Below are 46,071 nucleotides of genomic sequence, written 5' to 3' on the forward strand. Positions count from 1 at the left end.
GGCAGGGTATGGCTCATGATCACCTCTTTTTATTGTGATTAATGTAGTTGATGGGCGGGCTCGGCGTGGCACAGGCACTGACAGAGGCAACGCTGAATGGCATCCTGAGTGCCGTGCTTGCGCACGAAGGCGATCAGCTCGGTATGGGTGCTGCGGGTATGGCGCAGAGCCGCGGCCCGCAGTGGGCTCGGACAGGCGGGGGACTGGCTGGTAGCAAGCAGACAATCGTGGATATGGCACAGCAGGTCGGCTGCACGGTCCGGCAGCGTCATGGCGATCAACAGATCTGCCAGATTGTGGTGAGCCACCACCAGGGCAGCCACTGCCTCGTCTGCATCGTGCCAGAAAGAGAACTGCTGGCGAGCCAGCCACAGCGCCTGCTGATAATAGGAGAGTGCCTTGGCGTACTCGCCGGCATCGAAATAGCGATTGCCACTCAGGGTCTGCTGCTTCCAATGCACCATGCTGCTGTCCGAGTCGGTTGTCCCGACCCATCCCTTCACCCAGGTTCCTGTCATGATCCCAGCCACTTAAATGATAATAATTATTATTTAACTTATATAGTGACCGAATACAAGGGATACTTGATCTTCGCCGGCCTGACGCCTTCTCCCCTCCTGCCCATATGGGTAGGGCTTTTTTGAATCTGTCTGTTTAGTGATCACTTGCACAGATGCAACTGGCTGGGTTGGCCATGCTGGCGGGTACTGGCATGAAGCCGGTGGCTGTCGGATGGACAGCCTATTTCACAAGGATGATGACGATGAAAAGATGGCTATTGGTGCTGCTGTGCGCCCTGCCCATGCTGGGTCAGGCGGCAGGTTATACCCAGACCCGTTATCCCATGGTGCTGGTGCATGGATTGTTCGGCTTCGACAAGCTGCTCGGGGTCGATTACTTCTACGGTATCCCCCAGGCCCTGACCCGGGACGGTGCCCGCGTCTATGTCGCGCAGGTCTCGGCTACCCACAGCTCGGAACTGCGCGGTGAACAGTTGCTCAAGCAGGTACAGCAGGTGCTCGCCATCACGGGTGCTGACAAGGTCAACCTCATAGGTCACTCCCACGGCAGCCCCACCATACGTTATGTCGCCTCTGTCGCCCCGGAACTAGTCGCCTCCGCCACCAGCGTGGGGGGCGTCAACTATGGCTCCGAGATAGCGGACCTGGTGCGTGCCAACGTAGCCCCTGGCTCGATAGCCGAGAAACTGGCGGTCGCGGCCGCCTCGGCACTCTCTGGTGTCATCTCGCTGCTCTCCGGTGGCAGCCAGCTGCCACAGGATCCTCTCGCCTCCCTCGATGCGCTCACCAGCGCGGGAGCCCAGCGCTTCAACCAGCGCTACCCAGAGGGGCTACCCAGCCAGTATTGTGGCGAAGGGCCGCTGCGCGCCGCCAACGGCGTCTACTACTTCTCCTGGAGCGGGCACGGCAGCATGACCAATGTCCTGGATCCGGTGGATCCTGCGCTGGCCCTCACCAGCACCTTTTTCAGCGAGCCCAATGACGGCCTGGTCGGGGTATGCAGCAGCCACCTCGGCAAGGTGATCGATACCGGCTACCGGATGAACCATCTGGACGAGGTCAATCAGTCGTTTGGCATCCATCACCTGTTTGATACCGATCCTGTCACCCTCTACCGCCAGCACGCCAACCGCTTGCAGGGTCTGGGGCTATGAAGCGATCCCTCCTTCTCGCCCTGCCTCTGGGCGGAGCCTTCTTGCTGGGGGCCGCCCTGTTATGGCCCGACCCGCCGCCGAGTCTGAATGCCGCCCCCGAACAGGGAGCCCTGCGTCATCAGCTGGCCCAACGCCTGGAACAGGGCGAGGCTGACGCAGAGAACCCACTGCTGGCCCGCTACCAGGTTTTTCTGGCGGCGGAGGGCCGCCTGACGGTGCCGACGGATCCGGACCTCGCCAGCCTGCAGCAGCTGTTTGACCAGCGTGAACAACTGCGCCAGCAGAGCTTCACCCCGGCCGAGCAGGATCAGCTGTTTGCCGAAGACAGACTGATGGAGCAGTGGACCCTGCGCCGCAAGGCGCTAGCCCAGGCGAGCGATGCCGACAAGAAGATGCTGGCCGGTGAACTCGAACTCTGGCTGACGGAGCAGCCCCAATGGTTCAGAGAAGCAGAGGTCAACAGCCGCCTGCTCGGCGAGTTGCAGACGCTGGCGCAATTACCCCCTGCCGAGCGGGAAGCCGTGCTGCTGGAGCAGCTGGGACCAGAGGCCGTGGATCGACTGCATCAGCTGGAACAGAGTCAGCAAGGGTTCGAGCAGCAGCTGGCAGGCTATCTGGCCGAGCTCACCCCTTTGCCCGCCCTTGATCGGGCCGAGCAGCAACAGGAGATACTGGCGCGCTGGTTTCCCGCCGAGCAGTGGCGGCGGGTCGAGGCACTGACCCGGTTGCGGCTCGAAGAACAGCCATAAACAGCAAGGGGGCCGCGATGGCCCCCTTGCTTCATGCTGCAACCGCACTCATTATCGCTTGTTGGCCCTCGGCAGTGGCTGCCAGGTTCAGGGGAATAGACTACAGCGACAAGGGGGCCCTGATGGTCCCCTTGTTTCATGCTGCAACCGTACTTATTGCGGCTTGTTGGCGCCGGGCAGTGGCTGCCAGGTCCAGGGGAATAGACCACAACGACAAGGGGGCCCTGACGGCCCCCTTGTTTCATGCTGCAACCCTACTTATTGCGGCTTGTTGGCGCCGGGCAGTGGCTGCCAGGTGAGACGGGTCACCTGGGTGCCTTGCACATCGCACTTGAGGTTCAGATCCTGCCAGCCCTTGTCCTGGCGCAGGGAGACCTCTCCTTCGATGCCCGATTCACTCACCTTGAGCGTCTTCTGCTCGAAGGTCACCTTGTCGCCCCTGGCCAGATCCATCAGCTTGCCGTTGCAGAGCCAGTGGGTGAGTTCGGCACCTTTCAGCTTGACGCTGCCACTGCTGGCTTTCTGCTCCGCAGGGCTGATGGCAAACAGCCTGGCCAGGTCAGCAGATCGCTTGGTGAGCCAGGCTTCACGCTGTTGCATGCTTATTTTGCTGACGAACTCGGCAGGCTGTCCCTTGTTGTCAAGCCAGTGGGTCAGCTTGCCTTGCTCATCGAAGGCAAACTGGGCGGCAGGTTCTCTGACCCCGAACAGCTTGCCCCCCTTGAAGTAGTAACGGCTCTCCCCTTGCAGCTTGCCCTGCTCGTTCATGATGGGCACAGCTATGATGACGGGGGTGCCATCGATCCAGGCCTTGATCTCCACACCGTCATGACTGAACAGACGGGTGTCGAGGGCGCTATCGGCCCCCCGGTCGATCAGGGTGAACTGCTCCGCAAGAGAAGCGGCCAGAGAAGGTAGGGAACAGAGTCCCAGTGTCAGAGCAGTCACTGTGTTGCGCATTATGTTCCTGTGCATGGTTTTCCTGTGGTAGGCCAACAGGCCAAGGTTAACTCTCTATCAGCCAGGCCCGCAGCGCTTCCCTGTGCTTGTCACTCAAGGGAAGGGATTGGCGGGTCTGATAGTCAAAATGGATCAGGGTCGTTTCGCCGGTGACGGCCAGCTCACCGCCCTGCCAGGCTTCCTGCCAGAGCGTGAAGGAGCTGGATCCGATGCGGCGCACCCCGGTGTTGATCGATACCTGCTGACCATAAAACAGCTCGCGTTTGAACTGTACCGTATAGCCCGCGATGATCAGATGCCAGTTATGCACATCCAGCTCGGGAGAGAAGATGCGAAACAGGGGATCCCGCGCCGCCTCGAACCAGACCGCCGGCACCGTATTGTTGATGTGGCCGAGGGCATCTGTCTCTTGAAAACGGGGTTGGATCTGCATTTCCAGCATGGGCGACTCCTTGTCAGCAGGGGCTTGGCAGCTAGCCATCATCAATGAATCAAGATGTTACCTGATATCCAGTCCAAAAGGACAGGGGCGGCACTGCTCCCCGGTACTGGCCAATCTCTGTCGCAACCCCTGGCAAGCCTTGGCTCAGGACAAAAAAATACCCCGCACACCCGGGTGTGCGGGGCAGTCGGGTCAGCCTTAACTCATCAGATCAAAGCGGTCCGCATTCATCACCTTGTTCCAGGCACTGATGAAATCGCAGACGAACTTCTCCTTGTTGTCATCCTGGGCATAGACCTCGGCGTAGGCACGCAGTACCGAGTTGGAGCCGAACACCAGATCGATCCGGGTCGCCGTCCATTTCACCTTGCCGCTCTTGCGATCGCGCACTTCATACAGACGATCTCCCGACGGGTGCCAGGTGTTGGCCATGTCGGTGAGGTTGACGAAGTAGTCGTTGGTCAAGGCCCCTTCCCTCTCGGTAAAGACACCGTGCCGGGTGCCGCCATGGTTGGTGCCGAGCACTCGCATGCCGCCCACCAGAACCGTCATCTCATGGGCCGTCAGACCCATCAGCTGGGTACGATCCAGCATCAGCTCCTCCGCCGTGACCGCATAGTCCTTCTTCAACCAGTTGCGGTAACCGTCGGCCAGCGGCTCAAGCACGTCGAACGACGCCACATCGGTCCGGGCCTGACTGGCATCACCACGACCCGGGCTGAAGGGAACTGTCACCTCGACCCCGGCGGCCCTGGCCGCCAGCTCAACACCCAGGTTACCCGCCAGCACTATCACATCCGCCACGCTGATCTGGCTGGCGGCGGCGATGGGTTCGAGCACCTTGAGCACCCGCGCCAGTCTGGCCGGTTCATTGCCTTCCCACTCGTTCTGCGGGGCCAGCCGGATACGGGCACCGTTGGCACCGCCACGCAAATCCGAGCCCCGGAAAGTACGGGCGCTGTCCCAGGCGGTACTGACCATATCGCTGATGGAGAGGCCGCTGGCGGCAATGCTGGCCTTCACCGCAGCCACGTCATAATCGGTACGCCCAGCAGGCACAGGATCCTGCCAGATCAGATCTTCAGCTGGCACATAAGGCCCAACATAACGGGTTTTCGGCCCCAGATCCCTATGGGTCAGCTTGAACCAGGCGCGGGCGAAGGCATCGGAGAAGGCCGCCGGATCAGCGCGGAAACGCTCGGCGATCTTGCGGTACTCGGGGTCGAACTTCAGCGCCATGTCGGCGTCTGTCATGATGGGGTTGTGGCGAATGGCAGGATCTTCCACATCCACCGGCTTGTCCTCTTCCCGTATATTGACAGGCTCCCACTGCCAGGCACCGGCCGGGCTCTTTTTCAGTTCCCACTCGTAGTTGAACAGCAGATAGAAGTAACCGTTGTCCCAACGGGTGGGGTGGGTGGTCCAGGCCCCTTCAATGCCGCTGGTCACCGCATTGCGACCAATGCCGCGCTGGGTTTTGTTGAGCCAGCCCAGCCCCTGATCCTCGACAGCGGCACCTTCCGGCTCGGGCCCGAGCAGCCGGGCATCCCCATTGCCGTGACATTTGCCTACCGTATGCCCCCCGGCCGTCAGGGCGACCGTCTCTTCGTCATCCATCGCCATGCGGGCAAAGGTGACCCGCATGTCCTTGGCGGTTTTCAGAGGATCCGGATTGCCGTCGACCCCTTCCGGGTTGACGTAGATGAGCCCCATCATCACTGCCGCCAGCGGGTTGTCCAGATCCCGCTCGCCAGAGTAACGACCGCCGGGCTTGCTGCTCGGTGCCAGCCACTCCTTCTCCGCGCCCCAATAGATGTCTTTCTCGGGGTGCCAGATATCCTCGCGGCCGAAGGCGAAGCCGAACGTCTTGAGCCCCATGGACTCATAAGCCACGGTGCCGGCCAGAATGATCAGATCGGCCCAGCTGATCTTGTTGCCGTATTTTTTCTTGATGGGCCACAGCAGACGCCGGGCCTTGTCCAGGTTGGCGTTGTCAGGCCAGGAGTTGAGCGGAGCAAAACGCTGATTGCCGGTACTGCCACCACCACGGCCATCGGCGATACGATAAGTACCGGCCGAGTGCCAGGCCATGCGGATCATCAGGGCGCCGTAGTGGCCCCAGTCTGCCGGCCACCAATCCTGGCTGTCGGTCATCAGGGCGGTCACATCCTGCTTGAGGGCGGCCATGTCGAGGTTGAGGCTCTTCGGCCACCACGCCATGTTGGCTTGCTCGCCGGAGGTGGTACCACCGTGCATGACCGGGCATTTTCCTTGGGAACGTTCTGAATTGTTGCTCATCTTTTTCCTCATTTGCTCTGCTTTCCATAACCTGAACCAGCATGGCACTTTGGAATTGAATGTCCAATGAACTGCGACCCGCCGACCCATAGTAAAAACGGCAATTAAAACAGGATGACGATCTGCCGGAAGAGCACCTTGCAGGTACAAGGTGAGGCGAGACAGGTTCAACCCGCCTCATAAGCATCGTCCTTACTCGGGGCGAAGCCAGGCACTGCGAAAATCAAACCAGCCGAGGGCCGTCATGCGCACCCCGTGCACGCCGACCCGGCTCTCCAGCTCCAGCCAGTGGTGGAACAGGGGCACGAACCAGCCCTGTTGCTGCACCCGGGCCAGCAGAGCGCGCGGGCCCGGCTCCTCACCGCTGGCACGCCACCGGGTCAGGCCCTGCCATAAAGCATGCTGACTGGCCCACACCTTGTGCAGCAGCGGCGTGCCTAGCAGCCAGGCGTAGGGGGCGAAGGCATGCTCGTGCTCCAGATTGAGGGTGCCGAGCCAGAGATCCACATCCTCATCCACCCCGCTCACCCAGCGGCCGTAATCCAGGGTGCGAACCTCCAGCCGGATCCCCTGTTCTGCCAGCAGGCTGGCCATGGCGCCGGCACACTCGTTGAACTCCAGATGCTGATTGAAACAGGCCAGCACCAGCCGCGTCGGCAGTTGCTCCGGCGTTGGCAATGACGCAGGCAGGGCCTCGCGCCAGTGGGGCAACAGACCCAGCGCACTGGTCCAGCCCCGCTGTAACTCGGGGGCGACCCGTGCCATCAGGGCGATGGGGTTGAGCAGCTGGGCCAGCCAGTGACGCAGGGCAGGATCCTGCAAGGAGACGGATCTGTCGTCCTGCAGCAGGAAGTAGCAGCCGGATTCAAGCTCGGATTCACCGCGCATGGTGCCGAGTTCAGGGCTGTCACGTCCCAGCTGCAGGTGGGTCTCCAGCCGCTCCGCCAGCTCCGGCAGCATCCAGATGTCGATCTCGTCAAGCAAGGCACGCAGACCAAAGTAGTCGTCAAACGCCTCCAGACAAAGGTGCAGGGGATCGTTGGCGGTCACCTTGTAGGGGCCCGTGCCCACCGGCTGCAGGGCAAAGCCCGCCTCCCCCTTGAGCTCCCGCGGCAATATGGTCGCCACCGGTTCGGCCAGCAGGTGGGGCAGCAGAGGATCCGGGCTGTCGAGATACAGATCCAGAGTGCGTGGCCAGGGGCTCTCCAGCCGAACCAGATGGGCGAACAGGGGGCGATCCCGCAGTGCCAGCAGACTCTCCATCACATCTTCTACCACCAGCTCGCGACCGTGGTGAAAGCGCACCACCGGCCTCAGATAGAAGCGCCAGTGACAGGGCCCCAGACACTCCCAGTGGTGGGCCAGATCCCCTTCGATTTCCCCATTTTCCTCATTTCGTCGGGTGAGACCGTTGAAGATCTGCCGGCTCAGGTGAATTTCGGAGCGACGCAGCGGATCCGTGGGCAGCAGCTGGGGCAGCGGCCGGTAGTAGGGCACCCGCAGGATCTGGCGTCCCTCCCGGGTGGCCTGGCCGAGCTGCTCGATCAGCAGCGGGGTGAGCAGATCCAGCCGACCTTCCGCCAGCCGCACCGCCTGGGCAAGCTGGCCCTGACTCAACAGATCCCGCAGGCGGCGCCGGGTCAGACTCTCCTGGCTGTCGAGCAGGGTGAGCCGGGAGCGCCGTCCCCTGCCCGCCTCGGCTGACCAGCTGAGCCAGCCCTGATCCTGCATCCGCCGCAGCAGCAGGCGGGCGTTGCGTGGGGTGCAGCAGAGCAGGTCCGCCACTTCGGCGAGACTTGCCTCCCGCTCATCGCAGCCAAGCTGCTGGGCGAGTCGTTGAAACTGCTGATAGAGGCGACTGGTCGGCATAAAAGAGGAAATCCTGTTGCTATAAGTCATCAGTTTTTACTTCCGCATTTTAGCTCAATACTGCTGATGAACATGAGAGCCACAGCACAGGAGCATCATCATGAACCAGCAAAGCGCCCCCAAACCGAACCGGATCCAGCAAACCCTGCGTCGTTACTTCAAGCGGATCCTGCCTCGCCCGCTGACCCTGATCGAGGATCCCATGAGCCAGCTCAACCGCCTGATGCAGTGGGACATGCACCAGATCGATGACAAGGAGTATCGTCGCCGCCTCTGAGTGCAGCCCCGGTTGCTCAAAGGCGAGGCCCATCGCCAGCGGATGCCATTGCTTTACCGGATTGGGTGGTTTACATCGCCGCTGAGCCTGATAGATTGGACGTCTATCCATCTATAACTGCCCAACTGTAACTGCGACAAGCAACATCCAACAAGGAGTGTGTGATGAAAGATGCGACCCTGGCCCTGCACCACGGCTTTTCCAGCGATCCCACTACCAAGGCGGTCGCCGTGCCCATCTACCAGACGGTGGCCTACGAGTTCGGCAGCGCCCAGCACGGGGCGGATCTGTTCAATCTGGCGGTGCCGGGCAACATCTATACCCGTATCATGAATCCCACCAACGATGTGCTGGAACAGCGGATGGCCGCGCTGGAAGGGGGCATCGCCGGGCTGGTGGTCTCGGCAGGTTCCGCCGCCATCACTTACGCCATCCAGGCGCTGACCGCCGCCGGCGACAACATAGTCTCTACGCCCCAGCTCTATGGCGGCACCTACACACTGTTCGCCCACATGCTGCCGAGCTTCGGGGTTGAAGTGCGCTTCGCCAGTGATGACAGCGCCGAGGCCATCGCCGCCCTCATCGACGACAAGACCAAGGCAGTCTATTGCGAGAGCATAGGCAACCCGGCAGGCAACATCGTCGATCTGGCCGCCTTCGCCAAGGTGGCCCACGCCCGTGGCGTGCCGCTCATCGTCGACAACACGGTCGCCACGCCGGTGCTGTGCAAACCCATAGAACACGGCGCCGATATCGTGGTGCACAGCCTGACCAAATATGTCGGCGGTCACGGCAACTCGCTGGGCGGCGTCATCGTCGACTCGGGCAAGTTCCCCTGGGCGGATAACGCCGAACGCTTCCCCCAGCTCACCCAGCCCGAGCCCTCCTACCACGGTGTGGTCTACACACAAGCCTTCGGCCCCGCCGCCTTTATCGGCCGGGTTCGCACAGTGCCCTTGCGCAATACCGGCGCGGCGCTGGCCCCCATGAACGCCTTCCTGCTGCTGCAGGGGCTGGAGACCCTGAGCCTGCGCATGGAGCGCCACGTGGACAACGCCCTTCAGGTCGCCCACCACCTCAAGCATCACCCGAAAGTAGCCTGGGTCAGCTACGCCGGTCTGCCGGGACATCCCCACTATCTGCTGGCGGAGAAGTACATGGGGGGCCGGCCGTCGGCCATCCTCTCGTTTGGCCTGAAGGAGGGCTATGAGGCGGGGGTGCGCTTCTACGATGCCCTCAAGATCTTCAAGCGGCTGGTCAATATCGGCGACGCCAAGTCGCTGGCCTGCCACCCCGCCTCCACCACCCATCGCCAGTTGAGCGAGGAGGAACAGGTCAGGGCCGGGGTCAAGCCGGAGATGATCCGCTTGTCGGTGGGGATAGAAGCGATCGAGGACATATTGGCGGATCTGGATCAGGCGCTGGAGGCCTGAGTCAGCCAACGAGAGAGCGGGCACTGCCCGCTCTCTTGATTTCTCCATGCCGGTGAACCAGTCACCTCGCCGACGCGTATACCGACTCCTGCCACCGAATCGAGGTTCCAATGATAATCCTGCACCACCTGAACAAATCCCGCTCCCAACGCATCATCTGGCTGCTCGAAGAGCTTGGCTTGCCCTACCAGATCAAGGCCTACCAGCGCGACGCCACCACCTTTCTGGCGCCGCCCGAGCTGAAAGCCATCCACCCCCTCGGCAAGTCGCCTGTCATCGAGCTGGAAGGACGCGTGCTGGCGGAATCCGGCGCCATCACAGAGTACCTGATTACCCGCCACGCCCCCGAGCGGCTGGCGCCAGCTCAGGATAGCCCCGACTACCCCGAATACCTGCAGTGGATCCACTTTGCCGAGAGCTCCGGCATACTGCCGCTGCTGCTCGACATGTTCGTGCGCAAGGATGGCAGCCCGATGCGCTTCCTGCCGGACTACGCCAAAGCGGAGTGCGCCAAGGTGCTGGGTTATCTGAACCAGGTGCTGGCAAGCCGCCACTATCTGGTGGGGGACCGTCTCTCCGGCGCCGACATCATGAACTCCTTCCTGGTGGATCTGCTGGCCCAGGGCGGCCAGCTGACACACTTCCCGCACCTGCAAACCTACTGGGAACGCCTCAATACCCATCCAGCCCGCCAAAAAGCAGCTGTGCTGGAGCGCGAGCTGGATCTGGGCGCCTGACCCTCTGCCTTCAGCGCCTCACCCCGGAATGCAAAACGCCCCGACAATCGGGGCGTTTTCTTTTCAGCTCGTCAGCCAAATGCTCAGAGCGCGTGGGAAAGGATCCTCGCTACTATATTGCACGGATCTCTCCTTCGCCCGAAGCTGGCACCCCAGACTTAAAGAGCGTGTGACAGGATCCTGGCGACTATATTGCCCGGATCTATCCTTCACCCGGAGCTGGAACCCCAGACTTAAAGGGCATGTGACAGGATCCTGGCGACTATATTGCCCGGATCTATCCTTCACCCGGAGCTGGAACCCCAGACTTAAAGGGCATGTGACAGGATCCTGGCGACCTTGTCCGGATCTATGTCCTGCTGCTCCCCGAGCGCCGCCAGGCCGAAACGCTTGAGGTTGGAGCAGATGCCAGGGATGCAGCTCTCGCTTAGACCGTAGTCGGCGAGACGGGTGCCCACCCCCATCTGCTGGAAGAACTGCTCGGTGCGGATAATCGCCTCCTCGATGCGCAGCGCCTTGTCCTCCCGGCTCGAATGCCAGACCCGTTCGGCGAACTGGGCCAGCTTCTCCTGCTTCTGGGCCGCCTGCTCACGCAGCAGGGAGGGCAGCACCACAGCCAGACTCTGGGCATGATCCAGCCCGTGCAGCGCGGTGAGCTGGTGGCCGATGGCGTGGGTGGACCAGTCCTGCGGTACGCCGCGGCCGATGAGACCATTGAGCGCCAGGCTGGCGGCCCACATCAGGTTGGCGCGCACCTGATAATGGGTGGGATCCACCAGGGCTTTGGGGCCGTTATCCACCAGCACCTGCAGCAAGCCTTCCGCCAGCCTGTCCTGCACCTCGCCCCCCACAGGGAAGGTGAGGTACTGCTCAATGATGTGGACGAAGGCATCCACCACCCCATTGCCGATCTGGCGGGTGGGCAGGCTGTAGGTGGTGGTGGGATCGAGCACGGCAAACACAGGTTGCACCAGCGGATTCATGAAGGAGAGCTTGGCCTCCCCCCGGCTAACCACTGCGGCGGGATTGCTCTCCGAGCCGGTGGCGGGCAGGGTCAGCACGCAACCCAGCGGCAGGGCCGCCTTGACGGGCGCCTTGTGCAGCAGTATCTCCCAGGGATCCCCCCCCTCGAAGCAGGCCGCCGCGGCCACGAACTTGGTGCCATCCACCACGGATCCGCCGCCGACCGCCAGCAGGAAGTCGATGCGCTCGCGCTTGACCAGCGTCACCGCCTCCATCAGCTGATCGTACTGGGGGTTGGCCCCTATGCCGGGAAACTCCTGCCAATCCCTCCCCGCCAACGCCTGGGTTAACTGGTCATAGACGCCGTTTTTCTTGATGCTGCCACCGCCGTAGAGCACCAGCAGGCGACTGCCTGCCGGGATCAGGTCGGGCAGGCTGGCGATCTGGCCGTCACCAAAACAGACCCGGGTAGGATTGGCATATTGGAAGTTGTACACGGCAAAGCCCTCGGTTGAATGCATGCAAGGGGATTGTGCGCCCGTGGCTCCGGCAGGTCAAAAAACGGGAGCCGGCTATCAAAACACGCATTGCGTTCGAGTCCAGCGGGTTGGTCAGGCGCGGCTCTGCTATGGTCTGTCAGGAAGGCGGTGCCATGTGCCATCCGGGCCTGCAGCCCACCTCCTTTCATCCTCATTTCCCGTCATAAGGTCTGAAACATGAAATTGAAGCATGCATGGATTGCCGGTCTGCTCTCCCTCTCGACCTGCCTGGTGCAAGCCGCCGAGGTGGTCACCGAAGTCGCGACCGCCCCGGGCAAGGCCAGTCTGGTCGAAGCCGTGACTGCCCAGGCGACGGTGACTGCCATCGACATGGCGAGCCGCAAGGTCAGCCTGAAAAATGACGCCGGTGAAGCGTTCGACATAGTCGCCGGTGAACAGGTTACCAACCTGCAAAACCTCAAGGTTGGCGATACGGTGGTACTGAAATACCTGCAGATGCTGGATCTGGAACTGCTCAAGGGCACGGCTGGCGTCAGACAGCGCGTCGTCGAGGTAGATGCGGACAAGGCCGCCGCTGGCCAGAAGCCGGGGGCCGGGGTGGGGGTCAAGGTCACACTGTATGGGGACGTCATCGACGTCGACAAGGCGCAGCAGACGGTCACGGTCAAAGGGGTGGATCACACCCTGGTGGTCAAGGTGCATAACCCGACGCAATTTGCCCTGATCGCCAAAGGGGATCAGATCAAGGCTGTCCAGACCCAGGCGGTGGGTATCGGCATTGTGCCCGAGAAAAAATAGTACCCGAGAAGAAATAGCGCCTGAGAAGACATAGCGCCGGAGCAGAAACGGGGCCGGGAAGGCAGCAGCCCCAAGAGCCTGTCAAAAAGGGAGGGACATCACCCCTCCCTTTCTCATTGTGATGTCATCATTCCTTCCACATGGGAAAGGCGGCGTCATTACCCGAGGCAACACCTTGCCCCCGATGACCACAGATTGCCGTTCGAGTCGTGCAGGCAATCACTCAGGTAGTCTTGGTCTCTTCCTTTGGCTCGCTCTTCTTGCCGGTGAGGCGATCCATGGCATCTTGCAGCATGGTCTCCTTCTGCTCGTTCAAGGCCTTGCTCTGCTGCTCGCGCTCTTCGGCAGAGAGTTGCTTGTTGTCGGCGATCGCCTTGAGCTTCTCCTCTATCTCGTTGAACTTCTTGCGATCAAACCCAAGCGCCTTGTCCACCAGCTGCTGCATCATGCCACCCTTGTCCGAGTTCATGTCCAGCGCGGGCGGCAGCTTGCTGTTCTTGGCCAGATGCTCATAGGTAAGCGCCTGCTGCGCCTTGCTGGTCAGTCGCTGGGAGGAGAGGTTGACCAACTCCTCCCAGCCGCCACCCTGACCACTGTCGGCACCGCTGAGGGTGGCGAGGGCGCGGGAGTTGGACGCACTCTGGGCAAGTTGCTGGCTGTAGGGTTTGATATCCATGGGGACTCCAATCTGTATGCCGATCCGGCATGACGCTTTGGCTGATTCGATAACATGGGGCGCCAAGCCCCACCATTGTCAATTAAACCAGCAAGTTACAGGCCAACTTTCCAGATGGGGCCAAATCCCGCACTCAGGCTGGCGCCACGCCCATTGCTCGCAGCAAGCCGGGCGTCAGAATCATGACTCCTGCGCCGCCCCGTCATGATATTGCGGCACATCTCTCTACACTCGAACGCCTCTGCCAGAGAAAGCCAAGGATTAGCGCGTAGATCACAAAACAAACAACTGCAGAAGTCTACAATTTTGGCGCACGATAGAACCAGCAAGCAGTGTTATGGATGAAATGTTTGCGACATCAATGATCGGCAGACCAATCCACCGGCATACTTCACATGCCGCAGTCGGCCTGCGGCAGCGCGCATCCCATCCCACCGCCTGACTTTCACTCACAGTTACGCTTCGGGCAATGCCATGAAAAAACACACCTTGAGTCTCCTCTCCGCCACCCTGCTCACCCTGCTTGGCACCAGTGCCGACGCCTGTACCGGCCTCATCGTCGGCAAGGGCGCCAGTGCCGACGGCAGCGTGATGATCGCCAGAAACGAGGATTTTGGCGTCAACAACTGGAACAAGTATTTGGCCTTCCGACCCGCCCAGCAGAACGAGGGCAAGGTCTGGAAGCTCGGCAACGGGCTGGAAGTGCCCATGCCCAAGGCCTTCCTCGCCTACTCCGCCATTCGTGACTGGGACGCCACCATCAGCGACCCCGCGGGTAAATATTATGAAGAGCGCGGCATCAATGAGTTCAACGTCGCCCTCTCGGCCACCACCAGTGCCGAAGTCAACGACAAGGCCCAAAAAGCCGATCCGCTGATCGAGAAGGGAGTGATTGAAGCCATCATCCCCACCCTGATCCTGCCACAGGCCAGGAGCGCCAAAGAAGGCGTCGCGCTGCTTGGCCGCTATGTGGAGCAATATGGCGCCGGTGAGGGCAACAGCCTCTATCTGGCGGATGTGAACGAGGCCTGGCTGATGGAGATAGGCTCCGGCCACCACTGGATCGCGGTACGGGTGCCGGACGACAGCTACGCCATGGTGGCCAACGGCCTGCGCATCCACGGCGTCAATCTAGACAGCGCCGATGTGCTGCACTCGCCCAAGCTGCTGGAGTTCGTGCGCGAGCACAAGCTGCTGGATAACGCCGACCCCAAGGACTTCAACTTCGCCAAGGCATTCGGGGTGATTGCCGATCCCTACAACGTGGATCGGGAGTGGCTCGGCCAAAAAATGCTGACCGCCTCCCACCAGCAAGCCACCCGGCAGGCGCAATATCCGCTGTTCATGAAGCCGGATGCCCCTATCGCCGTGCCGGACGTGGCCAAGGTGCTGAGCGCCACCTATGAGGGCACGCCGCTCGCTGGCAAGGCGGAGCGACCGATCCGCATCGATCGTCAGCTCGAATCCCACGTGATCCAGCTGCGCAAGGAGATGCCCAAGGAGCTGCAGGGGCTCATCTGGCAGAGCTACGGCGTGCTGGCCGAGTCGGTGATGGTGCCGCTCTACAGCCCGCTGGAATCCTACCCTCTACCCTATCGCATCGGCAGCGACAGCTACTCCGATGACTCCGCCTACTGGCAGTTCCGCAGCCTGACAGCGCTGGCCAACACCAATCCGGACAAATATCTGCCGCTGCTGCGGGGCGTCTGGAGCAAGGAGAGCGCCAAGCTCTACAAGGAAGTGGCGGTGCTCGACAAGACCCTCAAGCAGACCTATGCCAACGACAAGGCCACCGCGCTCGGGCTGGCCGCCGACTACTCCTACGGCCAGCTGGAGCAGACCTACCAGATGGCCAAAGAGTTGCGCTACAAGCTGATGACGGATCTCACCAAGAGCACGGAGAAGAAGTATTCAGAGGAGGAGTTCAAGAAGATCATGAGCCTCTGACCGGCTCTTCAAAGCAAAGAGGCACCCTTGGGTGCCTCTTCTTGTTTCGCCAAACGGGAAGCTCAGCGGCGACTGATCTGGAGCGGACCGAAGGTCTGGGCCACCGGCATCATCTCTATGCTGTTGATGTTGACATGGGCCGGCTGCTGGCTGACCCAGAGCACTGTGTTGGCGATGTCTTCCGGCTGAATGGCCTGCACCCCCTGATAGACGGTCGCGGCCTTGGCGTCGTCACCGTGGAAGCGCACGTTGGAGAACTCGGTGCCGCCACACAGACCAGGCTCCACATTGGTGACACGGATGGCGGTGCCCGCCAGGTCGGCGCGCAGGTTGAGGCTGAACTGTTTCACGAATGCCTTGGTGGCGCCGTAGACGTTGCCGCCCGGATAGGGGTAGGTGCCTGCGATGGAGCCTATGTTGACCACGTGGCCACGATTGCGCGCCACCATGCCCGGCAGCAGCAATCGGGTGAGCAGAGTCAAACCGCTGATGTTGGTGGCTATCATCTGCTCCCAGTCTTCGAGGTCCGCCTTGTGGGCGGGTTCCAGCCCCAGGGCCAGACCGGCGTTGTTGACCAGCAGATCCACTTCTTGCCAGGCAGCCGGCAGGCCAGCGATGGCGGCTTGAGTCGCCGTCTTGTCCTGCACGTCGAATACCAGCGGCAGGAACTGCTCGCCCAGCTCGTCAGCCAACGCAGCCAGCCGCTCGGCGCGACGACCGGTGCCGATCACCTTGTAGCCCGCCTGCACCAGCTGGCGGCTGATGGCCTCCCCAAAGCCGGACGAAGCACCCGTTACCATTGCAATCATCTGAACCTCCATATCTACACCGATATTGTTATTTATGTGTTTGAATCCACTCAGATTCATTCATCGCTCAATTCACGCCCGGTCACCTTTCGCCAGACAAATACCACCAGATGGAGCAGGAGCAGGCCTGAGCCTCCCAGCGCGAACAGCAGACCAGTGAGGGCATTGACTGAGGTGTCGGCACCAAACCACCACCACACCAGCCAGCCGATCAGGCCGATGACAAACGTCTGGATGGCGCAGACAGGGCAGCGCCCCAGCTTGGCCTTGATGGCGGTGGCAAGGCAGTCTTCACAACTCATCCTGAGCAGCCCGCCTTGCCGTGTTGCAAGGCTGCTTTACCGCCTATGCGGTGCTTGCGGGCCAGACCGCGCAGCTGACGCTCCTCGTCACCAATGAGTGACAACACCAGCCGGTGAGCATGCTGGTCTCGGCCATAGTAATCCGGCAACCTCTGCTGCGCCTTGAATCCCAGCGCCTGATAGAGGGCAAGCGCCTCTTCATTGGCATCGCCCACCTCGAGGCGCACTGCCCCCCAGCCAGCTTCGCGCCCCTCCCGGATCACCTGCTCTAGCAGACGGCGGGCCCAGCCCTGACGACGAATGGTCCAGCGGATGGCGAGGGTCTGGATCACCAGCCGATCCCACCCTCTGTGCTCCAGCAGGCTGAGATACCCCATCAGCTGCGACGTCTCATCCAGCAGCAGCAGGGTGCGCCCTTTGGCGTGGGTGAGCAGATAGTGCCAGCGGCTGCGGCCAAAGGCGACTTCGGGGGGAAAGCAGTAGCGTTCCAGCTTAACGATGGCGCCCAAATCATCGGTTCGGGCCGCGCGCACGGTCAACACAGGGAGTCCTTGTTCGGTTATTTATCTTCAGCACCAGAAATGCGACTTGTATCACAAGTTACCAAAGCAGAATATTAGGCACTGTAACCTCTTGTTTCCCCTCGCGCCATTGTCGTGCTTGTCGGTGCATCGAAGCCCACTGGGGATACTGCCATTCAAGGCAGTCTGATCTGTGGAGCCGAAGAACTATGAGTACCTATGTCATCGTCGAAGAGCTGGGCGACTGGCCTTGCCATGCCGATTATCTGCTGACTGCCCGCACCTACCTGCAACACGGTGTGCCGACCACGGGCGGCAGACCCCGCATCATCAACCTCTGCCGCGATCTGGAGCACCTGAGCGCGGGCTACTACTGCTCCCTGCTGGCGCAGGCCCGGGGCCATCACTGTCTGCCGGGATTGCAAGCCATCAGCGTGTTGCAACCCCAGCAGCCACCGGCCAAGCTGTGGCGCAAGGTGCAGGGCTGGCTGGCCCAGCAGAGCGAGGATCGCATTCGGGTGCGCGCCATCTTCGGTCAGAGCGAACAGAGCGAGCTGGCGGGGCTGGCTCGCTACTACTACGGCCTGAGCCAGTTGCCGCTGCAGGAGCTGACCCTCAAACGTGGTCGGCACGGCTGGTCGGTGCGCCAGCAACAAAGCCTGTCTCCGCTGGATCTGAGCCAGAGCGAGAAGGCGCTGATGCTGCACCATGCCCAGGCGCTGGTTGGCGCCGGGGATGGGGAGCATGCGGCGCCGCTCTACCAGCTCGCCATCCTGGTGGATCCCGATGATGGCCGCGCCAGCAGCGATGCCCTGGCCCTCGACCGCTTCATCAAGGCGGCCGCTGCACAGGGGATCCAGGCCGAGATACTTGCCCCCTCCGCCATAGAGCGGCTGCCGGAGTTCGACACCCTCTGGCTGCGGGCAGAAACCGCCGTCGGCCACTACACCTTCGAATTTGCCCGCCGCGCCGAGCAGCTCAAGATGCCGGTGATCGACAGCTCCCGCGCCATCCTAGCCTGCAGCAACAAGCTCTATCTCTACGAGCTGATGGTGCGCAGCGGCGTGCCCATGCCGCCCACCATGGTGGTCACCCGCCGTGGTCGCCACCAGGTGGACGAGCTGGTACAGCGGCTCGGCCTGCCGCTGATGGTAAAAGTGCCCGACGGTGCCCAGGGGCGGGATCTCGCCATGGCCAGCGATGAACAGCAGCTCGCCCGCCTGTTGGACGAGGGACTGGGTCGCTCCGCCCTGCTGCTGGTGCAGAGCCGGATCCCTGCCGAATTTGACTGGCGCATCGGCTTTCTCGACGGCTCGCCGCTGTTCGCCTGTCGCCGCTACCGCCCCGAACCCGGCAACCGCATCCGCCGCCGCAAACACCCCCTCGACATGAGCAGGATCGAGGCACTGCCGCTCACCGAGGTACCGGAGCGAGTGCTGCAAACGGCCCGCCGCGCCGTGCATCAGCTCGGTAACGGCCTGTTCGGGGTCGACCTGCGCCAGCAGGGGCGCGACTGCGTGCTGCTGGAAATCATCGACAATCCCTGGATACGTGGCGATATTGAGGACAGAGAGGCAAAGGACCTCTACGAGCGCCTGGCCAGGGCCTTCCGGCAACGGCTGGAAAACCGGGGGCAAAGCGCGGCAGGATAACAAGCATCGACAGCAGAGGTGATTATGATGACAGCGGATTGGTGGGACATAGCGCCCCTTGGCTGGGAGAACATCCTGGCCTGCCTGGTATGCGGCACCCTGGTGGGGCTGGAGCGGCAACTGCGCGGCAAGCCGGTCGGGATCCGCACCTCTTCGCTCATCATTCTCGGCACTTACTGCTTTCTCGCCATCGGTGCCGCCGTCAGCCCCCAGGGGGCCGATCAGGCACGGGTGCTGGGTCAACTCATCACGGGGATCGGCTTTCTTGGCGCCGGCGTCATGATGACCCGGGATGGTCAGGTACTGGGCGTCACCTCGGCTGCGACGGTCTGGATGCTGGCGGCACTCGGCGCCCTCATCGGCATGGAGATGCTGCACCAGGCCGTGTTGCTCACCGGCGTCACCCTGGCCATTCTGGTGGGGGTGGATTATCTCGAGACCAGCTTCAAGAGTCTGCGCCGCGGGGTGCACAACCGGCTGGAGAGCTGGCGCCACGGCAATAGCCATGCGCCTGCCGCCAATACCCATCAGGACGAGCTTGGCAGCGGTATCGAGAAGTAACCCACCACAATGAACAAGGGCTCCAAACTGGAGCCCTTGTTGTTACTCGCCAGCCTTATTGCAACAGCAGGAAGCGACCGCTCAGCGGTGGCAAGTCCACCGTCACGCTGCTGCCACCCAGAGCCAGACTCTCGCCGCTTTGCAGATCCACCAGGGCACTGCCACTGCGCAGTTTGCCGACCGGCAGGGCATAGCTTTGAGGCGTGGTGGAGACGTTGAGCAGGTAGACAATCTGCTCTGCCGCCGTCTGTTTGATGTCGCCATAAACGCTGCCATCGGCCACCAGCTTGACTCGCTCCCCCTGATAGAGGGCGGGATGCGTGGCGCGCATCGCCAGCAACTGGCTGAGCCACTGCTTGAGCTCGGCCTGATCGCTGCTCGGCACGAAACCGGTGACACCGGGCACCTTGCCATCGCTGCGGGCCACGTGATCGTCACAGAGTCCCTGCGCCACACAGTCGCCACTCACCTGCTTGGCAAAGCCAGGCACCTCGTCGCCAAACTCCTCGCCGTAATAGAAGGTGATGGGGCCTGAGCGAGCCGCGAGGAAGCTGAAGGCCGCCTTGTGGCGCTGCCAGTAGTCAGCCGGATTGAAATTTCCCCGCTCCAGCAGGTCACCGAAGCGTACCAAATCGTGGTTGCCCAGCATCAGATTGGGCATGGCGTGGTCCGGATAGCTCTCCACCTTGTTCCAGCTGGCATCCAGCACGCTGGCCCCCTGCCCGCCCTTGCCGGACTCCTCCACCGCCAGCGCCTGTACTATGCCGTAGCGCAGCGGGAAGTCGAATGCCGAGGAGAGCGCCGGCTTGTCGCTCGGGCCATAGGCCTGGGCCCGGATCTCGTCAGCACTCTTCCATACCTCACCCACCATGTAGCCCAGGGTGCCCCACTGTTGGCCCGCCGCCTTGCGTGCCGCACTGGCCTGTTCGACTTCGCCGCGAATGGCACGCCATTCGTCCAGCCCCAGCTGATAGGCCTGATCCAGTCGCCAGCCGTCGATGCCGTACTGTTCGACCCAGTAACGCGCCACCTCCTTGAAGTAGGCGAGGCTCTCGGGTTGGCTGTAATCCACCAGCTGACCGGGATAACCGGCCCCCCCGCTCTTGAGCGCAGGCTGGCGCCCCTCTGGCGACGGCTTGCTCACTCCCACCTTGTTGACGTGACCGAACACGCCATCGAGGAAGACGTAAAGGCCGCGCTGGTGCGCCGCATCCACCAGCTGTTTGAGCTGGGCATTGCTGCCAAAGTTGGGATCCACGGTGAAAAAATCACAGGCGAAGTAGCCGGTAGCATCCAGCTTGTCATCCCCCCCCTGACCCGCGCAGGAGTCAAATACAGGGGTGAGCCAGATGGCGTTGACGTTGAGACTCTTGATGTGATCCAGGCTGTCGATGATCCCTTGCAGATCGCCGTTGTGCCCGGAGGGGCCATAACCGACGCCGTAGTTGGCGGCGCTGTCGCCATCGACGAAAGACTCCACCATCACCTGATAGGTTCTCAGGTTGCAGGCGGCCTGGTCATTGCCATAACAGGCGCGGCTGGCAGAGGTCACCGGTGGATTGACCACGGGTGGCTGAGCCTCGCTGCTGGAGCCACCGCCCCCGCTGCCGCACGCCGTCAGAAACAAGGCGGCCCCGAGCAGGCCGCCATAGCGCAAACGTCCTTGTTTCATTGTTATCTTCCCGCTGTGGTGGTGCTGGCGCAGAGCGCGCCACCCTTGAAGCCATGATACCCAGCTCACCACTGCGGGTCTGTGACTGAAAACGTTACCCGCTTCAGTCGGTTAGAGCCTCTCTGACTGGCAGTTGGCACACACCCGGTTCAAAGCACGCCGGCAGAGGCGAAGCGATAGTTGACTGACAGCCAGAAGGCGCGGCCCGGCTCGGGAATACGACCAATCTGCTCATACCCCAGCCCCGCCTGGCTGGCGTGTACCGACTTGGAAAGGTGCTCGTAGTAGAAGGTATCGAACAGGTTGTCGATACCTGCGGACAACTGCCACCCTTCGCTCACCTGCCAGGCACCGCTCAGGTTCATGGTGAAGAAACCAGGTGTCTCCCCCTGATCCTGACCGGCCACTGTGCCAGATCCCACATCTACCCTCTTCTGGGCCGCGACGGCGCGCCCCAGCAGCGTAAAGCTCCAGTCCTCATCCGGCTGCCAGCCCAGGGCCAGCTTGCCATCGAGTGGCGGCATCTGGGCCAGCGGCTTGCTGTCGCTCCGGTTTTCGCCGTAGACCACTGCCAGACCACCATCGAGGCGCCACTGTTCGGCAAACTGCCAGCGCCCTTCCAGCTCGCCGCCCCGGGTCTGGGCCTCTATGTTGCGCACCTGGTTCGACTTGCTGTGATAGAGCAGGTAGTCCTTGATGTCGGCACTGAACAGGGAGAGGGTCAGATCCAGATCGCGGCTGCGCAGGGCCAGCCCGGCATCCCACTGGCGGCTGCGCTCGGGGTTGAGGGTGAAGGGGACGCTGTCCTTGCTGCGCTCCCAGTAATCCGGTGCCCGCTCGGCCTGGCCCCAGGCCAGATAGCTCGACCAGGCTGGCGACCACTGGTATTCGTAGCGGCCAAAGCCGCTGTCGAGCACCAGCTTGTCGCTATAGAGGGTCTGATCGCCGGTGCCATATTTGGTGGTCTCCACCCGATCCTGACGATAACCCCCCTTGTAGCTGTGGTACCCCTGCTGGCGACCCAGCTCGCTGAACCAGCCTTGCTGTTCGAATCGCAAAGTACGCTGGCGAGGCTGGCTGGCGTAATCCACACCGCTGCGGGCCCTGTGCTGATCCCGGTTGGCATCGAGTCCGGCGGTCAGCAACCAGTCGGCCGGCAGGGCGATATCGTTGGCCCAGCGGCCGCCGGTATTGCGACGATCCGGGTTGGAAAGCATCTTGATGCCGCTGTTTGGCCGCAGGCTGAAGTTGTCCATGATGTGGTCTATGTCGTTGTCCCACAGCGTCAGCTCACTGCGGCGCCACTGCTGGCTGATCGCCTCCTGCTTGAACTTGAGACCGAAAGACTCCCGGTCGAACATGGGGCCATCCATCATACGATCCGCATAGGCGGCGCGGGCGTTGCTGCGCTCGGCGGTCAGCTCGAGCAGGGTGTTGTCGCCCGGCGTCCAGCCCAGCTGGGCCGTGCCGTTTTCCCGGCGATAGAAGGAGCGCACCTTGTCGCCGTGACCATCGCGGTAGTCATCGCTGTCGGAGTGAGTGAACTGGCCGCGCAGATAGCCCTCGGGGGCGCCGACGGTGGTATCCAGCATCTGGTCGTCACGACCGGAACTGCCATACAGCGCCGAGGCTTCAGCCTTGACACCGGGAGCACTGAACTCGGGTCTGTCTCGCTCGAACAGCACGCTTCCCGCCAGGGTGGCACCCTGCTCCAGGGATTGCGGCCCTTTCAACACCCGTATCCGGTCGAAAGATTGGGGAAATACATAGGCGGTGGGCGGGTCCATGCGACCGCCACAGCCACCGGCCAGCATGCCGCCATCCATCTGCACGTTGAGGCGGGACATGCCCATCCCCCGCAGCACGGGATCGCCCCCCAGCCCCCCTTTGCGCACCATGCTCATGCCGGTGACGTTCTTCAGATAACCGGCGCCATCGGCGGCAGGCATGGGGGAGCCCGGCTTCTTGGGATCCAGGGTCACTTCCAGAGTGCTGGTCGGGCGGCTGGCAACCACCACCATGGGCTCCAGCCGTTGCACCTGCTCCTGACCGGCTGCGCCGTGGCAGGCGAGGCCGCCCACCAGCAAGGCGAGAGGGGTCCGCATAAAATGAGCCATGAATTTTCCTTATCTATCTGTTTATCTTGTTTTTTTAACCTCTACCAACAAACCTTTCTGCAGGGGAAAGGTTTGCCGTCTGGCCGTAAAAAAGGCCTGCGACCAAGATGTGGCAAGCCTTGTCAGGCGACGGCAAGAGAGGGTTGGCAAAATGTTGCGCAGGTTTTACCCAAATTGGGTAGAGAAGGCAAACGGACAAATATTCCAGTCACAGGAATCTGGGGATGGCTCACAAAAAAGAGGGTTAGTTGAAGGCTTCCCGCTCATTGATGGGTTTGATCAGGTGATACACCTCGTGGGCCGAGAGGGTGCAGCCAGCGGGCCATTCCAGCTGATGACGGCGATTGATGAAGACTCTGGCACAGCGCCGCTCCGAATCCAGCGCCGCAAACAGGGGCTGTGCACGCCAAGGGGCCAGATCCAGCGCTCCCGTGGTGCCGTCGGAGAGCACCACAAACAGCCGCCATCCCTGCAAATATTCCACATCGATAAAGACCGGCATCCCTTCGGCTCCGATTGAGAAAATTCGGCGCCATTATAAACAAGCCCCCAGCGCCGCTTTGCAGGACGGATCACACTTTTTCCAGCCATTTATGCTGTCTTCAATCCCTGCGTCTTGTCACATAAAAGGCATAAATCGTGCCAGAACATCTCTTTTACCGGCACCTGATGCAACCTTTCCCCAAGCACAAGGTCATAACCCTGCAATATAAAAACAATGTGCCCGAGGACGGGTGCAAACAGGCTTGTAGGAACAACAATGACCACTATCAAACAATGGCTGGGACCGTTTTGGCCCATCGCCGTTTTTTCATTTATTGCACTTGTCTCTCTCTCCGCCAGCCGAGTCGGCCTCGGCGTGTGGCAACTGGAACGGGTCGATGCCGTCGCAGGTTGGCCAGAGATGCTGCTGCAAGGGCTGCGGGTCGATATCGCGACCCTCTGCTGGATATGGGGTGTCCCCGCCATGCTGACCATGCTGCTGGCCGGGCCCCACGCCATCGGCCGGGCATGGTTGCAGCTCATCAGGGTCTGGCTGACGCTGGGACTCTGGCTGATGCTCTTCCTCGAGATCTCCACTCCCTCTTTCGTGACCGAGTACGGCGTGCGGCCCAACCGCCTCTATGTGGAGTACCTCATCTATCCGAAAGAAGTGCTCTCCATGCTGTGGGCCGGCCGCAAGGGTGAACTGCTGATCGCCGTGCTGTTCAGCCTGCTGACCCTGGGAGGAGGTTGGTGGCTGAGCGGTCGTCTGCTGCGCGGACTGAGCTTCCCCCGCTGGTATCTGCGCCCGGCCTTCGCCCTGCTCATTCTCGCCATAGGCTTCCTCGGCGCCCGCTCCAGTCTGGGTCATCGCCCTCTGAATCCGGCCATGGTCGCCTTTGCCAGCGACCCTCTGATCAATGCCCTCACCGTCAACTCCGCCTACTCGGTGTTTTTCGCCATCAAGCAGATGGGGGGCGAAGAGGATGCCAGCCAATTCTATGGCCAGTTGCCTCGGCAACAGATCCTCGACCTCATTCGTCAGGAGAGCGGCCGCGAGCTCCATGACTTCAGCTCGACGGCCCTGCCCAGCCAGACCTTCAACGAAGCCAGCTATAGCGGCAAACCCAAGAATCTGGTGATCCTGTTGCAAGAGAGCCTGGGAGCCCAGTTCGTCGGCTCCCTCGGCGGCCTGCCACTCACCCCCAATCTGGATGCGCTCTCGCAACAGGGTTGGGCATTCGAGCAGCTCTACGCCACTGGCACCCGTTCAGTGCGCGGCATAGAAGCTGTGCTGACCGGTTTCACGCCGACCCCGGCCCAGGCCGTGGTCAAGCTAGGCAAGAGCCAGACCAACTTCTTTACCATCGCGGATCTGCTCAAGCAGCGCGGCTACAACACCAGCTTCATCTATGGTGGCGAGAGCCATTTCGACAACATGCGCAGCTTCTTCCTCGGCAACGGCTTCACCACCATAGTCGAGCAGAAAGACTTCAAGAACCCGGTATTCGAGGGCTCCTGGGGCGCCTCCGACGAGGACCTGATGACCAAGGCAGACGAGACCTTCAAGGCGCTGCACAAGGAGGGCAAGCCCTTCTTCAGCCTGGTGTTCAGCTCCAGCAACCACGATCCCTTTGAATTCCCGGACGATCGCATCGATCTCTACGAACAACCCAAGCAGACCCGCAACAACGCCGCCAAGTACGCGGACTATGCCATCGGCGAGTTCTTCAAGAAAGCGAAGCAATCAGACTACTGGAAAGACACCCTGTTTCTGGTCATCGCCGACCACGACAGTCGAGTTGGTGGTGACAGTCTGGTCCCCATCCCCCGCTTCCACATTCCCGGCGTCATCGTCGGTGACGGCATAGCCCCGAAGCAGGACCCGCGCATCGTCAGCCAGATCGACATGGCACCGACCCTGCTCTCCCTGATGGGGATAAGCGCCGACTATCCCATGCTGGGCAAGGATCTGACCCGCATGCCAGCCGACTGGCCGGGGCGCGCCATCATGCAGTACGACAAAAACTTCGCCCTGATGCGGGGCAAGGATGTGGTGATCCTGCAACCGGAGCGTCCGGCGCAAGGCTTCATCTATGAGGATGCCAGCGAAACCCTCACACCTGCACCGCAACCGGATGCCATGAAGGATGCCGCCCTCGGGCTGGCGCTGTGGGGGAGTCTGGCCTACCAGAAAGGGCTCTACCAGACGGCGCCGGATACCCGGACAGTGCTGAACTGACCCCGCCAACGCAACAATATAAAACCCGCCAGTTGGCGGGTTTTATATTGGGCGAGACACGCCATCAGATATTGAGGAAACAGGGCAGGGAGCGGCTGAATCTGTGCTCGAACACCAGCGAGGTTTCGAGGTGCACCACCTCTTCCCGTGAAGTGAAGTGATCGAACACGAAGTTGCGCAGGTGCTCGGTATCGGCGACGCACAGATGCACCAGAAAATCATCCTTGCCACCCATGTGAAACAGGCTGATCACCTCGGGCAACGCCAGTATGGCATCGCGGAAGGCATCGATGATCTGGCGGCTGTGGCGCGCCAGTTGCAGCGAAACCATGGCCTGGATATGGCCACCCAGCGCCTGATGATCCACTTCGCAATGTGCCCCCTTGAGCACCCCGTCCTGCTGCAGCTTGCGCACCCGCTCCAGGCAAGTGGACGGAGCCACCCCGACCAGAACAGCCAGATCCTTGTTGGTCATGCCCGCATCGCGAAACAGATGGGCCAGGATATCCAAATCCAGTTGATCCAGGTTTCTCATCTTAACTCCTTGAACCGATCAATTTTTTAGACTCTGCCCGTAAACCGGGCCGAACACAACGCAGATTGACATAGAAGCAGCACCCCCTATGCTTTGGCGCACTCAGGATCCGGGCCATGTCAGGCCCCCTCCCCCTTGCAGGCCTCATAAGGACCTTTATGTACTCGTCTCATCCCTTCTGGAGCCAGGAAGTGCCCCGCGTCGATGGCCAGTTGCTGCTGACCCCCTGCCCCGGCACCCAGCAGGTACCGCTGCCACTGGCACTGGATCAGCTGAGGTTTGCAGGTGCCCACGGGGTAGTAACGCTCATGACCGCCACCGAGCTGGCAGAGCTGGATCTGGCGCATCTCGGTCGTCAGGTCGAGCAGGAAGGCATGCGCTGGTTCCACCTGCCCATCGAAGACGATCAGGCCCCCGATGCTGCCTTCGAACACGCCTGGCAGCTGGCGTTGCCACAACTGACCGCGCTGCTGCACGATGGCAAGCATCTGGTCATCCACTGTCAGGGGGGCAGCGGCCGCACCGGTCTGGTTGCGGCCGCCCTGCTGATCTCCCTCGGCCAGCCACAACAGGAGGCCATGGCCGCCATCAAGGCCCACAGGCCCAAGGCCTTCACCCTGCCGGCGCATCGCCAATGGCTGGATGCCCTGGCCACGCGGCTGGATCAGGCCGACTGACCCTGACCGCTGGCCCTACTTGGGTTGCTGGTAGGTAAACACCTTGCCGATATCTTCCACCCGATAGCTGGTGAGCTGGTAGACGTAGTAGTTGAGCCAGTTGGAAAACAACAGATGGCCGTGGCTGCGCCAGCTGGCGCGCGGCGGCAGGGCAGGATCATTGTTCGGGTAGTAGTTGACCGGAATGACGGGGTCGAGCCCGGCCGCCAGATCCCGCTGATACTCTCCATCCAGGGTCAGCACATCGTATTCAGGGTGGCCGGTGACAAATACCTGACGACAATCCTTGGTGGCCGCCAGGTAGACCCCCGCTTCCTCGGACTCGGCAAAGATCTGCAGGTCAGTGTGGGCACGGATGAGATCCCCGTCGAAGGCCGCATAGCGAGAGTGAGGCGCGACGAACTCGTCGTCGAAACCGCGCAGCAGCGGCTCGTTCTCATCGAGGCGATGGTGGCGATAGACACCGGACAGTTTCTCCCCATGCGTCTGCTTCTCCATGCCATACAGGGCCTTGAGCGCCGCCTGTACGGCCCAGCAGAGGAACAGGGTCGAGGTCACGTGTTGATGGGACCACTCTATGATCTCGACGATGCGCGGCCAATAGACCACCTCCTCGAACTCCACCAGCCCGAGTGGTGCCCCCGTGATGATCATGCCGTCATAGTTGTTGCCGCGAACCTGCTCGAAATCGTGATAGAAGTTCTCGAGATGGGCCTGAGGCGTGTTCTTCGACTCCCGATCGTCGATCCGCAGCAAATCCACGTCCACCTGCAGCGGCGAGTTGGAGAGCATCCGCATCAGCTGGATCTCGGTTTCAATCTTCTTGGGCATCAGGTTGAGGATCAACACCCGCAATGGGCGGATGTTCTGGGTGACGGCCCTGGATTCCGTCATCACGAAGATGTTCTCCTGCCCCAGCACTTCGGCGGCAGGTAACTGATCCGGGATCTTGATCGGCATGCTTACTCCCTGTACTGCATCGGTAAATATGTCTGGACATCCAGAAGCCTATAACAAAGCCACCCAGCCTGTCATCAGATACCTTTTGTATTCACCCCCACCTTTGACTAGCATACGGCTCAGTGTGTCTCTCGCAGCCAAGACAATGACAGGTATCAAAATTTCCGTAGACCGACTGCAAGTCGGCAATTTCGTATCTCTGCCACTGGGTTGGCGCGAACACCCCTTCCTGTTTTCCAGCTTCAAGCTCAAGAATGAAGAAGAGATAGAGTTGATCCGTCGGCTCGGGCTCAAGATGGTCACCATCATTCCGGACAAAAGTGATGCGCCGCCCAAGCCACTGAGCCAGATCCAGGCACAGCCTGCCGAGGCGCCGGACACCTCGCTGCGCCAGGCCGAGATGCAGCGGGATAAAGAGCAGCGCATCGAGCAGTTGCAACAGTATCGTCGTGATTTGCAGCAGTGCGAGAAGCAGTTCCAGCAATCCCTGGCGCAAGTACGCAGCGTCATGAGCAAGATCCAGTCCCGTCCCCTCAACGCCATCGGCGAGGCCCAGGAGCTGATCAACGCCATGACGGAGCAACTACTGGCGGTGGATGAGATGGTGCTGCACCTGGTCTCCGACAGCGAAGATGGCAACAACCTCTACTTCCACTCCCTCAACGTCAGCGTGCTCAGCATGCTGCTGGCCAAGGAGTGCAACATGTCGGCCGACCAGATCCGTCAGGTCGGCATGGGTGCCCTGTTCCACGACATCGGCAAGCTGAAGATCCCGAGCCAGATACTGCGCAAGACAGAACCACTCACCAAGCCGGAGCAGAACCTGATGGCCCAGCATTCACGCTACGGCCTGGATCTGCTCAATCTGGCCAAGGATTTCCCCGCCGAGGCGAAGGGGATAGTGCTGCATCACCATGAATATCTGGATGGCAGCGGGCCCGAGGGGCTCAAGAAGGGACAGCTGGATCCGCTCACCCAGATGGTGTCGCTGATCAACGAGTACGACAACCTCTGCCACCTGCAGGCCAAGGTGCCCTACTCGGCACTGAGCGGCCTCTACAAGCAGCGCAAGGCCCAGTTCAACCCTGAATACCTCAGCATGCTGATCCGGCTGATGGGCATATACCCGCCAGGCAGCGTGGTGCAGCTCTCCAACGGTCAGGTGGGACTGGTGATGTCGGTCAATGCCTCCCGCCTGCTCTACCCCTCTGTGCTGGTGTACGATCCCCGCATCCCCCGCCAGGAGGCAGCGATAATAGACCTGCAGCAGGCCGAGCTGTCCATTGCCAAGGTGATCCACCCCAAACGACTGCCGCCGGCCGTGTTCGAATACCTCAATCCGCGTACCCGGATCAGCTACTACTTCGAGCACGCCAAACCCTGATTGCCACGGCCATGGATCATGGCCGTCCCGGTTCACTTCCCCAGCCCAAGGAGCCCCCATGCGTATCGAGATCATCAGCACCGGAGACGAGATAGTGACTGGGCTGGTGGTAGATACCAATGCCGCCTGGCTCAGCGCCCTGCTGCTGGATCAGGGCTGGCAGGTGCACCGCCGCGCCACAGTGGGGGACAACCTCGCCGACCTGAAAAACGTGCTGCAGGAGAGCGCCAGCCGCACCGACGTGGTGCTGGTATGCGGCGGTCTGGGCCCCACCGCCGATGACCTCACAGCGCAAGCGGCGGCCGAAGCGTTCGGACAACCGCTCACTCTGTTCCCTGAGTGGCTGGCCACCATAGAGGCACGCTACGCCAGTCGGGGCCGCCCCATGGCGCAAAGCAACGCCAAGCAGGCCTGGCTGCCACAGGGGTGCGAGATCCTGGACAATCCGGTCGGCACCGCCTGCGGTTTCGTGGTCAGTCAGATGAACGGCCAGGGCCGGTGTCAGCTCTTCTTCACCCCGGGCGTACCGTTCGAGTTCAAGCAGATGGTACGCGAGCAGATCTTGCCGCGCCTCAAACAGCTGGCTGGCGCACAGACCGATACCGAGCTGCGCCGTTTCTACAGCTTCGGCATCTCGGAATCGGCCCTCTCGGACATGCTGGATGCGACGCCCTGGCCGGCAGGCATAGAGCTGGGTTATCGCTCCTCCATGCCGTTGATCGAGCTGAAACTCATCGGCCACGGTGCGACCAGGGCAGACATGGAGGCCGCCGAGGCGCGACTGCTCGCAGCCATCCAGCCCTGGCTGGTGGGACGCGGGAATGACGAACCCGCGCAGCAGATCCTGACCCTGCTGGGAGACAAACCGCTGACGCTGCTGGAGGGGGAGAGCCGGGGTGCCCTGCTTGCACTCTGCCACGATCATCCCCTGCTGGAGGCTCACTACAGCCCCCATCTTGCCAGCGATCTGGCATTGCTGCCCGGCACCACAGTGGGCTTGCATCTGACCATAGGACAAGAGGGGGCTGACGGCGTGCCGCTGCTGCTCTGCGCCCATGGGCAGAAGACCGGCCAGACGGTGAGGGTCAATCATCCGGACCCCGAGAGCCGACGCAAGATCCTCGCCTTCGCTGCCCTCGACATGCTGCGCCGCCACCTGCAAGGCTTGCCCGTGCTTGGCGACTACCTCACCCTGCCCAGAACGACGCAGCGCAGCAGCTAGGCATCAAACGCAGTGACCCGCGCATCTGGCATCGGCGTACGCTTCAATCCAGGCTCTTCTTGAACCTGTGGGCGGCCAGGGTCAGCACCAGCAGGGTGAACCCCGCCAGCCAGAGCACATCCGGCAGCAACTCCGACAGCTCCCCGCCCCGCAGCACTATGCCCCTGATCAGCCTCATGAAGTGGGTGGCAGGCAGCACCTCTGCAATCCACTGGGCCGCCACCGGCATCCCCTCATAGGGAAACATGAAGCCCGACAGCAATATGGATGGCAGCAGTATGAACACCGTCATCTGCATCGCCTGCAACTGGGTCTGTGCCAGAGTGGAGATGAGCAGCCCCAAAGTCAGGCTGGCGGCAATAAATAACAGGGTAGCCAGCAGCACCTGACTGAGTGCCCCGTTGATCGGTACGTCAAAGATGAAGTGGCCGAGCCCGAGTATGATGGCCACCTGGACCAGCCCCACCCCGATATAGGGCAGTATCTTGCCAAGCATCAGCTCCATGGAGCTGACCGGGGTAGTGATGAGCAGTTCCAGATTGCCGCGCTCCCGTTCGCGCACTATGGCCGCCGAGGTGAACATGATCATGGTCATGGTGAGGATCACCCCGAGCAAACCGGGCACTATGTTGACTGCAGATCGCCTAGCCGGATTGAAGTAGAGCACTGTCTCGAAAGTGGGTGGGGCAGATTCAAGGCCCGGTTTCAGATCCGAGAGCGGCATGTTGCGAAGGCCGAGCAGGGCCCCGGCTATCATGGTATCCGAGCCATCCACCAGCCACTGTCCTGCCGTCTCACCGGCGCTGAGGCGGCGGCTCAAGTCAGGGGGTAGCACCAGCACGGCCCTCACCTCGCCCCGAGTCAGGGCGGCCTCCGCCTCCTGTACCCCCACGTAATGACGTTCTATGCGCACCACCTGGCTCGCCTTCACCGCCTCCACCAGCAGCCGTCCCGGCACGCTCTGGCTCATCTCCACCAGCCCCACCGGTATGTGGCGCACATCCGTGTTGATGGCGTAGCCGAACAGCAGCAGCTGGATCAGGGGTATCATCACCACCATGCCAAAGGTCAGTCTATCCCGCGCCAGCTGCCTGAGCTCTTTCTGGGTAATGGCCCAGAGCCGTCGCAGACTGTTCATGCCCCTGGCTCCTGACCGGTACAGCTGACAAACACATCCTCCAGACTGGGCCTGACCAGCGCCATGGCAGCCCCGCTCAAGGCCGGACAGGCCTGCTGCAACCAGGCAACCGGTTCAGCCAGCTCCTTGTCCACCAGCACCCGCAACCGCTGGCCAAGCTGGGCGGCGGAGCGCACCGGCGCCAGCTGCAGCAACTGCTGCTTGAGCAGCCGCAAGTCGCTGGCCTGCACCTCGACCACCCGGGTGCTCATGGCATCCATCAGCGCCTGTGGCGATCCCTGGGCCCGCACCTGTCCCGCCTCCATGATGGCCAGCGCATGGCAGCGCTCCGCCTCGTCCATGTAGTGGGTGGTCACCAGTATGGTGGTGCCCCCTTCGCTGAGATCGAACAGTTTCTCCCAGAAATCGCGCCGGTTCTGCGGATCCACCGCCGAGGTGGGTTCGTCAAGCAGCAACAGGTCCGGATGGTGGATCACCGCCGCCGCCAGCGCCAGCCGCTGCTTCTGGCCGCCACTCATGGCACCGGCCCGCTGCCGCGTCAGCGACGTCAGTTCATAGGTCTCCAGCAACGCGTGCAGGCGCGCCTTCAGCGACTGGCCAGCCATGCCGTGAATGCGCCCCATAAACTCCAGATTTTCCCAGGTCGTCAGCTCGTCATAGAGGGAGAACTTCTGGGTCATGTAGCCGATCCGGCGCCTGAGCGCTTCAGCCTGTTTCGGAATGCTCAGACCCAACACCTCCACTTCTCCCGCCGAAGGAGTGAGCAGACCGGTCAGCATGCGCAGTGTGGTGGATTTGCCGCAGCCGTTGGGGCCGAGAAAACCGTGGATCTGCCCTCTGGGCACGCAGAGATCCAGCCCGTTCACCGCCAGAAAATCGCCAAAGCGCCGGCTGACACCCTTGGCACGGATCGCCAGCTCACTCATGAGCGCGCCTCTCATCGCCGGGATCGGCCTGCAGCGGCAAGCCGCTCGGCAGATCCTGCGCCCCGTCGGGCAGGTCTATCTCGGCCAGATAGACGAGTCGGGCTCTGTCCTGTTCGTTGAGGGCGTAGTAGGGAGTGAAAGCCGGTTCTTTCGAGATCCAGCGCAACCGGCCAGTGAGCGGCTCGGCCACCCCATCCACCACCACCCGCACCGGCTGGCCGATGCGGTAACTGGCGAGGGAGGGCTCCGGCACATAGACCCGGGCGTAGGGCGCCTGATCCGCCTGAATGGCGGCCAGCACGGCACCGACCGACACCCTTTCGCCGATATGATAGGGCAGGCTGTCGAGCCGGCCACTGCGAGTGGCAACGATGGAGAGATCCGCCAGCTCCCGTTCGGCCAGCGCTACCTCGGCACTGGCTGCCTGCAAGGCAGCATCGGCCTCGTCAATGTCTTCGCTGCGCACGCCACGGGCCAACTTGTCGAGCTGCTGGCGAGCCCCATCCTGCTCGGCCAGCGCGCCGTCGCGCAGGGCGCGGGCCTTGTCGAGATCCGCCGGGCTGACCAGCTTCTGACGCACCAGTCGGTCGATGCGCACGAAGTTGCGCTCGCTCTCCCTGACATTGGCCTCGGCCTTGTCGAGATTGGCACGGGCGGCGGCAATGTCCTCCGGTCGCTCGCCATTGGTCATGCGGGCAAGGGCAGCGCGAGCTTGCGCCTCCCCGGCACGGGCACGGGCCAGCACCGCCTGCTGGCGGCGATCGTCCAGCCTTGCCAGCAGGGTCCCCTCCTCCACCATGCTCCCCTGGGCCACCGGCAAGGCCCGGATAATCTCGCTGGCGGTGGCGGTCAGCAGCACCCGATCCCGCTCCAGCGTACCGAGCGCCGTGGTAGAGACCTGTGGCTGGCAGGCAGTCAGCAGGCTAAACAGACCTAAAGGCAACAGACAATGACGCAAGATCGACACTCCTCTCGTGACCTGCAATCTCGTCCCGATACAAGGTATTCCGGGGCGTAGGGCCGGCACGTCTCTCACTGACAAGCCGGTTCATTGAGTGGTCAGCATACCCGCTGTCATCTCTGATTTCCTCGTCCCAGCTCACCCATTTGTGCTTAGCGCGTTGACCCAAAAAGAGAAATACCCGAATACTGCAGACCGACATCATGTTGATGGCTCGCGTTTTTAATTAAAAGCCGATTAAATAGAAGCAAGTAGCGATCTTACTGGAGATCATGGCGAGAGTAAGGGAGCCGGGTGTTAAGCAAAGAGTGGTTACTGTTATCAGCCGATATGGAATACGCCTGTCTGCGCATCGTGCCCGGGTTGACTAAGCCCGTTTCAGAGAACGATATTCAGGCGCTGTTGCTGGCCTCCAACTGTCGCCGCTACCAGCCGCTGACGGAGGGGATCAAGCAGGCCATCAGCTTGCTCAATACCCTGTTGAGCAACCCGGCTACCTCTCTGCCCGGCAACCCAGTCCCCATTGCCCAGCGCCACGATGCCCGCGTCACGCTGGTCATCGAGAAGGACCGGATGAGCGCCATTGCCCAGATCACCGCAGACTGGGGCGGCAAGTTTCTCACCACAGAACAGCTGGAGCAGGCAATCCAGACCAGCGAGGTCAGCCAGGGGGTACAGACCTCCCTTATTACGGCCGCCATTCTGGCTGCCAAGGAAGCTGCGCCGGGCACAGTACTCAAGTTGCCGGTAGCGGTGGTCAATGGCAAGGACTCCCGTCTGGAGCGACTGGTGGAGACACCCGCCGAGCGGATCCTCAAGCCCCAGGAACGGGATGATGGCCGGGTCGACATGCGGGATCTGGGTACCATAGTCACGGTCAAAGCCGGCGCCCAGTTGATGCGGCGCCACCCCGCGACTCAGGGGGAGCCCGGGTTTACCGTCACGGGCCAGGATCTGCCCGCCAAGAATGGCAAAGACAGCCCCATGAGCGCTGGCGATGGCACTTATCTCTCCCCTGATGACCCCAACCTGCTGATTGCCAGCCGGGCCGGCCTTCCCTGCCAGGAAAAAACGGGCATGAAAGTGGATGAGGTATTGAGTGTCAAACAGGTGGATGCCCGCCACGGCCATATCACCTTTGAAGGGGGGCTCATCGTCAATGCCGACGTCCAGCCCGGCATGAAGGTCAAGGTCAGTGGCGACATCGTCATCGGTGGTTTTATCGAAGGGGGCGAGATCGAAGCCGGCGGCAGCATAACGGTTCGCCACGGCATCATAGGTCGGCGCAACGAGCAGGGGGAATACCTGTGTCACCTCAATGCCCAGGGGGAAATCCACGCCAGCTATGCCCAATACGCCAAACTGGAGGCTGGGGGCGATATCCAGATCCAAAGTCAGCTCAACCACTGCTACAGCCGCAGCGGGCAAGACCTCAAGGTGGGCGACAGCGGCATGCGCAAGGGCCACCTGATTGGTGGCATCAGCATCGCCAATCGTCTCATCATGGCTCCCATCCTGGGAGCCTCTGCGGCCAACCACACCAAGCTGCAAATCCTTGGCGGCTACTTCACCCACAAGGAGCAGGAGCTGGCCCTGCGCCAACGCAAGCAGGAGTGCCGGGATCAGTTGGACAAGCTGCAGGATCTGCTGCTCAAGTTGCTGCAGTTGCCCACCGACAAACGCAACCCCGAGACCCTGCAGAAGATAAAGCTGATCCGTACCAAGCATCTCGAGGAGAGCAAGCTGCTGGATGAGCAGCTGGAGGCGGCACAGGAAGAGTTGCAAAAGCTGATGGCGGAGATGGACATCATCGCCACCCAACGGGTCTTCCCCGGGGTCGAGGTGGAGATGGCGCACTATCACTGCCGGGTCGATATCGAACATGGCCCCATCCACTTTGCCATTCGCGAGGATCAGGTACAGCTGATCCCGTACGAACCACACAAATGACCCGGGCCGGAGACTACCGGCCCTCTCCTCATCGCCCTTCCACCTTGCGAGCGGGCGCCCAATACTCGGGGTCCATCCCGTCAATCCGTGATCCAGGCGGCGATTTTCGCTACACTCGGCCTCCCATTGGCCCCATTGGGCGGGCCAGCCAGACTTCAGGTAGTGAAAGATGTACAAGCTGATCGCATTGGATATGGATGGCACCCTGCTGAACCCTCAGGGCCAGATTTCACCCCGCACCCACGCCGCCATTGCCGCCGCCCGCGCCAAGGGAGTGACGGTGGTACTTGCCTCGGGCCGCCCGCTGGAAGGGATGAGCCGCTATCTTGTAGAGCTCGGCCTCACGGGTCAGGATGACTACGTCATCTGTTACAACGGCGCTCTGGTACAGCAGGTTGCCGACCAGCGCATCATTCGCAGCCAGCTGCTCACCGGAAGCGACGCCAGTGCCATCGCCAGACTGGCCGACGAGCTGGAGGTGAACGTACACGGCTTCTCGGTCAGCCAGGGCCTCATCAGTCCCAGAGTCAGCACCTATACAGAGCACGAATCCCGCCTCATCGGCATGCCCATCAATCTGATCGATTTTGCCACTCTGGCGGCCGACGAACAGATCATGAAGGTGATGATGATCGACGAGCCGCCCCAGCTCTCCCGCGCCATCGAGCGCCTGCCAGCCGAACTGTACGAGCGCTACACTGTGGTGCAGAGCGCCCCCTTCTTCCTCGAATTCATGAACAAGCAGAGCAACAAGGGCACAGGGGTCGCCGCCCTGGCCGAACATCTGGGCCTTGATGCCTCCCAGGTCATCGCCGTGGGGGATGCAGGCAACGACCATCACATGATTGAATACGCCGGACTGGGCGTGGCCATGGGCAACGCCACCGATGACATCAAGGCGCTGGCCCAACACATCACGGGCCGCAACGACGAGGATGGCGTCGCCCAGGTGATCGAGCGGTTCATCCTGAACGCCTGAGCCAAACAAGGGGCCTCCACCAGGGCCCCTTCTGCTATCCGGCCAATCTGGTCAAATGTTTAATATATCCACCACAGCTATCCCCTTCATACCCACGGCATAGCGTCAAGGCCCCTATAAAAGGGACTCAAGCCTGTATGCCGCCCATGGCAATTAACATTTCAGCATCATTTCGTTTGACATATTGAACGGCCTTGGCAGACTGAGATCAGGATCCAGGCCGTCATTGCCCAGGCTGACCGACGATTCTGGTACTGCGGCACGACCCTGATCCCACGACCATGCCTTGAGGCATGCCCTTGCCCTCTCGCTGGCAGCAAGGGCCTTCCCAAGGCGCAGGACTGCAAAGGATAGCCAAGGTGAATCATGACTCGCATACCCCACACCCCATGTAAGCCCGTCGTACTGATGACAATGGGTGCCCAGCCCCGCAACGGTCACGCCTACCAGGTAATGACCCACAAATACATCACGCCCCTGGTGGAAATCAGTGGCTGCGTCCCCCTGCTGGTACCGACCTGCTGCGGAACGGAAGACCTGGCGCAGTATCTGGATCTGGCCGATGGCGTCTATCTGAGCGGCGCCGGATCCAACATAGATCCTGCCCTCTATGGCCAGGAGAACCTTACCCCGGAGAAGCAGCAGGACAGAGACAGGGATCTGTTCGACATTCCGCTGGTACGTGCCGCCCTCGATCGCGGTCTGCCAATTCTCGGGATCTGTCGTGGCATGCAGGAGATCAACGTGGCACTCGGGGGCGACATACACCAGAAGGTCTACAACGAGCCCGGCTATGACGATCACAGGGAAGATTCGGACGATCCGGTCGATGAACAGTACGGGGAGAGTCACCAGATTGAACTGGTGTCCGGCAGCTGGTTTGCCGACCTGATGGGGCAACCTGCTATCCCCGTCAACTCGCTGCATGGACAGGGGATCAAGACGCTGGCAAAGGGGCTTGAGCCGCTGGCCCATGCCGAAGACGGGTTGGTAGAGGCCATTCATGCCCCCACCCTCTCCCCCTTCCTGCTGGCGGTACAGTGGCACCCGGAGTGGAAAGCGACCGAAAATCCCCACTCCGTCAAGATTTTCCAGGCTTTTGGTGACGCCTGCCGTCAGCGCAGGACTCGCACCACACACACCTGAACCTGTGTTGTCTAGTCGCCAAACCCCCGCGCCTTGAGCTTGGGCAAGCCGCCACGCTCGGGGCGCAATGTACGGCACACATCCATGCCCTTGAGCCCACGCTGGATATGGTCCGGCGTGTGGCCAAACACCATGCCGTTGCTGCGGTAAAGGTTGTCATCGTCAAGCTCGAACAACTCGCCGCCGATGAGCAGCTGCTCACGACCATTCACCACCTTGCCCCGTTTCAGTGGCAAGGTCATGTCGGTCAGCACCTCGCCGGTGGCACAACCCTCACGCCAGCGGGCCTCGTCGGAAAAAGGGGTAATGGCAATCTCGCGCCAGGATCCATCCCTGAACTCGACCCGGTATTTGTCTGCCAGCAGGTCGCATCCTGCCAGTGGCAGCAATGCCACCAAGCAGATGATTTTCTTTGTTAATTGCACCAAGTCACACTCTCCTGTCGAGACTGCCAACAGCATAAATAAATCGTGTCGCCAGCGCACCCTTTACCCTTGTCTAACCAGCTATGCTGGAAATATCCAACGATAAGGGGCTGTTATGTTTAGCGATAATTTCGTTGCCCTACCTACCTTGCAGTGGATTGGCGAACACCCGTTCTGGACCCTGCTGACCCTGTTCTTGCTCATCACCCATTTTTTGCGCAGCCCGGGGCGGCGGCGCGAGCTAATTTCCGAGCTCGGCTTCGTCATGATGAGCATGGTCGTGATCCTGCTGATCCAGTTCGAGGGAGGCTGGTTCCGCCTGCCGCTACCCCACCGCTGGCTGGTGGAAATATCCAGTCTGCTGGCCGGTCTGGTACTGGTGAAGGTCTGGGGCATACTGCTGTTCCAGTTTCTGCTGCCCCTGTGCCAGATCCGCATACCGCGCATCATAGCGGACATCGTCATCACCATCGGCTACATCAACTGGTGCCTGTTCCGGCTATACGCTTCCGGCATGGCCCTTGGCGAGATAGTCACCACCTCGGCCGTCATCACCGCCATCATCGCCTTCTCCATGCAGGACACACTGGGCAACCTGCTGGCCGGAGTCTCCATCCAGCTGGACAACTCCATCGCCATCGGTGACTGGCTGCAGGTGGAAGCCATCCAGGGCCGGGTGGTGGAGATCAACTGGCGCGCCACCACCATGGAAACCCGCAACTGGGAAACCGTGGTGATCCCCAACAGCCACTTGCTCAAGCAGCGTTTCACCGTGCTGGGACGGCGACAAAATGCCCCCCTCCAATGGCGGCGCTGGGTCTGGTTCGATCTGACCCTGGATACATTGCCGACCCAGATCATCGCCCTGATCGAGAAGTCCTTGCGGGAAACCAACCTGCCCTGTGTGGCCAAATATCCTCAACCCGACTGTCTGTTGATGAATGTGGAAGGGGGAATTGCCCGTTATGCCGTTCGCTACTGGCTGACCGACCTGGCGCGGGACGACCCGACCGATTCCATGGTGCGCAGCCTGATCGATGCCGCCCTGCGCCGTAACGACCGGCGTCTCACACCACCCATTTTCAATGTCTTCATGGCCAAGGAGAAACAACATCAGGATGCCCGCCACAAGCGCCACACAGTCGAGCGCACAGCCACCCTGCGCAAGTTGCCGCTGTTTGCCATGTTGCAGGAGGATGAGCTGATCCAGCTCGCCGATCAGGTCAAATTCGCCCCCTTTGTCAGTGGCGACATCATGCTGGAGCAGGGGGAGGTTTCCAGCTGGCTGTTTGTGCTGGTCAAAGGGGAAGCTGAAATGCTGGTCAAGGTGGAGGGGCGTGAATTGCCGCTCGGCACCCTCAACACCGGCGACTTCTTCGGCGAGCTGAGCCTGCTCACCGGCGACCCCAGTCCCTTCACGGTGCGGGCACTCGGCACCGTTGAAACCTACCGCATCAATCAGGCCATGTTCCAGGAGCTGGTGATGCACAGGGAGTCCCTGGTCGAGCCGCTCTATCGGGTGCTGAGTAGTCGCGAGCAGGAGCAGCAGACACTGTTGGCAAAGGAGGCGGAGTCCATGAAGCAACCGCCGCAACAGCGTGATCTGCTCAATAAACTGATGAAGCTGTTCAGTGGAGGATGACGTAGCATGGGGCACCACATCATGCCGGGAGACCCCACACAATGTTACTGACCGCACTGGCTTTGAGCGCCAGTTTGCAATTTCACTGCCCGCCAGCCATAGACACCCGCCAGCAGCTGCTGAGCCAGCCTCTGGGCTGGCAAGCCGTGGCCCGAAACAACCAGGGAGAAGCGGGCCAGACCCTGAGCCACAGGCTGGATAACCTGGCCCTGTTCGATGGTGATCCGGGCGAGCTTGCCCAGCTCAAACCGGACAATGGTGACAATGACGAGACTCACTACTGGAGTCTGGACAGCCGCAATCCACGCCCATTTTATCTGGTCTGCCACTATGGGGGCACAGCCATTACCTTGCAGCAGGCGCTCCCCCCGGGCATCAACTACTGCCGCGTCAACCAGACCGACCATGACCAGCTGCGCGGACTGATTTGCCGTCAATAAGGGCCGCAAACAGCGGCCGGCGAAAACGATCAGAGCAGCAGGTCTGCCAGTTCTCCCAGTCCGTTCAGTTCCACATCCGGCAACAATGGCAACTGCCGCCAGGAGCGCTGGCAGTCATTGAGCCAGGCGGCGCGAAAGCCGTGCAGGCGTGCTCCCAGCACGTCCGTCACTGGATGATCCCCCACGTGCAGTATCCGATCTGGTACCAGCTTGAGGGCGGCCTGCGCCTGGACAAACATGTCCGGCGCCGGTTTCATCCTGGCACCCGCCCCCGCCTTGCAGACCAGGGTGAAGTAATCATTCAGCCCAGCCTGGGCCAGGTCCAGATTGCCATTGGTGATCACCACCAGCGGATAGCGCTCGGCCAGTCGTGCCAGCAAGTCATGGGTCGCGTCACTCACCTCAATCTTTGAGCGTTCGGCGAGAAAGCCGGCGAACACCTGCTCCGCCTCGCGACTGGCGATGGCTGCCGCCATGCCGCCCTGCAACATGGCCTCATGAATGGTACGCTGACGCGCCAGACTGACATCCTGGCGCAGCTCGGGATGGGCGATCAGCATGGTGCGTTTGAGATCCAGCCAGCGCGGCTTGTCCAGCATGGCGGTCGCCAGGTATTCGCTGCGCAGATGCTCAAGCATCCACTGCTCGGCCCGTTCAATGGCCGGGCCATTGTCGTAGAGGGTGTCATCGAGGTCGAACGAGATGGCAGCAACCGGCTGCCAACGGCGATAAAAATGCATTCATGCTCCTTCACGGCGAAATAATCAGGCCCCCTTGTTCATCTTCCGGCATATCTGGCTACCCTGGCGGTTTGGATGCTCAGATAACCCCAGACACTCCTTCACAGAGGTAAAGGTCACTCATCTTCCGGCGTGGCAGGATCCCGCTTTGCTCTTGGGTGGGCATTGTCATAGACCTTGGCCAGATGCTGAAAATCGAGATGGGTATAGATCTGGGTAGTGGAGAGATCCGCATGACCCAGCAGCTCCTGCACGGCACGCAGATCGCCGGAGGACTCCAGCATGTGAGTGGCGAAACTGTGGCGCAGCTTGTGGGGATGGACGTGGGCATTGAGCGCCTGCTTGTTTCCCCAGCCATCGAGCCGCTCCTGTACGGAACGGGCCGACAGCCGCTGTTTGCGCTTGGAGACGAACAAGGCGTCGGCCTCGTCCCCCGCCAGCAGAGGGCGTACCTTGAGCCACTTGTGCAGCCACTCCACCGCCATTCTTCCCATGGGCAGCACCCGCTCCCGCGAGCCCTTGCCGGTCACCTTGAGCTGACGGTCATCGAGCTTGATGTCACCCAGATTGAGCCCCACCAGCTCGGCCAGCCGCAGGCCGGAAGAGTACATCAGCTCCATGATGGCCCGATCCCGTACCGCCAGGGGATCCTGCTCGTCTGTGATGTTGAGCAACTGGTACATCTCGTCCACATCCAGATTTTTCGGCAGCGGTCGCCCCTGCTTGGGGGTCACTATGCCGCGGGCCGGGTTGGCGGTGAGCCGTCCCTGGCGCACCTGCCAGTCGCAGAAACTGCGCAAGGCGGAGATCTTGGTAGAAAGGGAGCGGGGAGCGAGCCCGGCCTTGTGCATCCGGGTCACCAGACTGCGCACCTGGCTCGCCTCGAGCCGGGCCCAGTCGCTTACACCCAGCCTGACCAGCTCGGCGGCCATGGCCTGCAGATGGGATTCATAGTTGCTGCGAGTGTGAGGGCTGAGCTGGCGCTCGACCCTCAGGTATTCGATAAAGGCCGCCAGCTCATCGGCCAGAGAGGCTGGCAGAGGCTCGGCGGCAGGGGCAGACGCTTTGGCCGGTTCCCTAGCCATGGGTCAGTTCAGGCAGACGCAACTGCAACAAGCGACCCAGCTGACCCAGCAGCAGGGTGTCGTTATGGGGGCTGAAGTGGCTGGGATCGGAACTGGCAAAGGCCAGCACGCCGAGATCGCCGAGCCGCATCAGGGCCACGGAGTTGACCAGCACATCGTGGCCAAACAAGGCCTGCTTCTCGCTCTGGTTGAGGCGGCCAAAATAGTAATCCTGCCCCGGCAGTCGTTGACCCAGCAGTTGCTCGAGTTGCTTGCCGTCCGCCATGAAGCGCAGCTCGGGGCCGCTCAACTGGAATTTCTTCGGACTGAGCCAGAGCCGCAGGCCGGTCAGCCGCAGCCGCTGCACGAACGCCTTGCCCATCACGGCGCTCACCTCGAACAGAGACTGGCAACCATAGAGCTCGCCGTAGAGGTCGGCATAGACCCGGAAGATCCGCTCGTTCTCGCTGGCAATCCCCATCAACTCGGTGATCTCCTGCTCCAGCTGCTCGATGCGCTCCCGCTGCCTGTCCATCTGGCGTTCAACCAGAGAGACCGAGCCTTTGCGTTCATGGGGAATGCGGATCCGGTCCAGCATGGCCGCGTGGCGCTGGAAAAACTCGGGATAACGGGCCAGGTACTCCAGCACTGTGGCTTCATCCACCAGTGGCTCCTGCCGTTTGAGTTCGCTCATAAATTGGTTGGTCCATTACAGAAAAAGGGCACTGGGCCCTGACATTATCGCGCAGCAGAGAGGGCTTGCGCCCTCGTCATGCCTATAACTCTATCTGGCCGTCGAATACATGCTCGGCCGGGCCCGTCATATAGACCGGCTGGCCCGGCCCCTTCCAGGCGATGGTCAGCTTGCCGCCCGGCAGACTGACGGTGACCCGCTCCTTGAGCTTGCCCTGACTGATGCCAATCACCGCCGCCGCACAGGCACCGGTACCACAGGCCAGGGTCTCCCCCACACCGCGCTCGAATACCCGCAAGCGGATCTCGGTGGCGTTGACCATCTCCATGAAGCCGACGTTGACCCGTTCGGGGAAACGCTCGTGCCGCTCCATGATGGCACCCAGAGTCTCCACCGGCGCATCAGCCACCGACGGAACTTCAATGACGCAGTGGGGGTTGCCCATCGAGACCACACCACACATCACAGTATGCTCTTGTGCCCGCAACAGATAGGTTTTTTCCGCCTTCTGAGCCCGAAACGGGATCTTGCCCGGCTCAAACTGGGGAACCCCCATGTTGACCGTGACCTGATTCTCCCCTTCCAGCTGCAGGCTAATGCGGCCACGGGCCGTGCTGACCGCGATGCGATCCCGGTTGATCAGCCCCTTGAGGCGCACGAAACGGGCGAAACAGCGGGCACCATTGCCGCACTGCTCCACCTCGCTGCCATCGGCATTGAAGATGCGATAGTGGAAGTCGAGTTCAGGGTCATAAGGCGGCTCCACCAGCAACAGCTGGTCAAAACCGATCCCGAAGTGGCGATCCGCCAGCTTCTTGATGACGTCATTGCTGAAAAACACCTTCTGGGTGACACCATCCACCACCATGAAGTCGTTACCCAGCCCATGCATCTTGGAAAAATCTATCAACATAGTGCGTTCCTGTACCCTTTAGGCAGTAAATGCTCGGCGCACCAGCGATCCGCTCAATCGTGCGTTCCCCTGCTATCAGGGCCGTCAATGCTCGCAACACCGGCAATCGGTCAACTGCTCGCGCGTTCAACGCACACAGAGACTCGTCTGGAAAATCCAGTCGCCGTGGTGCCTTCCTGTGTTCAGGGCAGTAGATGCTCACCACGCCAGAGATCGGCCAACTGCTCGCGCTCTCTGATGAGGAAGGATTGGGTGCCATCCACCAGCACCTCGGCCGCACGCGGACGGGTGTTGTAGTTGGATGACATGGTAAAGCCATAGGCACCGGCGGAGCGTACCGCCAGCAGGGAGCCCTCGGCGATAGCCAGGGTGCGCTCCTTGCCGAGGAAGTCACCCGTCTCGCAGACCGGGCCGACCACGTCATACAGCGCCTTCTCATGGGCCGTGCGGCTGTCCACCTCTATGATGTTCATCCAGGCGCCGTAGAGAGAGGGACGCAGCAGGTCGTTCATGCCGGCATCGATCAGGGCGAAGTTGCGGGTTTCACCCGGCTTCAGGTACTCCACCCGGGTCAGCAGCACACCGGCGTTGGCAACGATGGCACGGCCCGGTTCGAACAGCAGGGTCAGATCCCTACCCGCCAGCTTCTGCTTGAGCGCCTCGGCATACTCGGTGGGATGAGGTGGCTGCTCGGCACCATAGTTGACCCCGAGGCCGCCGCCCACGTCCAGGTGATGGATGTGAATACCTTCCGCCGCCAGGGTGTCGATCAGGCGCAGCAGCTTGTCGGCCGCCTCCATGAAGGGGTTGAGTTCAGTCAGCTGGGAACCGATATGGCAATCCACCCCCTTGATCTCTATGTTGGCCATGGCCGCCGCCTTGCGATAGATGGCAGGCGCCTGCTCGATGGGGATGCCAAATTTGTTCTGCTTGAGGCCGGTGGAGATATAAGGGTGAGTGCCGGCATCGATATCCGGATTGACCCGCACCGAGACCCGGGCCTTCTTGCCCATGCTGCCCGCCACCCGGTTCAGACGCTCCAGTTCGGCTTCCGACTCCAGGTTGAAACAGAGGATCTCTTTATCCAGCGCCAGCCGCATCTCGGCTTCGCTCTTGGCCACGCCGGAGAAAACCACCTTGGCCGGATCACCGCCCGCCGCCAGCACCCGCGACAACTCGCCGCCGGAGACGATGTCAAAACCCGAGCCCAGGCGGGCCAGCAGGTTGAGCAGCGCCAGATTGGAGTTGGCCTTGACCGCATAGCAGATCAGATGGGGAATATCGCCCGCTGCCTGATCGAAGGCATGCCAGTGGCGCTCCAGGGTCGCACGGGAGTATACGTACAGCGGGGTGCCGTACTGCTCGGCAAGGTGTTGCAGCGAGGTTTGCTCGGCCTGAAGCTGGCCGTCGGCATCGTAGTTAAAGTGATCCAAGGGGGCGGTTCCTTCCTAAATTATTGCGGCGCGGCCTCTGGGGCAGCTTCGACGGTCGCAGGCGTCTGTGCTTGCGGTGTACTCTCGGTCTGGGGCTGCTCGGGAGGCGGCATGTAAAGCGGTCCCGTCAGGCCACACGCGGCCAAACCAAGAGACAGAAGAGTGGCGAGCAGACACTTGGTAAGCTGGGTAATCATAATGGTTCGCTGCGAAAAAATTTTTGGCCCTCTATAATCGCACTCACATTGTTAAAAGCAACAGGATAAACCGATGAAGGATCACGAGTATCACGCCCTGACCGACGCCTTTTTCCAATATGTGGAAGACACTGTCGACGCAGGATATCCGGATATTGACTGTGAACGTGCCGGTGGGGTCTTGACCCTGTCGTTCGAGAACAAGACCAAGGTCATCATCAACAAGCAGGAGCCCCTGCACCAGATCTGGGTCGCCACCCGCGAGAACGGTTTCCACTTCGAGCTGCAAGGGGAAACCTGGATAGACAACCGCTTCGGCCATGAGCTCAAGGCGCTGCTGACCAAAGCCTGCACCACTCAGGCAGGTGAGTCAGTGGTATTCCCATGATTGACATTCATCCACAGGACGCCCGCCACGCCGTGATCTGGCTGCACGGGCTGGGGGATTCCGGGGCCGGGCTGGCCCCGCTGGTGGACGCGCTGGATTTGCCTGCCGACCTGCCGGTTCGTCATCTGCTGCCCGACGCCCCCGAGCGGCCCATCACCATCAACATGGGCTACAAGATGCGCGGCTGGTACGACATCAAGAGCTTCGACGATCCGGCGGACCGCGCCGTTGAGCCCCATGTGCGTGAATCCGCCGCTCGCATCGCCGCCCTGCTGGACCAGCTGGTGGCCGAAGGGTTTGCCCCAGAGCGCATCCTGCTGGCCGGTTTCTCCCAGGGCGGAGTGATCGCCTCCTTTACCGCCCTGCGCCATCCGGTTCAGCTGGCTGGCCTGCTCTGCATGTCCACCTATCTGGCGGCGCCAGATGCCCTGCTGGCCGAGATGAGCGAGGCCGCCCGCCGCCTGCCCATCTGCTACATGCACGGCATCTATGACGACGTGGTGAATCTCTCCATGGGCTGGGATGCCAAGAACCGGCTGGAAGCGGCGGGGCTCACCCTAAATAACTGATCCTA

At 61.5% G+C, this 46,071-nt stretch carries 45 protein-coding genes and 1 pseudogene (1 of these 46 cut by a window edge); 20 read left to right on the forward strand and 26 right to left on the reverse strand.

The genetic code is table 11. The annotated features are described in order from the left end of the window. Both AXW79_RS13590 and AXW79_RS13595 read right to left on the reverse strand, forming a co-directional pair. A protein-coding gene (locus AXW79_RS13590) for a superoxide dismutase (protein WP_005316045.1) crosses the window boundary here: on the reverse strand, positions 1-17 show its beginning. Its footprint begins 598 nt before the window's first position; 17 of the gene's 615 nt are visible here — the first part of the coding sequence; its start codon is at positions 15-17; its stop codon lies beyond the left edge, outside the window. 21 nt (positions 18-38) lie between these two features. Next, the gene (locus AXW79_RS13595; RefSeq protein ID WP_005316047.1) at positions 39-464 is read right to left on the reverse strand and encodes a hypothetical protein; all 426 of its coding nucleotides are present in this window, start codon (positions 462-464) and stop codon (positions 39-41) included. Between the two features lie 299 nt (positions 465-763). Between AXW79_RS13595 and AXW79_RS13600 the strand changes: the two genes are divergently transcribed. Together AXW79_RS13600 and AXW79_RS13605 are read left to right on the forward strand one after the other, a co-directional pair. Further along, positions 764-1,675 (forward strand): lipase family alpha/beta hydrolase, encoded by a 912-nt coding sequence (locus tag AXW79_RS13600; RefSeq protein WP_005316049.1) that lies wholly within the window; start codon positions 764-766, stop codon positions 1,673-1,675. Continuing rightward, positions 1,672-2,424 carry a lipase secretion chaperone gene (locus tag AXW79_RS13605; protein WP_005316050.1) on the forward strand — a complete coding sequence of 251 codons (753 nt, stop codon included), beginning with the start codon at positions 1,672-1,674 and terminating at the stop codon, positions 2,422-2,424. Before AXW79_RS13600 ends, AXW79_RS13605 begins: the two co-directional genes overlap by 4 nt. Positions 2,425-2,682: 258 nt before the next feature. On the opposite strand, the gene AXW79_RS13610 is transcribed toward AXW79_RS13605, so the two are convergent. The 4 genes from AXW79_RS13610 to sgrR all read right to left on the reverse strand — a co-directional run bounded on the left by AXW79_RS13610 (position 2,683) and on the right by sgrR (position 7,993). Beyond that, a complete protein-coding gene (locus tag AXW79_RS13610; protein WP_005316051.1) occupies positions 2,683-3,384 on the reverse strand; it encodes a hypothetical protein in 702 nt (233 codons plus the stop codon). A gap of 46 nt (positions 3,385-3,430) precedes the next feature. After that, positions 3,431-3,826, reverse strand: a complete 396-nt coding sequence (locus AXW79_RS13615; RefSeq protein WP_005316053.1) for an acyl-CoA thioesterase — start codon at positions 3,824-3,826, stop codon at positions 3,431-3,433. A 198-nt stretch (positions 3,827-4,024) separates the two neighbouring features. Next, on the reverse strand, positions 4,025-6,124 hold the full coding sequence (gene katG, locus AXW79_RS13620) for a catalase/peroxidase HPI (protein WP_005316054.1): 2,100 nt from the start codon (positions 6,122-6,124) through the stop codon (positions 4,025-4,027). Between the two features lie 192 nt (positions 6,125-6,316). Next, positions 6,317-7,993: an HTH-type transcriptional regulator SgrR gene (gene sgrR / locus AXW79_RS13625; RefSeq protein ID WP_005316056.1), complete on the reverse strand. Its 1,677-nt coding sequence runs from the start codon at positions 7,991-7,993 to the stop codon at positions 6,317-6,319. A gap of 100 nt (positions 7,994-8,093) precedes the next feature. Here sgrR and AXW79_RS23340 point away from each other — a divergent pair, with 100 nt between their 5' ends. The 3 genes from AXW79_RS23340 (at position 8,094) to AXW79_RS13635 (ending at position 10,440) form a co-directional block, all read left to right on the forward strand. Then, positions 8,094-8,270, forward strand: a complete 177-nt coding sequence (locus AXW79_RS23340) for a hypothetical protein (protein ID WP_005316058.1) — start codon at positions 8,094-8,096, stop codon at positions 8,268-8,270. Positions 8,271-8,434: 164 nt separating this feature from the next. Further along, complete coding sequence (locus AXW79_RS13630) at positions 8,435-9,703, forward strand: O-acetylhomoserine aminocarboxypropyltransferase/cysteine synthase family protein (RefSeq protein WP_005316060.1); 1,269 nt, start codon at positions 8,435-8,437, stop codon at positions 9,701-9,703. A 110-nt stretch (positions 9,704-9,813) separates the two neighbouring features. Then, positions 9,814-10,440: a glutathione S-transferase family protein gene (locus AXW79_RS13635; protein WP_005316062.1), complete on the forward strand. Its 627-nt coding sequence runs from the start codon at positions 9,814-9,816 to the stop codon at positions 10,438-10,440. 308 nt (positions 10,441-10,748) lie between these two features. Here the strand turns inward: AXW79_RS13635 and AXW79_RS13640 are convergent, their stop codons facing one another. Beyond that, on the reverse strand, positions 10,749-11,924 hold the full coding sequence (locus AXW79_RS13640; protein WP_005316066.1) for an iron-containing alcohol dehydrogenase: 1,176 nt from the start codon (positions 11,922-11,924) through the stop codon (positions 10,749-10,751). Between the two features lie 195 nt (positions 11,925-12,119). On the opposite strand from AXW79_RS13640, the gene AXW79_RS13645 reads away from it, so the two are divergent. Continuing rightward, a complete protein-coding gene (locus AXW79_RS13645) occupies positions 12,120-12,701 on the forward strand; it encodes a hypothetical protein (protein ID WP_005316069.1) in 582 nt (193 codons plus the stop codon). Between the two features lie 223 nt (positions 12,702-12,924). Here AXW79_RS13645 and AXW79_RS13650 read toward each other — a convergent pair whose 3' ends face one another. Beyond that, complete coding sequence (locus AXW79_RS13650; protein WP_005316072.1) at positions 12,925-13,377, reverse strand: hypothetical protein; 453 nt, start codon at positions 13,375-13,377, stop codon at positions 12,925-12,927. A 474-nt stretch (positions 13,378-13,851) separates the two neighbouring features. Here AXW79_RS13650 and AXW79_RS13655 point away from each other — a divergent pair, with 474 nt between their 5' ends. Beyond that, positions 13,852-15,324, forward strand: coding sequence for a C69 family dipeptidase (locus AXW79_RS13655; protein ID WP_005316077.1), 1,473 nt, complete (start codon positions 13,852-13,854; stop codon positions 15,322-15,324). 62 nt (positions 15,325-15,386) lie between these two features. On the opposite strand, the gene AXW79_RS13660 is transcribed toward AXW79_RS13655, so the two are convergent. Genes AXW79_RS13660 through AXW79_RS13670 form a run of 3 tightly spaced genes read right to left on the reverse strand, consistent with a single transcriptional unit; the run spans position 15,387 to position 16,977 of the window. Continuing rightward, positions 15,387-16,133: an SDR family oxidoreductase gene (locus tag AXW79_RS13660; protein ID WP_034282173.1), complete on the reverse strand. Its 747-nt coding sequence runs from the start codon at positions 16,131-16,133 to the stop codon at positions 15,387-15,389. A 56-nt stretch (positions 16,134-16,189) separates the two neighbouring features. Then, entirely contained in the window at positions 16,190-16,435 is a 246-nt protein-coding gene (locus AXW79_RS13665; RefSeq protein ID WP_005316084.1) for a DUF3624 domain-containing protein, read from the reverse strand. Beyond that, positions 16,432-16,977, reverse strand: a complete 546-nt coding sequence (locus tag AXW79_RS13670; RefSeq protein WP_011899119.1) for a GNAT family N-acetyltransferase — start codon at positions 16,975-16,977, stop codon at positions 16,432-16,434. Before AXW79_RS13670 ends, AXW79_RS13665 begins: the two co-directional genes overlap by 4 nt. A 188-nt stretch (positions 16,978-17,165) precedes the next feature. Between AXW79_RS13670 and AXW79_RS13675 the strand changes: the two genes are divergently transcribed. Further along, positions 17,166-18,608, forward strand: a complete 1,443-nt coding sequence (locus AXW79_RS13675) for a RimK family alpha-L-glutamate ligase (protein ID WP_005316090.1) — start codon at positions 17,166-17,168, stop codon at positions 18,606-18,608. A gap of 24 nt (positions 18,609-18,632) precedes the next feature. Next, positions 18,633-19,169, forward strand: a complete 537-nt coding sequence (locus AXW79_RS13680) for an MgtC/SapB family protein (protein ID WP_005316094.1) — start codon at positions 18,633-18,635, stop codon at positions 19,167-19,169. 55 nt (positions 19,170-19,224) lie between these two features. Here AXW79_RS13680 and AXW79_RS13685 read toward each other — a convergent pair whose 3' ends face one another. From AXW79_RS13685 to AXW79_RS13695, 3 genes are all read right to left on the reverse strand, one after another. Beyond that, the gene (locus AXW79_RS13685; protein ID WP_005316097.1) at positions 19,225-20,841 is read right to left on the reverse strand and encodes an alpha-amylase family protein; all 1,617 of its coding nucleotides are present in this window, start codon (positions 20,839-20,841) and stop codon (positions 19,225-19,227) included. Between the two features lie 149 nt (positions 20,842-20,990). Continuing rightward, positions 20,991-22,958 (reverse strand): TonB-dependent copper receptor, encoded by a 1,968-nt coding sequence (locus tag AXW79_RS13690; protein ID WP_005316100.1) that lies wholly within the window; start codon positions 22,956-22,958, stop codon positions 20,991-20,993. 244 nt (positions 22,959-23,202) lie between these two features. Beyond that, complete coding sequence (locus AXW79_RS13695; protein ID WP_005316103.1) at positions 23,203-23,460, reverse strand: DUF2442 domain-containing protein; 258 nt, start codon at positions 23,458-23,460, stop codon at positions 23,203-23,205. 258 nt (positions 23,461-23,718) lie between these two features. Here AXW79_RS13695 and AXW79_RS13700 point away from each other — a divergent pair, with 258 nt between their 5' ends. Beyond that, positions 23,719-25,683 carry an LTA synthase family protein gene (locus tag AXW79_RS13700; RefSeq protein ID WP_005316107.1) on the forward strand — a complete coding sequence of 655 codons (1,965 nt, stop codon included), beginning with the start codon at positions 23,719-23,721 and terminating at the stop codon, positions 25,681-25,683. Positions 25,684-25,747: 64 nt separating this feature from the next. On the opposite strand, the gene AXW79_RS13705 is transcribed toward AXW79_RS13700, so the two are convergent. After that, on the reverse strand, positions 25,748-26,218 hold the full coding sequence (locus tag AXW79_RS13705) for an Lrp/AsnC family transcriptional regulator (protein ID WP_005316110.1): 471 nt from the start codon (positions 26,216-26,218) through the stop codon (positions 25,748-25,750). 158 nt (positions 26,219-26,376) lie between these two features. Between AXW79_RS13705 and AXW79_RS13710 the strand changes: the two genes are divergently transcribed. After that, positions 26,377-26,895, forward strand: a complete 519-nt coding sequence (locus AXW79_RS13710; protein ID WP_005316113.1) for a cyclin-dependent kinase inhibitor 3 family protein — start codon at positions 26,377-26,379, stop codon at positions 26,893-26,895. A 15-nt stretch (positions 26,896-26,910) separates the two neighbouring features. On the opposite strand, the gene metA is transcribed toward AXW79_RS13710, so the two are convergent. Then, a complete protein-coding gene (gene metA, locus AXW79_RS13715; protein WP_005316116.1) occupies positions 26,911-27,855 on the reverse strand; it encodes a homoserine O-acetyltransferase MetA in 945 nt (314 codons plus the stop codon). Between the two features lie 145 nt (positions 27,856-28,000). Here metA and AXW79_RS13720 point away from each other — a divergent pair, with 145 nt between their 5' ends. Both AXW79_RS13720 and AXW79_RS13725 read left to right on the forward strand, forming a co-directional pair. Next, positions 28,001-29,239, forward strand: a complete 1,239-nt coding sequence (locus tag AXW79_RS13720; protein ID WP_005316119.1) for an HD-GYP domain-containing protein — start codon at positions 28,001-28,003, stop codon at positions 29,237-29,239. 58 nt (positions 29,240-29,297) lie between these two features. Further along, positions 29,298-30,461 carry a CinA family nicotinamide mononucleotide deamidase-related protein gene (locus AXW79_RS13725; protein WP_005316122.1) on the forward strand — a complete coding sequence of 388 codons (1,164 nt, stop codon included), beginning with the start codon at positions 29,298-29,300 and terminating at the stop codon, positions 30,459-30,461. Between the two features lie 43 nt (positions 30,462-30,504). Here the strand turns inward: AXW79_RS13725 and AXW79_RS13730 are convergent, their stop codons facing one another. From AXW79_RS13730 to AXW79_RS13740, 3 genes are read right to left on the reverse strand one after another with little or no spacing between them, the layout of a single operon-like run. Then, positions 30,505-31,599 (reverse strand): ABC transporter permease, encoded by a 1,095-nt coding sequence (locus tag AXW79_RS13730; protein ID WP_005316125.1) that lies wholly within the window; start codon positions 31,597-31,599, stop codon positions 30,505-30,507. Then, complete coding sequence (locus tag AXW79_RS13735; protein ID WP_005316129.1) at positions 31,596-32,525, reverse strand: ABC transporter ATP-binding protein; 930 nt, start codon at positions 32,523-32,525, stop codon at positions 31,596-31,598. Before AXW79_RS13735 ends, AXW79_RS13730 begins: the two co-directional genes overlap by 4 nt. Further along, entirely contained in the window at positions 32,518-33,492 is a 975-nt protein-coding gene (locus AXW79_RS13740; protein ID WP_085941510.1) for an HlyD family secretion protein, read from the reverse strand. The genes AXW79_RS13735 and AXW79_RS13740 overlap by 8 nt, the downstream gene beginning before the upstream one ends. Positions 33,493-33,780: 288 nt before the next feature. Between AXW79_RS13740 and AXW79_RS13745 the strand changes: the two genes are divergently transcribed. The 3 genes from AXW79_RS13745 to AXW79_RS13755 all read left to right on the forward strand — a co-directional run bounded on the left by AXW79_RS13745 (position 33,781) and on the right by AXW79_RS13755 (position 37,561). Continuing rightward, positions 33,781-35,436: a DUF342 domain-containing protein gene (locus tag AXW79_RS13745; protein WP_011899116.1), complete on the forward strand. Its 1,656-nt coding sequence runs from the start codon at positions 33,781-33,783 to the stop codon at positions 35,434-35,436. Positions 35,437-35,605: 169 nt separating this feature from the next. Further along, complete coding sequence (gene yidA / locus AXW79_RS13750; protein WP_005316137.1) at positions 35,606-36,415, forward strand: sugar-phosphatase; 810 nt, start codon at positions 35,606-35,608, stop codon at positions 36,413-36,415. A 366-nt stretch (positions 36,416-36,781) separates the two neighbouring features. Beyond that, positions 36,782-37,561 (forward strand): gamma-glutamyl-gamma-aminobutyrate hydrolase family protein, encoded by a 780-nt coding sequence (locus AXW79_RS13755; protein ID WP_011899115.1) that lies wholly within the window; start codon positions 36,782-36,784, stop codon positions 37,559-37,561. An 11-nt stretch (positions 37,562-37,572) separates the two neighbouring features. Here AXW79_RS13755 and AXW79_RS13760 read toward each other — a convergent pair whose 3' ends face one another. Further along, entirely contained in the window at positions 37,573-37,986 is a 414-nt protein-coding gene (locus AXW79_RS13760; protein ID WP_170321039.1) for a hypothetical protein, read from the reverse strand. Between the two features lie 115 nt (positions 37,987-38,101). On the opposite strand from AXW79_RS13760, the gene AXW79_RS13765 reads away from it, so the two are divergent. Beyond that, complete coding sequence (locus AXW79_RS13765) at positions 38,102-39,628, forward strand: mechanosensitive ion channel family protein (RefSeq protein WP_005316146.1); 1,527 nt, start codon at positions 38,102-38,104, stop codon at positions 39,626-39,628. 41 nt (positions 39,629-39,669) lie between these two features. Further along, a complete protein-coding gene (locus tag AXW79_RS13770; protein ID WP_005316148.1) occupies positions 39,670-40,068 on the forward strand; it encodes an STY0301 family protein in 399 nt (132 codons plus the stop codon). Between the two features lie 29 nt (positions 40,069-40,097). Here the strand turns inward: AXW79_RS13770 and AXW79_RS13775 are convergent, their stop codons facing one another. From AXW79_RS13775 to lptM, 6 genes are all read right to left on the reverse strand, one after another. Further along, on the reverse strand, positions 40,098-40,808 hold the full coding sequence (locus AXW79_RS13775) for an HAD-IA family hydrolase (protein ID WP_005316151.1): 711 nt from the start codon (positions 40,806-40,808) through the stop codon (positions 40,098-40,100). Positions 40,809-40,924: 116 nt separating this feature from the next. Continuing rightward, complete coding sequence (gene xerC, locus AXW79_RS13780) at positions 40,925-41,893, reverse strand: tyrosine recombinase XerC (protein ID WP_005316155.1); 969 nt, start codon at positions 41,891-41,893, stop codon at positions 40,925-40,927. Then, entirely contained in the window at positions 41,886-42,566 is a 681-nt protein-coding gene (locus AXW79_RS13785; RefSeq protein ID WP_005316158.1) for a DUF484 family protein, read from the reverse strand. The genes xerC and AXW79_RS13785 overlap by 8 nt, the downstream gene beginning before the upstream one ends. An 82-nt stretch (positions 42,567-42,648) precedes the next feature. After that, positions 42,649-43,479 carry a diaminopimelate epimerase gene (gene dapF, locus AXW79_RS13790; RefSeq protein WP_011899114.1) on the reverse strand — a complete coding sequence of 277 codons (831 nt, stop codon included), beginning with the start codon at positions 43,477-43,479 and terminating at the stop codon, positions 42,649-42,651. A gap of 182 nt (positions 43,480-43,661) precedes the next feature. Next, positions 43,662-44,912, reverse strand: a complete 1,251-nt coding sequence (gene lysA / locus AXW79_RS13795) for a diaminopimelate decarboxylase (protein WP_005316164.1) — start codon at positions 44,910-44,912, stop codon at positions 43,662-43,664. A 20-nt stretch (positions 44,913-44,932) separates the two neighbouring features. Next, entirely contained in the window at positions 44,933-45,109 is a 177-nt protein-coding gene (gene lptM, locus AXW79_RS22950) for an LPS translocon maturation chaperone LptM (protein WP_073531790.1), read from the reverse strand. A 73-nt stretch (positions 45,110-45,182) separates the two neighbouring features. Between lptM and cyaY the strand changes: the two genes are divergently transcribed. Beyond that, a complete protein-coding gene (gene cyaY / locus AXW79_RS13800; RefSeq protein ID WP_005316166.1) occupies positions 45,183-45,497 on the forward strand; it encodes an iron donor protein CyaY in 315 nt (104 codons plus the stop codon). Next, positions 45,494-46,054: pseudogene (locus AXW79_RS13805) on the forward strand (alpha/beta hydrolase); the annotation flags it as partial. The gene cyaY and the pseudogene AXW79_RS13805, both read left to right, overlap by 4 nt. Positions 46,055-46,071: the final 17 nt, after the last annotated feature.

The sequence above is a fragment of the Aeromonas salmonicida subsp. salmonicida genome (assembly GCF_001643305.1).
Classification (GTDB): domain Bacteria; phylum Pseudomonadota; class Gammaproteobacteria; order Enterobacterales; family Aeromonadaceae; genus Aeromonas; species Aeromonas salmonicida.

Bases quoted from the DNA above. Each gene is read 5' to 3' on its own strand.
- AXW79_RS13690 (WP_005316100.1), bottom strand. From the start codon at position 22,958: ATGGCTCATTTTATGCGGACCCCTCTCGCCTTGCTGGTGGGCGGCCTC.
- AXW79_RS13660 (WP_034282173.1), bottom strand. From the start codon at position 16,133: ATGATTGCAATGGTAACGGGTGCTTCGTCCGGCTTTGGGGAGGCCATC.
- lptM (WP_073531790.1), bottom strand. From the start codon at position 45,109: ATGATTACCCAGCTTACCAAGTGTCTGCTCGCCACTCTTCTGTCTCTT.
- yidA (WP_005316137.1), top strand. From the start codon at position 35,606: ATGTACAAGCTGATCGCATTGGATATGGATGGCACCCTGCTGAACCCT.
- AXW79_RS13765 (WP_005316146.1), top strand. From the start codon at position 38,102: ATGTTTAGCGATAATTTCGTTGCCCTACCTACCTTGCAGTGGATTGGC.
- AXW79_RS23340 (WP_005316058.1), top strand. From the start codon at position 8,094: ATGAACCAGCAAAGCGCCCCCAAACCGAACCGGATCCAGCAAACCCTG.
- AXW79_RS13595 (WP_005316047.1), bottom strand. From the start codon at position 464: ATGGTGCATTGGAAGCAGCAGACCCTGAGTGGCAATCGCTATTTCGAT.
- metA (WP_005316116.1), bottom strand. From the start codon at position 27,855: ATGCCGATCAAGATCCCGGATCAGTTACCTGCCGCCGAAGTGCTGGGG.
- AXW79_RS13695 (WP_005316103.1), bottom strand. From the start codon at position 23,460: ATGCCGGTCTTTATCGATGTGGAATATTTGCAGGGATGGCGGCTGTTT.
- AXW79_RS13675 (WP_005316090.1), top strand. From the start codon at position 17,166: ATGAGTACCTATGTCATCGTCGAAGAGCTGGGCGACTGGCCTTGCCAT.
- AXW79_RS13640 (WP_005316066.1), bottom strand. From the start codon at position 11,924: ATGCATTCAACCGAGGGCTTTGCCGTGTACAACTTCCAATATGCCAAT.
- AXW79_RS13680 (WP_005316094.1), top strand. From the start codon at position 18,633: ATGATGACAGCGGATTGGTGGGACATAGCGCCCCTTGGCTGGGAGAAC.
- xerC (WP_005316155.1), bottom strand. From the start codon at position 41,893: ATGGCTAGGGAACCGGCCAAAGCGTCTGCCCCTGCCGCCGAGCCTCTG.
- AXW79_RS13650 (WP_005316072.1), bottom strand. From the start codon at position 13,377: ATGGATATCAAACCCTACAGCCAGCAACTTGCCCAGAGTGCGTCCAAC.
- AXW79_RS13615 (WP_005316053.1), bottom strand. From the start codon at position 3,826: ATGCTGGAAATGCAGATCCAACCCCGTTTTCAAGAGACAGATGCCCTC.
- AXW79_RS13735 (WP_005316129.1), bottom strand. From the start codon at position 32,525: ATGAGTGAGCTGGCGATCCGTGCCAAGGGTGTCAGCCGGCGCTTTGGC.
- AXW79_RS13775 (WP_005316151.1), bottom strand. From the start codon at position 40,808: ATGCATTTTTATCGCCGTTGGCAGCCGGTTGCTGCCATCTCGTTCGAC.
- cyaY (WP_005316166.1), top strand. From the start codon at position 45,183: ATGAAGGATCACGAGTATCACGCCCTGACCGACGCCTTTTTCCAATAT.
- AXW79_RS13705 (WP_005316110.1), bottom strand. From the start codon at position 26,218: ATGAGAAACCTGGATCAACTGGATTTGGATATCCTGGCCCATCTGTTT.
- AXW79_RS13635 (WP_005316062.1), top strand. From the start codon at position 9,814: ATGATAATCCTGCACCACCTGAACAAATCCCGCTCCCAACGCATCATC.
- AXW79_RS13720 (WP_005316119.1), top strand. From the start codon at position 28,001: ATGACAGGTATCAAAATTTCCGTAGACCGACTGCAAGTCGGCAATTTC.
- AXW79_RS13645 (WP_005316069.1), top strand. From the start codon at position 12,120: ATGAAATTGAAGCATGCATGGATTGCCGGTCTGCTCTCCCTCTCGACC.
- dapF (WP_011899114.1), bottom strand. From the start codon at position 43,479: ATGTTGATAGATTTTTCCAAGATGCATGGGCTGGGTAACGACTTCATG.
- AXW79_RS13700 (WP_005316107.1), top strand. From the start codon at position 23,719: ATGACCACTATCAAACAATGGCTGGGACCGTTTTGGCCCATCGCCGTT.
- AXW79_RS13665 (WP_005316084.1), bottom strand. From the start codon at position 16,435: ATGAGTTGTGAAGACTGCCTTGCCACCGCCATCAAGGCCAAGCTGGGG.
- AXW79_RS13630 (WP_005316060.1), top strand. From the start codon at position 8,435: ATGAAAGATGCGACCCTGGCCCTGCACCACGGCTTTTCCAGCGATCCC.
- AXW79_RS13600 (WP_005316049.1), top strand. From the start codon at position 764: ATGAAAAGATGGCTATTGGTGCTGCTGTGCGCCCTGCCCATGCTGGGT.
- sgrR (WP_005316056.1), bottom strand. From the start codon at position 7,993: ATGCCGACCAGTCGCCTCTATCAGCAGTTTCAACGACTCGCCCAGCAG.
- AXW79_RS13710 (WP_005316113.1), top strand. From the start codon at position 26,377: ATGTACTCGTCTCATCCCTTCTGGAGCCAGGAAGTGCCCCGCGTCGAT.
- AXW79_RS13655 (WP_005316077.1), top strand. From the start codon at position 13,852: ATGAAAAAACACACCTTGAGTCTCCTCTCCGCCACCCTGCTCACCCTG.
- AXW79_RS13730 (WP_005316125.1), bottom strand. From the start codon at position 31,599: ATGAACAGTCTGCGACGGCTCTGGGCCATTACCCAGAAAGAGCTCAGG.
- AXW79_RS13610 (WP_005316051.1), bottom strand. From the start codon at position 3,384: ATGCGCAACACAGTGACTGCTCTGACACTGGGACTCTGTTCCCTACCT.
- AXW79_RS13755 (WP_011899115.1), top strand. From the start codon at position 36,782: ATGACTCGCATACCCCACACCCCATGTAAGCCCGTCGTACTGATGACA.
- AXW79_RS13725 (WP_005316122.1), top strand. From the start codon at position 29,298: ATGCGTATCGAGATCATCAGCACCGGAGACGAGATAGTGACTGGGCTG.
- katG (WP_005316054.1), bottom strand. From the start codon at position 6,124: ATGAGCAACAATTCAGAACGTTCCCAAGGAAAATGCCCGGTCATGCAC.
- AXW79_RS13605 (WP_005316050.1), top strand. From the start codon at position 1,672: ATGAAGCGATCCCTCCTTCTCGCCCTGCCTCTGGGCGGAGCCTTCTTG.
- AXW79_RS13685 (WP_005316097.1), bottom strand. From the start codon at position 20,841: ATGAAACAAGGACGTTTGCGCTATGGCGGCCTGCTCGGGGCCGCCTTG.
- AXW79_RS13770 (WP_005316148.1), top strand. From the start codon at position 39,670: ATGTTACTGACCGCACTGGCTTTGAGCGCCAGTTTGCAATTTCACTGC.
- AXW79_RS13785 (WP_005316158.1), bottom strand. From the start codon at position 42,566: ATGAGCGAACTCAAACGGCAGGAGCCACTGGTGGATGAAGCCACAGTG.